The organism is Falsiroseomonas sp. (genome assembly GCF_030695085.1).
Classification (GTDB): Bacteria; Pseudomonadota; Alphaproteobacteria; order Acetobacterales; family Acetobacteraceae; genus Falsiroseomonas.
Genome location: NZ_JAUYTS010000232.1, coordinates 1 through 55,146, shown reverse-complemented (window position 1 = coordinate 55,146; position 55,146 = coordinate 1). Strand labels below are relative to the sequence as shown.

General features: G+C 69.8%; 54 protein-coding genes and 1 pseudogene (1 of these 55 only partly in view). 28 read left to right on the top strand and 27 right to left on the bottom strand.

Annotation, left to right across the window (positions count from 1 at the left end; translation table 11 throughout):
• The 5 genes from Q8S40_RS24345 to Q8S40_RS24325 all read left to right on the top strand — a co-directional run.
• Positions 1 to 94 carry the 3' portion of a hypothetical protein gene (locus Q8S40_RS24345; RefSeq protein WP_305672477.1) on the top strand. It extends 263 nt beyond the left edge of the window, so only the last 94 of its 357 coding nucleotides appear in the window; its start codon lies off the left edge, out of view; the stop codon is at positions 92 to 94.
• Between the two features lie 51 nt (positions 95 to 145).
• On the top strand, positions 146 to 778 hold the full coding sequence (locus tag Q8S40_RS24340) for a ParA family protein (protein ID WP_304815942.1): 633 nt from the start codon (positions 146 to 148) through the stop codon (positions 776 to 778).
• Between the two features lie 119 nt (positions 779 to 897).
• The gene (locus Q8S40_RS24335) at positions 898 to 1,329 is read left to right on the top strand and encodes a GNAT family N-acetyltransferase (RefSeq protein WP_305672476.1); all 432 of its coding nucleotides are present in this window, start codon (positions 898 to 900) and stop codon (positions 1,327 to 1,329) included.
• Positions 1,330 to 1,339: 10 nt separating this feature from the next.
• A complete protein-coding gene (locus tag Q8S40_RS24330) occupies positions 1,340 to 2,644 on the top strand; it encodes a M48 family metallopeptidase (protein WP_305672475.1) in 1,305 nt (434 codons plus the stop codon).
• Between the two features lie 69 nt (positions 2,645 to 2,713).
• Entirely contained in the window at positions 2,714 to 2,866 is a 153-nt protein-coding gene (locus Q8S40_RS24325) for a hypothetical protein (RefSeq protein ID WP_304815946.1), read from the top strand.
• Here the strand turns inward: Q8S40_RS24325 and Q8S40_RS24320 are convergent.
• Together Q8S40_RS24320 and Q8S40_RS24315 are read right to left on the bottom strand one after the other, a co-directional pair.
• Positions 2,835 to 3,335 (bottom strand): MaoC family dehydratase, encoded by a 501-nt coding sequence (locus Q8S40_RS24320; protein WP_304815947.1) that lies wholly within the window; start codon positions 3,333 to 3,335, stop codon positions 2,835 to 2,837. The genes Q8S40_RS24325 and Q8S40_RS24320 overlap by 32 nt on opposite strands.
• Positions 3,332 to 4,249, bottom strand: coding sequence for a DMT family transporter (locus Q8S40_RS24315; RefSeq protein ID WP_305672474.1), 918 nt, complete (start codon positions 4,247 to 4,249; stop codon positions 3,332 to 3,334). Before Q8S40_RS24315 ends, Q8S40_RS24320 begins: the two co-directional genes overlap by 4 nt.
• A gap of 37 nt (positions 4,250 to 4,286) precedes the next feature.
• Between Q8S40_RS24315 and Q8S40_RS24310 the strand changes: the two genes are divergently transcribed.
• From Q8S40_RS24310 to metC, 4 genes are read left to right on the top strand one after another with little or no spacing between them, the layout of a single operon-like run.
• Positions 4,287 to 4,952 (top strand): NUDIX domain-containing protein, encoded by a 666-nt coding sequence (locus tag Q8S40_RS24310; RefSeq protein ID WP_304815950.1) that lies wholly within the window; start codon positions 4,287 to 4,289, stop codon positions 4,950 to 4,952.
• The gene (locus Q8S40_RS24305) at positions 4,952 to 5,668 is read left to right on the top strand and encodes an alanyl-tRNA editing protein (protein ID WP_305672473.1); all 717 of its coding nucleotides are present in this window, start codon (positions 4,952 to 4,954) and stop codon (positions 5,666 to 5,668) included. Before Q8S40_RS24310 ends, Q8S40_RS24305 begins: the two co-directional genes overlap by 1 nt.
• Positions 5,669 to 5,685: 17 nt before the next feature.
• On the top strand, positions 5,686 to 6,531 hold the full coding sequence (locus Q8S40_RS24300; RefSeq protein ID WP_305672472.1) for a sulfurtransferase: 846 nt from the start codon (positions 5,686 to 5,688) through the stop codon (positions 6,529 to 6,531).
• Positions 6,531 to 7,733, top strand: a complete 1,203-nt coding sequence (gene metC / locus Q8S40_RS24295; RefSeq protein WP_305672471.1) for a cystathionine beta-lyase — start codon at positions 6,531 to 6,533, stop codon at positions 7,731 to 7,733. The genes Q8S40_RS24300 and metC overlap by 1 nt, the downstream gene beginning before the upstream one ends.
• A gap of 21 nt (positions 7,734 to 7,754) precedes the next feature.
• Here the strand turns inward: metC and Q8S40_RS24290 are convergent, their stop codons facing one another.
• Both Q8S40_RS24290 and Q8S40_RS24285 read right to left on the bottom strand, forming a co-directional pair.
• Positions 7,755 to 8,156, bottom strand: coding sequence for a hypothetical protein (locus Q8S40_RS24290; RefSeq protein ID WP_305672470.1), 402 nt, complete (start codon positions 8,154 to 8,156; stop codon positions 7,755 to 7,757).
• Positions 8,157 to 8,234: 78 nt separating this feature from the next.
• Entirely contained in the window at positions 8,235 to 8,750 is a 516-nt protein-coding gene (locus tag Q8S40_RS24285) for a Fur family transcriptional regulator (protein WP_304815957.1), read from the bottom strand.
• A 53-nt stretch (positions 8,751 to 8,803) separates the two neighbouring features.
• Here Q8S40_RS24285 and hisI point away from each other — a divergent pair, with 53 nt between their 5' ends.
• The 4 genes from hisI to Q8S40_RS24265 all read left to right on the top strand — a co-directional run bounded on the left by hisI (position 8,804) and on the right by Q8S40_RS24265 (position 11,400).
• On the top strand, positions 8,804 to 9,262 hold the full coding sequence (gene hisI, locus Q8S40_RS24280; RefSeq protein ID WP_305672469.1) for a phosphoribosyl-AMP cyclohydrolase: 459 nt from the start codon (positions 8,804 to 8,806) through the stop codon (positions 9,260 to 9,262).
• Entirely contained in the window at positions 9,259 to 10,299 is a 1,041-nt protein-coding gene (locus Q8S40_RS24275; RefSeq protein WP_305672468.1) for a GTP-binding protein, read from the top strand. The genes hisI and Q8S40_RS24275 overlap by 4 nt, the downstream gene beginning before the upstream one ends.
• A 75-nt stretch (positions 10,300 to 10,374) precedes the next feature.
• Positions 10,375 to 11,025, top strand: coding sequence for a GPP34 family phosphoprotein (locus tag Q8S40_RS24270; protein ID WP_304815962.1), 651 nt, complete (start codon positions 10,375 to 10,377; stop codon positions 11,023 to 11,025).
• Between the two features lie 42 nt (positions 11,026 to 11,067).
• Positions 11,068 to 11,400 carry an STAS domain-containing protein gene (locus tag Q8S40_RS24265; protein ID WP_304815964.1) on the top strand — a complete coding sequence of 111 codons (333 nt, stop codon included), beginning with the start codon at positions 11,068 to 11,070 and terminating at the stop codon, positions 11,398 to 11,400.
• A gap of 156 nt (positions 11,401 to 11,556) precedes the next feature.
• Here Q8S40_RS24265 and Q8S40_RS24260 read toward each other — a convergent pair.
• Positions 11,557 to 11,703 (bottom strand): annotated as a pseudogene (locus Q8S40_RS24260) (PQ-loop domain-containing transporter); the annotation flags it as partial.
• A 64-nt stretch (positions 11,704 to 11,767) separates the two neighbouring features.
• Between Q8S40_RS24260 and Q8S40_RS24255 the strand changes: the two are divergent.
• Genes Q8S40_RS24255 through Q8S40_RS24240 form a run of 4 tightly spaced genes read left to right on the top strand, consistent with a single transcriptional unit; the run spans position 11,768 to position 15,394 of the window.
• The gene (locus Q8S40_RS24255) at positions 11,768 to 12,388 is read left to right on the top strand and encodes a GNAT family N-acetyltransferase (RefSeq protein ID WP_371136882.1); all 621 of its coding nucleotides are present in this window, start codon (positions 11,768 to 11,770) and stop codon (positions 12,386 to 12,388) included.
• Positions 12,385 to 13,278, top strand: a complete 894-nt coding sequence (locus Q8S40_RS24250) for a carbon-nitrogen hydrolase family protein (RefSeq protein ID WP_305672467.1) — start codon at positions 12,385 to 12,387, stop codon at positions 13,276 to 13,278. The genes Q8S40_RS24255 and Q8S40_RS24250 overlap by 4 nt, the downstream gene beginning before the upstream one ends.
• The gene (lpxB, locus tag Q8S40_RS24245; protein ID WP_305672466.1) at positions 13,275 to 14,435 is read left to right on the top strand and encodes a lipid-A-disaccharide synthase; all 1,161 of its coding nucleotides are present in this window, start codon (positions 13,275 to 13,277) and stop codon (positions 14,433 to 14,435) included. Before Q8S40_RS24250 ends, lpxB begins: the two co-directional genes overlap by 4 nt.
• Positions 14,432 to 15,394: a DUF808 domain-containing protein gene (locus tag Q8S40_RS24240; protein ID WP_305672465.1), complete on the top strand. Its 963-nt coding sequence runs from the start codon at positions 14,432 to 14,434 to the stop codon at positions 15,392 to 15,394. Before lpxB ends, Q8S40_RS24240 begins: the two co-directional genes overlap by 4 nt.
• A 34-nt stretch (positions 15,395 to 15,428) precedes the next feature.
• Here Q8S40_RS24240 and Q8S40_RS24235 read toward each other — a convergent pair whose 3' ends face one another.
• Positions 15,429 to 16,376, bottom strand: coding sequence for a Gfo/Idh/MocA family protein (locus Q8S40_RS24235; protein ID WP_305672464.1), 948 nt, complete (start codon positions 16,374 to 16,376; stop codon positions 15,429 to 15,431).
• Between the two features lie 154 nt (positions 16,377 to 16,530).
• On the opposite strand from Q8S40_RS24235, the gene secD reads away from it, so the two are divergent.
• The 4 genes from secD to Q8S40_RS24215 all read left to right on the top strand — a co-directional run bounded on the left by secD (position 16,531) and on the right by Q8S40_RS24215 (position 21,433).
• Positions 16,531 to 18,114 (top strand): protein translocase subunit SecD, encoded by a 1,584-nt coding sequence (secD, locus tag Q8S40_RS24230; protein WP_304815971.1) that lies wholly within the window; start codon positions 16,531 to 16,533, stop codon positions 18,112 to 18,114.
• 24 nt (positions 18,115 to 18,138) lie between these two features.
• Positions 18,139 to 19,098 (top strand): protein translocase subunit SecF, encoded by a 960-nt coding sequence (gene secF, locus Q8S40_RS24225; protein WP_305672463.1) that lies wholly within the window; start codon positions 18,139 to 18,141, stop codon positions 19,096 to 19,098.
• Positions 19,095 to 20,081 carry a tripartite tricarboxylate transporter substrate-binding protein gene (locus Q8S40_RS24220; RefSeq protein WP_305672462.1) on the top strand — a complete coding sequence of 329 codons (987 nt, stop codon included), beginning with the start codon at positions 19,095 to 19,097 and terminating at the stop codon, positions 20,079 to 20,081. The genes secF and Q8S40_RS24220 overlap by 4 nt, the downstream gene beginning before the upstream one ends.
• A gap of 194 nt (positions 20,082 to 20,275) precedes the next feature.
• Positions 20,276 to 21,433, top strand: coding sequence for an EAL domain-containing protein (locus Q8S40_RS24215; protein ID WP_304815975.1), 1,158 nt, complete (start codon positions 20,276 to 20,278; stop codon positions 21,431 to 21,433).
• Here the strand turns inward: Q8S40_RS24215 and Q8S40_RS24210 are convergent.
• The 8 genes from Q8S40_RS24210 to Q8S40_RS24175 all read right to left on the bottom strand — a co-directional run bounded on the left by Q8S40_RS24210 (position 21,421) and on the right by Q8S40_RS24175 (position 31,319).
• Positions 21,421 to 22,590, bottom strand: coding sequence for an iron-containing alcohol dehydrogenase (locus tag Q8S40_RS24210; RefSeq protein ID WP_305672461.1), 1,170 nt, complete (start codon positions 22,588 to 22,590; stop codon positions 21,421 to 21,423). The genes Q8S40_RS24215 and Q8S40_RS24210 overlap by 13 nt on opposite strands.
• Positions 22,591 to 22,689: 99 nt before the next feature.
• Entirely contained in the window at positions 22,690 to 23,760 is a 1,071-nt protein-coding gene (locus tag Q8S40_RS24205) for an ABC transporter ATP-binding protein (RefSeq protein ID WP_305672460.1), read from the bottom strand.
• Positions 23,757 to 24,749 carry an ABC transporter ATP-binding protein gene (locus Q8S40_RS24200; RefSeq protein WP_305672459.1) on the bottom strand — a complete coding sequence of 331 codons (993 nt, stop codon included), beginning with the start codon at positions 24,747 to 24,749 and terminating at the stop codon, positions 23,757 to 23,759. Before Q8S40_RS24200 ends, Q8S40_RS24205 begins: the two co-directional genes overlap by 4 nt.
• Positions 24,746 to 26,179, bottom strand: coding sequence for an amidohydrolase family protein (locus tag Q8S40_RS24195; protein ID WP_305672458.1), 1,434 nt, complete (start codon positions 26,177 to 26,179; stop codon positions 24,746 to 24,748). The genes Q8S40_RS24200 and Q8S40_RS24195 overlap by 4 nt, the downstream gene beginning before the upstream one ends.
• A gap of 16 nt (positions 26,180 to 26,195) precedes the next feature.
• Positions 26,196 to 27,794: an ABC transporter substrate-binding protein gene (locus Q8S40_RS24190; RefSeq protein ID WP_305672457.1), complete on the bottom strand. Its 1,599-nt coding sequence runs from the start codon at positions 27,792 to 27,794 to the stop codon at positions 26,196 to 26,198.
• Positions 27,795 to 27,812: 18 nt separating this feature from the next.
• Entirely contained in the window at positions 27,813 to 28,679 is an 867-nt protein-coding gene (locus Q8S40_RS24185; protein WP_304815982.1) for an ABC transporter permease, read from the bottom strand.
• Positions 28,680 to 28,752: 73 nt separating this feature from the next.
• Positions 28,753 to 29,694, bottom strand: a complete 942-nt coding sequence (locus Q8S40_RS24180) for an ABC transporter permease (RefSeq protein WP_304815983.1) — start codon at positions 29,692 to 29,694, stop codon at positions 28,753 to 28,755.
• Entirely contained in the window at positions 29,688 to 31,319 is a 1,632-nt protein-coding gene (locus Q8S40_RS24175) for an amidohydrolase (protein ID WP_305672456.1), read from the bottom strand. The genes Q8S40_RS24180 and Q8S40_RS24175 overlap by 7 nt, the downstream gene beginning before the upstream one ends.
• A gap of 151 nt (positions 31,320 to 31,470) precedes the next feature.
• Here Q8S40_RS24175 and Q8S40_RS24170 point away from each other — a divergent pair, with 151 nt between their 5' ends.
• A complete protein-coding gene (locus tag Q8S40_RS24170; protein WP_305672455.1) occupies positions 31,471 to 33,045 on the top strand; it encodes an ABC transporter substrate-binding protein in 1,575 nt (524 codons plus the stop codon).
• A gap of 3 nt (positions 33,046 to 33,048) precedes the next feature.
• Here the strand turns inward: Q8S40_RS24170 and hflX are convergent, their stop codons facing one another.
• From hflX to Q8S40_RS24130, 8 genes are all read right to left on the bottom strand, one after another.
• Complete coding sequence (hflX, locus tag Q8S40_RS24165) at positions 33,049 to 34,392, bottom strand: GTPase HflX (RefSeq protein ID WP_305672454.1); 1,344 nt, start codon at positions 34,390 to 34,392, stop codon at positions 33,049 to 33,051.
• Between the two features lie 37 nt (positions 34,393 to 34,429).
• The gene (locus Q8S40_RS24160; RefSeq protein ID WP_305672453.1) at positions 34,430 to 35,428 is read right to left on the bottom strand and encodes a dimethylarginine dimethylaminohydrolase family protein; all 999 of its coding nucleotides are present in this window, start codon (positions 35,426 to 35,428) and stop codon (positions 34,430 to 34,432) included.
• 21 nt (positions 35,429 to 35,449) lie between these two features.
• Entirely contained in the window at positions 35,450 to 36,235 is a 786-nt protein-coding gene (locus tag Q8S40_RS24155; protein WP_305672452.1) for an ABC transporter permease, read from the bottom strand.
• A complete protein-coding gene (locus Q8S40_RS24150; protein ID WP_304815993.1) occupies positions 36,232 to 37,074 on the bottom strand; it encodes an ABC transporter permease in 843 nt (280 codons plus the stop codon). The genes Q8S40_RS24155 and Q8S40_RS24150 overlap by 4 nt, the downstream gene beginning before the upstream one ends.
• Positions 37,071 to 38,126 (bottom strand): ABC transporter ATP-binding protein, encoded by a 1,056-nt coding sequence (locus Q8S40_RS24145; RefSeq protein WP_371136881.1) that lies wholly within the window; start codon positions 38,124 to 38,126, stop codon positions 37,071 to 37,073. The genes Q8S40_RS24150 and Q8S40_RS24145 overlap by 4 nt, the downstream gene beginning before the upstream one ends.
• A 35-nt stretch (positions 38,127 to 38,161) precedes the next feature.
• Positions 38,162 to 38,944: a class II aldolase/adducin family protein gene (locus Q8S40_RS24140; RefSeq protein ID WP_304815996.1), complete on the bottom strand. Its 783-nt coding sequence runs from the start codon at positions 38,942 to 38,944 to the stop codon at positions 38,162 to 38,164.
• A complete protein-coding gene (locus Q8S40_RS24135; RefSeq protein ID WP_305672450.1) occupies positions 38,945 to 39,886 on the bottom strand; it encodes a glyoxylate/hydroxypyruvate reductase A in 942 nt (313 codons plus the stop codon). It abuts the gene before it with no gap.
• 134 nt (positions 39,887 to 40,020) lie between these two features.
• Positions 40,021 to 41,127: an extracellular solute-binding protein gene (locus tag Q8S40_RS24130; RefSeq protein ID WP_304815999.1), complete on the bottom strand. Its 1,107-nt coding sequence runs from the start codon at positions 41,125 to 41,127 to the stop codon at positions 40,021 to 40,023.
• A gap of 106 nt (positions 41,128 to 41,233) precedes the next feature.
• On the opposite strand from Q8S40_RS24130, the gene Q8S40_RS24125 reads away from it, so the two are divergent.
• The 4 genes from Q8S40_RS24125 to Q8S40_RS24110 are packed head-to-tail and all read left to right on the top strand — an operon-like array spanning position 41,234 to position 46,909.
• The gene (locus tag Q8S40_RS24125; RefSeq protein ID WP_304816001.1) at positions 41,234 to 42,556 is read left to right on the top strand and encodes an FAD-binding oxidoreductase; all 1,323 of its coding nucleotides are present in this window, start codon (positions 41,234 to 41,236) and stop codon (positions 42,554 to 42,556) included.
• Positions 42,553 to 44,160 carry an amidohydrolase gene (locus Q8S40_RS24120; protein WP_305672449.1) on the top strand — a complete coding sequence of 536 codons (1,608 nt, stop codon included), beginning with the start codon at positions 42,553 to 42,555 and terminating at the stop codon, positions 44,158 to 44,160. Before Q8S40_RS24125 ends, Q8S40_RS24120 begins: the two co-directional genes overlap by 4 nt.
• The gene (locus Q8S40_RS24115) at positions 44,157 to 45,047 is read left to right on the top strand and encodes a DMT family transporter (protein ID WP_305672448.1); all 891 of its coding nucleotides are present in this window, start codon (positions 44,157 to 44,159) and stop codon (positions 45,045 to 45,047) included. The genes Q8S40_RS24120 and Q8S40_RS24115 overlap by 4 nt, the downstream gene beginning before the upstream one ends.
• Positions 45,044 to 46,909 carry an ABC transporter ATP-binding protein gene (locus Q8S40_RS24110; RefSeq protein ID WP_305672447.1) on the top strand — a complete coding sequence of 622 codons (1,866 nt, stop codon included), beginning with the start codon at positions 45,044 to 45,046 and terminating at the stop codon, positions 46,907 to 46,909. The genes Q8S40_RS24115 and Q8S40_RS24110 overlap by 4 nt, the downstream gene beginning before the upstream one ends.
• Here Q8S40_RS24110 and Q8S40_RS24105 read toward each other — a convergent pair.
• The 3 genes from Q8S40_RS24105 to Q8S40_RS24095 are packed head-to-tail and all read right to left on the bottom strand — an operon-like array spanning position 46,900 to position 49,258.
• Entirely contained in the window at positions 46,900 to 48,018 is a 1,119-nt protein-coding gene (locus Q8S40_RS24105; RefSeq protein WP_305672446.1) for a TMEM43 family protein, read from the bottom strand. The two genes, Q8S40_RS24110 and Q8S40_RS24105, sit on opposite strands and share 10 nt — an antisense overlap.
• Positions 48,019 to 48,077: 59 nt before the next feature.
• Positions 48,078 to 48,536: a thioesterase family protein gene (locus Q8S40_RS24100; RefSeq protein WP_305672445.1), complete on the bottom strand. Its 459-nt coding sequence runs from the start codon at positions 48,534 to 48,536 to the stop codon at positions 48,078 to 48,080.
• Positions 48,537 to 48,550: 14 nt separating this feature from the next.
• Positions 48,551 to 49,258, bottom strand: coding sequence for an RraA family protein (locus Q8S40_RS24095; RefSeq protein WP_304816011.1), 708 nt, complete (start codon positions 49,256 to 49,258; stop codon positions 48,551 to 48,553).
• Between the two features lie 202 nt (positions 49,259 to 49,460).
• Here Q8S40_RS24095 and Q8S40_RS24090 point away from each other — a divergent pair, with 202 nt between their 5' ends.
• Together Q8S40_RS24090 and Q8S40_RS24085 are read left to right on the top strand one after the other, a co-directional pair.
• A complete protein-coding gene (locus tag Q8S40_RS24090) occupies positions 49,461 to 51,134 on the top strand; it encodes a methyl-accepting chemotaxis protein (protein WP_305672444.1) in 1,674 nt (557 codons plus the stop codon).
• Complete coding sequence (locus Q8S40_RS24085; RefSeq protein WP_305672443.1) at positions 51,131 to 52,312, top strand: PP2C family protein-serine/threonine phosphatase; 1,182 nt, start codon at positions 51,131 to 51,133, stop codon at positions 52,310 to 52,312. The genes Q8S40_RS24090 and Q8S40_RS24085 overlap by 4 nt, the downstream gene beginning before the upstream one ends.
• Before the next feature lie 26 nt (positions 52,313 to 52,338).
• On the opposite strand, the gene Q8S40_RS24080 is transcribed toward Q8S40_RS24085, so the two are convergent.
• Both Q8S40_RS24080 and Q8S40_RS24075 read right to left on the bottom strand, forming a co-directional pair.
• On the bottom strand, positions 52,339 to 52,908 hold the full coding sequence (locus Q8S40_RS24080) for a fasciclin domain-containing protein (RefSeq protein ID WP_305672442.1): 570 nt from the start codon (positions 52,906 to 52,908) through the stop codon (positions 52,339 to 52,341).
• Positions 52,909 to 53,037: 129 nt separating this feature from the next.
• On the bottom strand, positions 53,038 to 55,146 hold a 2,109-nt coding region (locus tag Q8S40_RS24075; protein ID WP_305672441.1), incomplete at its 5' end, for a chemotaxis protein CheA.

Sequence of the window (55,146 nt, the reverse complement as noted above, 5' to 3'; positions counted from 1 at the left end):
GCAGCCGCAGCGTAGCGAAGGCGTACGGCCGGGCGACAGCCCGGTTCCGGCGCGGCCCGGCGCCAGGCCGGACGCATCCACAACCGGGCGCTGACGCCGGTTTCTTGCTAGGCTTGGCGGATCAACAGGTCGTGGAGTCGCCAGCATGGCCTTCGTCATCGCCGTCGCACAGCGCAAGGGTGGCGCCGGGAAGTCCACCCTCAGCGCCAACCTGGCCACCGCCTTCGCGGGACAGGGGCTGAAGGTCGCGTTGCTGGATGCGGACCCGCAGCAGACGCTCACCCGCTGGGGCGCGGAACGCGCCAAGGCCGGGCCGCGCGCCCTGCCGCTGCATATGGAAGCCCCCGCCGGCTGGCGCCTGCCGGCTGCGCTCGGCAAGCTGGGCGGGCAGGATGTGGTGCTGCTGGATACGCCGCCGCACGCCGATACGGACGCCAAGATCGCCATCCGCAACGCGGACCTGGTGCTGGTGCCGCTGCAGCCTTCATCCGCCGATCTCTGGGCCATGGATGCGACGCTGGAGCTGGCGCTCGGTGAGAAACGCCCGGCCGCCATCGCGCTGAACCGGGCGCCGGCCAGCGGCAAGCTGCTGGCGCAGGTGCTGGCGGAGCTGGGCCAGCGCGACCTGACCCTGCTCGGCCCGACCATCGGCAACCGCACCGGCATCGCCCAGGCCTTCGCCGCCGGCCTCGGGGTGACGGAGGCCTCGCCGAAATCCCTCGCCGCGAACGAGATGCGGGCGCTTGCCGCCGCCCTGCTGGCGCTGCGCCGCGGCTGACCCCGGCAGGGCCCGGGGCTTTTCAGCCGCCGCGCAATGTGGCCACTTGCCGCACCGCAACAGGCGGACACCGCAGGAGACGACGAGGCATGGCGGAACGGGATGAGGCGCCGAGGGGCATGAGCCCGGATGCCGGGATCGAGATTTCCGAGGACACCTTCCCCGAACTGGACGCCGTCGCCGCCATCCAGCGCGGCCTGCACGCCTTCAACCAGGAAATGGGCGGCCCCTATGACCGCGAACCGGTCACGCTGCTGGCCCGCGCGCCGGATGGCACCGCCCGTGGCGGCCTGCTCGGCCTGACCTTCTGGGGCTGGCTGTTCATCGACTGGCTCTGGCTGTCGCGCGACCTGCGCGGCATGGGCGTGGGGTCGGAGCTGCTGCAGCGGGCGGAGGCGATCGCGCGGGAACGCGGCTGCGGGCAGGTCTATACCGATACCTTCAGCTTCCAGGCGCCGGATTTCTGGCTGCGCAACGGCTATACCGAGTTCGGCCGGCTGGAGGGCATGCCCGCCGGCCATGCACGGGTCTGGTTCAAGAAGACCCTCTGACCCGCCCGCCGTGAAGCCCGACCTGATCCTGCATATCGGCCTTTCGAAGACCGCCACCTCCTCCATCCAGCGGGTGCTCGGCGGGCAACGGGCGGCGCTGGCGAAGCTTGGGGTCTGCTATCCGGTGAGCCCCGGCTGGGCGAATCACGGGATGCTGCCGGCCTCCCTCGTGCCGCTGTCGCGGCTCGGGCATTTCAACCCGGCGCTGTGGGATGGCATCGGGGCGGAGGCGCGGCTGGCGCAGTTCCGGCGCGACTTCGCGGCCGAGATGGCGGCGCTGCCGGCGACGACCCGGCTGGTGATCCTCTCGGCCGAACAATGCGGCGGGCTGCTGACGACGCGGGAGGAGATCACCCGGCTGCGCGACCTGCTGGCGCCCTTCGCCGCGCGGATCCGGGTGGCGGTGTATCTGCGCCGGCAGGACCAGCACGCCGCCAGCGGCTACACCCAGGCTCTGCGGGTGGCCGGCATCAACCCGCCCGCGCTGCCGAAGCTGGGGCCGGACCGGCTGCCACATTACGACTATGCGCGGATGCTGGAGGATTGGGCGGCGGTCTTCGGCGATGACGCCATGCTGGTCCGCATCTTCGAGCGTTCCAGCCTGGCGCGGGGCGACGCGGTGGATGATTTCCTGGCGCTGTGCGAGGTGCCGCTCGCCGTGCCGGCCGATCACCCCGACCGGCAGAGCAACCTGTCCCTCACCCCCGCCGCGATCGACCTGGTGCGGACCCTGGGCGAGCGGCTGAAGGCGCGGCCGGAGGGGCTGAGCGCGTCATCCCTGTTGTGGCGCCGCTTCACCGCCTCGGTGTCGGAGGCGCTGCCCGGCCGGGGCTGGCAGCCGCATCCGGCCGAGGCGGCCGCGTTCCTGGCGCGCTTCGAACAGGTGAATGAGGCGGTGCGCCGCCGCTGGTTCCCCGACCGGCCCAGCCTGTTCGCCCCGCTCGATGCGGCCAGCGCCGGCCCGCCGCCCGCGGGCCCGCCGCCGATCGACCGCGATGCCGCGCTGGAGGCGGCCTGCCTGCTGCTGGAACACCAGCTGAACGCGGCGGCGCAGCGAGAGGCCGACCAGCATGTGCAGGTCGGGCGGCTGCATGAGCGGCTGGGCGAACACGCCCCGGCCCGCAACGCCTTCCGCGCCGCGGTCCGCGCCGTGCCGGAGCATCCGCTGGCGCAGCAGCATCTGGCGGAGACGGCGCTGCGGGACGGCAACCGCGTGGCGGCGGAGGCGCATCTGGCGGTGCTGCGCCGCGCCCATCCGGGCCATGCCGCGACACAGCGCGTCGAAAAGCTGCTGCTGGCGAAATCCACCGAATGAGGGCGGAACGGAGCTGAACCGCCAAATCGGCGCGCGCGTTCAGGGCGGGTGGAGAGAGGAGAAACCCGCATGAGCCAGTACCAGAGCGATCGCTATCAGGACGACCGACGCGACGGCCGCGACGTCGAGCATCTCCGCCACCCCTACATCTTCCCCGCTGTCGCCGGTGCCGCGGTGGTGGCGGTGCTGATCATGGCGGTGATGGAAGGCATGCTGCGCTGACGCGCCTGCGCAGCAGGTAACGGTGCCGGCCCTCCAGCACCTGCACGCCATGCTGGTTGTGCACGGTGCTGCGAAGGCCGACCACGCCGGTGCTGCGGTTCGGCGTCAGCTCATCCACCTCGAGGCACGGATACAGCGTGTCGCCGAGCACAACCGGATGCAGGAAGCGGCTGGATTGTTCGAGGAAGGCCTTCAACGACTCCTCGACCAGATGCGGAAAGATGCCCGCACCCGCCGCGGTCTGGATCGCCACCTGGTAGCCATGCGCCAGCATGTCCGGCAGGCCGCGGGCCCGGCAGTATTCGCGGTCATAGTGGATCGGGTGATTGTCGCCGCTGGCCGCCTGGAAGGCGGAGAAGATGGCGCTCGTCATGGTGCGGCTGGGCAGCGGGAAACGCTCGCCGAGGCGGAAATCCTCGAACCAGCGCTGTTCGGCCAGCATGCGGTGCCGGGCGGGGTCGAAGGTCATTTGCGCTGCGCCTCCGCCGCCCGCACCACTTCCCGCCACCAGATGAACAGGCCAGCGCCGACCAGCACGGCAAAGCCGATGAGCTCGAACACGTCGGGCCATTCGGACCAGATCAGGATGCCGGCGAACATGGTCCAGATCAGGCCGGAATATTCGAAGGGCGCCAGCAGCGTGGTCTCCCCGCGCCGATAGGCCGCCGTCATCAGCAGCTGCGCCACGGCGGAGACACAGCCGATGCCCGCCAGCAGGAGCCATTCGCGCGGCGAGGGCGTGACCCAGACCGGGATGGTGGCGATCCCCGCCAGCACGGCGGAGGACAGGGCGAACCAGAAGACGATGGAGACGCCAGGCTCCCCGGCCTCTCCCATGCGGCGGATGCTCATCATCGCCATGGCCCAGCCAAAGGCGCCCAGCAGCACCAGGCCTACGCTGAACACCGGCAGCGCGGCGCCGCCGAAGCCGGGGCGGACCATGATCAGCACGCCGGCAAAGCCCACCACCACCGCGGACCAGCGCCGCCAGCCGACCTTCTCCCCCAGCAGCACCACGGACAGCGCCGTCAGGAACAGCGGCATGGTGAAGCCGAGCGCGGTGGCGGTGGCCAATGGCAGGTGCACGAAGCCGTGGAAGGCACCGACCATGCCGCACATGCCCCACAGCGTACGCTCCGCATGGCGCCAGGGCAGCCGGGTCCGCAGCAGATGGAAGCCGCCCGCCTGCACCACCATCAGCATCAGCAGCGGCAGGGCGAAGGCGTTGCGGAACAGGATGATCTGCGGCAGCGGCACCCCCGGCCCCAGCGACTTCACCAGCGCGGCCGAAACCACGAAGGACGCCGAGGCGGCCAGCACCAGCAGGATGCCGCGGCGCCGCGCCGCGCTGACCGTGAGGGGAATCGGAAGGGTGGGGGACATGGACGTTCCTGGCGCCCGAGCGTAGGTTCCGCCGGGCATGAGCGCCAGCCCACCCCCGCCCGCATCGCCGCCGCCCCGCCACCCCAAGGCCCCACCGATCCCGCCCTGGCCGGGGCTGGAGGTGCTGGAGGATGAGGTGGTCTGGGGCCACCGCTTCGCCCTGCAACGCGTGCGCTTCCGCTACGCGCGCTTCGACGGCACGCCCTCGGGCATCCTGACCTGGGAGTTGTGGCGCCGCGGCCAGGGCGTGGTGATGCTGCCCTATGATCCCGTCACCGACCGCGTCGCGCTGATCGAGCAGTTCCGCCTGCCGGCACTCGCGGCCGGCCTGCCGCCCGTGATGACCGAATGCCCCGCCGGGCTGCTCGAGGCGGGGGAGGATCCGGTGGTGGCCGGCAAGCGCGAACTGACCGAGGAAACCGGCCTGGTGGCCGGCGCCACGGACCGCATCGGCGCCTTCCTGCTGATGCAGGGGGGCTGCGACGAGGTGGTGCATTTCCACTGCGCCTGCGTGGACCTGTCCGATACCGGCGCCACCACGCATGGCCTGGACAATGAGAATGAGGAAACCCGCGTGCTGGTGCTGCCTGCGGAGGATGCCTTCCGCATGGTGGCGGAGAACCGCATCCAGAACGCCCCCGGCGCGCTCGCGCTGCTCTGGCTGCAGGTGAACCGCGCGCGGCTGCGTGAGGAATGGAAATGATGACCGAGACCCTGTTCACCGAGGATGCCTATCTGCGGGAGGCGACGGCGCGCGTGATCGCGGCCGATGAGCGTGGCGTGGTGCTGGACCGCACCAACCTCTACGCCCGCAGCGGCGGCCAGCCCGGCGATGCCGGGACGTTGCATTGGGAGGGTGGGGAGGCCGCGGTCGCCGAAGCCATCAAGGGCGAAGCCGGCGCCATCCTGCACACCCTGGCCCCGGGCAGCGCCTTGCCGCCCGTGGGGGCGGAGGTGACGCTAGGCCTCGACTGGACCCGGCGGCACCGGCACATGCGGATGCACACCACTCTGCATCTGCTGTGCAGCGTGCTGCCCGGCATCTACGCCACCGGCAACCAGATCGGCGCGGAGAAGTCCCGCCTCGACTTCGACCTGCCGGACCCGCCCGCCAAGGAATGGTTCACCGAACGCCTGGCGGAGCTGGTCGCCGCCGACCACCCGATCTCCACCACCTGGATCACCGAGGCGGAGCTGGACGCCAGCCCGCAGATGGTCCGCACCCTGTCCGTGCAGCCACCGCGCGGCGCCGGACGGATCCGCCTGGTCCGTATCGGCGCGGAAGCCGCGCCGGTGGACCTGCAACCCTGCGGCGGCACGCATGTGGCCAGCACCGGGGAGATCGGGCGGGTCGAGGTGCTGAAGCTGGAAAGCAAGGGCCGGCAGAACCGGCGCATCCACATCGTATTGCCGGAGTGAGACAGGGAGTGACACACATGGATCTGCTGGTTTCCACCGAATGGCTGGCGGCCGAGCTCGGCAAGCCGGACCTCGTGGTGCTGGACTGCACCACCTACCTGCCGACCGAACAGGGCAATGCGCCGGATGGCTTCCGCAAGGCGCATATCCCGGGCGCGCGGCTGTTCAATATCGACCAGATCGCCGACCCGGACAGCGCCCTGCCGCACATGGTTCCGACCCCGGCGCGGTTCGAGAAGCTGGTCGGTGCGCTCGGCATCTCCAACACCACGCGGGTGGTGTTCTACGACCAGCACGGGCTGCGCGCCTCGCCGCGCGGCTGGTGGATGATGCGGCTGTTCGGGCATGAGAATGCCGCGGTGCTGGATGGCGGCCTGCCGAAATGGCAGCGCGAGGGCCGGCCGGTGGAATCCGGCGACGCCCCCCCTGCCCCGGCCGCGACCTTCGTGGCGGATCTCATCGCCCGGCGGCTCGCCGGCATCGGCGACATCAAGCGCATCGTCCGCCAGGGCGGTGGCGAGGCGCTGATCCTCGATGCACGGTCCAGGGCGCGCTTCGACGGCTCGGCGGCCGAACCCCGGCCAGGCCTGCCCTCCGGCCACATGCCCGGCGCGCAATCCCTGCCGGCGGCCGACCTCGTCGGGCCGGATGGCGTGATGAAGGATGTGGCGACGCTAAAGGCGATGTTCGCGGAACGCGGCGCGGATGACACGCGCCCGATCGTCACCTCCTGCGGCACCGGCGTCACCGCCTGTGTGCTGGCACTGGGAGCGATACATGCCGGGCTGCCCGAACCCGCCGTCTATGACGGTTCCTGGACCGAATGGGCGAGCCGCCCGGAAACCCCGAAGGAGGCAAGCTGATGCCTGACGACGCCAACCCCGGCAGCCGCGCGAAGCACGGCTTCGCCACACGCATGTCGCATGCCGCACGGCCGCCGATCCGCGCGCTGGGCTTCGTCAACCCGCCCGTCTATCGCGGCTCCACCGTCACCGCGCCGTCCTGCGAGGCGCGGCGCGACAATGCGAAGCACCGCTACAACCGGGTGATGACCTACGGCACCCAGGGCGGCCCGACGCATTACGCGCTGGAAGACGTGGTGGCGGAGATCGAGGGCGGCACGCACTGCACCATCACCGGCACCGGCCTGGCTGCCGTCGCCGTGCCGCTGCTCGCCTGGCTGAAGGCGGGCGATCGCTGCCTGATGCCTGACAGCGTCTATGGCCCCGGGCGCAACCTGGCGGAAAACGTCATGCCCGGCTGGGGCATCGAGACGCAGTTCTACGACCCCTGCATCGATGCCGCGGGGCTGGAGGCGCTGTGGACGCCGAACACCAAGGTCCTTTACCTGGAAAGCCCCGGCAGCCACACCTTCGAGGTGCAGGACGTGCCGGCGCTGACCGCGGTGGCCCGGCGCCACGGCGCCGTCAGCATGATCGACAACACCTGGGGCATCCACAGCTTCCAGCCCTTCGCGCATGGCTGCGACGTGTCGATCCAGGCGCTGACCAAATATGTCGGCGGTCATTCCGACATCCTGCTCGGCAGCATCACCGTGGCGTCGGAAGCGCATCACCACATCGTCCGCAATGCGGCCTCCGCGATGGGGCATTATGCCAGCCCGGATGATTGCTGGCTGGCGCTGCGCGGCGTGCGGACCATGCCGATCCGGCTGCAGCGGCAGACCGAAAGCTCGCTGGAAGTCGCCGCCTGGCTGGCACAGCGGCCGGAGGTGGCGGAGGTGCGCCACCCGGCGCTGCCCGGCGCACCCGGACATGAGCTGTGGAAGCGGGATTTCGATGGCGGCTGTTCGCTGTTCGGCATCGTTTTCCAGCCGCGCTACACGGAGGCCGACATCTTCCGCTTCGTCGATGGGCTGAAGCTGTTCGGCATCGGCGCGAGCTGGGGTGGGTATGAGTGCTTGGCACTGCCCACCAACGGCATGCTGGTGCGCCGCGTCACCCCCGAATTGCCGGGCCAGGCGGTGCGGCTGCATATCGGGCTGGAGGAGGTGGCGGACATCATCGCCGACCTCGACCAGGCGCTGGCGCTGCTGCCGCAATAAACGGCGCGCACCGGGCGCCCTTCAGGGTGCCCGGAAGGCCAGGATGGCGGTGATATAGCCCTCGAAGCCCGCCATGCCGGCCGGTGTCATCGCATAGAACTGGGTCTTGCCCAGCCGGCGCACCGGGGCAACCATGCTGGCCGCGAGCAGACGCTTCAGCACCAGCCGCACCGTCGGCCCGCTATAGCCGCAGGCCGACCCGATCTGATCCACCGAGAGCGCCGGCTCCGGCTGCGCCAGCGCCTTTTCGTAGAACAGCATCACCACGTCGAAGGCGATGCGGCTGTTGTGCACGCCGACCTGCGCATCGATGGCCCGCAGGTCACGCAGCAGGCGAAGCGCCGCCATGCGGACTTCGCCAAGGTCGCGACCATCCTGCGAGACATGCCCGTGACGGGCCGGTGTCTGGAGAGAACGTTCCATGCTCCGCGAGAGTGAGCATTCATTAGTCCCGGAAGGCGAGAATTGATGCTGCCGGATGACGCGCAGTTGATGGCGGCGTCAGTCCCTTGCACCGGCACAGCGCGCGCACATTCCCTCCACCTCCACCGTGGTCCGGCGTGGCACGAAGCCTTGTCGCGCGGCCGCGGCGGCCACGGCGGCGGCGGTGTCGGGGTCGCAGATCTCGGCGGTGGCCCCGCATTCGCCGCAGATCAGGAACTGGTGCGGATGATCCTCGCCATGCGCGTGGCCATGGCCGGTCTCGTCGCAGCCGATGAAGGCGTTCAGCCGCTCCACCTTGTGGATCAGACCCTGGGCCAGAAGGAAGTCCAGCGCCCGGTACACGGTGGGCGGCGCGGCACCGCGCCGCGCGCCGCGCAACTGGTCGAGCAGGGCATAGGCGCCGATCGGCTGCCGGGCCTGAAGCACCAGGCGCAGCACCTGCCGGCGCAGTTCCGTCAGCTGCGCGCCGCGATGCAGGCAGGATGAAGCGGCCCGGTTGAGCGCGGCCTCCAGCGCCGCCTCCGCGGCTGCGTCCTGGGCCGGGGCCGGGGCCACCATCGCATCAGTTCGCATGCTTTCCGCCATCTCTGTCCCCTGCGCCGCTTTGCATCATATAAGGGGGCAGCATGACCGACACACCCTCCCCCCCAGCCTATACCCCTCCCTCAGCCGTCGCGCGGGAAAGTCTTCTGGATGCGGTGCGCTTCGATGCCGCCGGCCTGGTCGCCTGCATCGCCCAGCAGCATGACAGCGGGGAGGTGCTGATGATGGCCTGGATGAACCGGGAGGCGGTGGCCGAGACGCTGCGGACCGGCCGCGTCTGCTACTACAGCCGCTCCCGCAAGGGGCTGTGGCGCAAGGGCGAGACCTCGGGCCAGTTGCAGCATCTGGTGGAGCTGCGCGTCGATTGCGATGGCGATACGCTGCTGGCCCTGGTGCACCAGTTGGGGGTCGCCTGCCACACGGGCCGGCGCAACTGCTTCTTCCGCGCCATCAGGGACGACGCGCTGGCCACCATCGCGGAGCCGCTGATGGACCCGGCCGCCCTGTATGGCGCGGCCCATCAGGGGCACAGCCACGGATGAGCGGCCCTATCCCTGTCACCATCCTCACGGGCTTCCTCGGCGCCGGCAAGACGACGCTGCTCAACGCGCTGCTGAAGCAGCCCGAGATGGCCAATACCGCCGTGCTGATCAACGAATTCGGCGAGATCGGCCTGGACCACCTGCTGGTGGAGCGCCTGGACGGCGACACGGTGCTGCTGAACGCCGGCTGCCTGTGCTGCACCATCCGCGGCGACCTGCTGACCGCCCTCGATGGCGTGTGGGACCGCATGCTGGCCGGCCAGGCGGTGGCGCGGGTGGTGGTGGAGACCACCGGCCTCGCCGACCCCGCCCCCATCCTGCACACGCTGATGGCCGACCCGCGGCTCGCCCGCCGCTTCGTGCTGGATGGCGTGGTGACCCTGGTGGATGCCGCGACCGGCATGGCGACGCTGGACAGCCAGCCGGAGGCGCTGCGCCAGGCCGCGGTGGCGGACCGCATCGTGCTGACCAAGACGGATCTGGTGCCCCCGGCCCAGGTGGCGGCGCTGCAGGACAGGCTGGCGGCGCTGAACCCGATCGCGCCGATCCTGCCCGCCATCGCCGGCGATGTCCCGGCGTCGCGGCTGCTGGATGCCGGGCCCTACGATACCTCGGCCAAGACGCCGGCGGTTGCCACCTGGATCGGCGCCGCCGCACCGCATGGTCATCACCACCATCATCACCATGACCGCAACCGGCACGACCCGAAGATCCAGGCGCTGTGCCTGGAATTCGACCAGCCCTTGCCCTGGACCGGCCTCGCCGGCTGGCTGGAGATGCTGGCGATGACCCGCGGCGCCGCCGTGCTGCGCATGAAGGGACTGCTGGACCTGGAGGGGGAGGACCGGCCCGTAGTGATCCACGGCGTGCAGCACCTGTTCCACCCCCCGATCCGCCTGGCCGCCTGGCCGGAAGGGGAGCCGCGCCGGTCCCGCCTGGTCTTCATCCTGCGCGAGCTGGACCCGGAGGTGGTGCGGAGTGGCCTGGATGCCTTCCTGCTCGCGGCACGGGACGACAGCGCGCTCAGCGCCGGCTGAAGCCATCCCACTTACGTTGACTTCAACCCCGCCGCGCGCTTCCCTGACCGCGCTTTAGGGGAGCCGTGTGACGCCATGCCGTTGACGATGCCGGAGGAAATCCTCCTCCTCATGCTCGATGATGAAAGCGGTCGGCTGCAGGAACGCGCAGCGCCGTCGGGCGACTACGCGATCGCCGGCGCGGTGCTCGCGGAACTGGCGCTGGAAGGGCGGATCGACACCGACCCCACCCGTCTCTACGTGGTGAACCCGGCACCGACCGGCGATGCGCTGCTGGACCGCGCTTTGGCGCAGATGGTCGCCGCGCCGGAAGCCGGCGACAGCCGCTACTGGATCGAGACCCTGGCCGCCGACGCCGATGCCTACCGGGACACGCTGTTCGAGCGGCTGGTGAGCAAGGGCATCCTGAAGCGGGTCGAGGGCCGGTTCCTGTGGGTGTTCCCGGAACGCCGCTACCCCGTGATCTCGGACAAGGAGGAGCGGGAGGTGAAGGCGCGCATCATGGGCGTGCTGTTCCAGGACGACATCCCCGATCCGCGCGATTCGATGCTGATCGGCCTGTGCCGTGCCGGCGGGCTGTTCTCCCTGATCCTGTCGACGCAGGAACTGGACCGGGTGCAGCCCCGCATCGACCAGGTGGCCGATCTTGAGGAGTTGAACCGCTCCCTCGCCGATGCCATCCGGGAAATCTACGCGCAGATCGCGCGCTATGCGCCAATGGTTTAAGACACAACCGATACAGGCGCGTTGAGGAGCAGGACGGACTTCATGGACATCACGGAAAGCACCGACAAGGGCGTGAAGGTGGCGGCACTCAAGGGCCGCCTCGACACCGCCACCGCCCCCGCGGCGGAGACCAAGCTGATCGGGCTGCTCGAGGGCGGTGCGAAGGTGATCGCCGACCTCGCGGAGGTGCACTACGTCTCCTCGGCCGGGCTGCGCGTGCTGCTGAAGGCAGCGAAGCAGGCCAAGGCCGCCGGTGGCAGCTTCGCCGTCGCCTCCCCCCAGGCGCCGGTGCGCGAGGTGCTGGAGATCAGCGGCTTCGACAAGATCCTGGCCATCCACCCGACGCGCGACGCGGCCGTCACCGCGCTCGCCTGAAGCCGGCGCGCCCCGCATCCCCGCGGGGCGCAGCCCTCGAGCCAGGCGCAGCTTCACCCCCGGCGCAGCTTCACCCCCGGCGCAGCTTCTCCCCCGGCGCAGCTTCACCCACAAGATCGCCGCCGTCAGCGGCACGGTGATCAGGTTCGCCACCACCAGCCCGGTAGACCCCACCATCACCCCGTAGCCCAGCCACATCGTGTTGCCGGCCACCAGCGGCACCAGCAGCGCCAGGCTGAAATCCTTCGCCGAGCGCGTGCGCCAGGTCTTCCAGGCCTGCGGCACAAAGGCCGATGTGGTCATTGCCCCGGCAATCAACCCGACTGCCTCCACCGCCATATCCACCGCTTCGCTCTTTCCTGTCCGGATGCGGCCCCCTATGCATCCCGCCATGGCGGAAATCCACCTCACCTTCGAGACTTTGGCAGGCCCCGCGCTGCACCCGCTGCTGCCGGACCTTGCCGCGCTGCGCATCGCGGTGTTTCGCGACTGGCCCTATCTGTATGAGGGCGATGGCGGCTACGAGCAGGGCTATCTGCGCGCCTATGCCGATGCCCCGGGCGCGGCCATCGTGGTCTGCCGGGACGGCGACAGGGTGGTGGGGGCGGCGACCTGCGAGCCGATGGTGCAGGGCCATGCGCCGGTCTCCGCCTGCTTCCGTGCCGCCGGGCTGGACCCGGCGCGCTACTGTTATTTCGGCGAATCGGTGCTGCTGCCCGAATATCGCGGCCGCGGCGCCGGGGTGCGCTTCTTCGCGGAGCGGGAGGCCCATGCGAGGCGCCTGGCCCTGCCCGAGGCCGCCTTCTGCGCCGTGGTCCGCGACCCGTCCGACCCGCGCCGGCCGCCCTCCTACACACCGCTCGACGCCTTCTGGCGCAAGCGGGGCTACACGGCGCGACCGGATCTGGTGGTACGCTTCGACTGGAAGGAAATCGGCCAGGAGGCCGAAACGCCGCACGACCTGGCCTTCTGGACCCGGACACTTTGACGCCGCCGCGCCCGCTTCGCCTGGGCCTGCTCGCCTGGCCGGTCGGGCAGCCGGCCAGCGTCGCCGCCTTCGGCACGCGGCTCGATGGGTGGCTGGACCAGGCGCGCGGCCAGGCCGATCTCTGCGTCTTGCCGGAATATGCCTGCGTCGAGCTTGGCGCCGCGCTGGCCGCCACCACGGCACCGGATGAGGCGGCGGAGCTGGCCGCCATGGTGGCCCATGCGGAGGCAATCCTGGCCGCGATGCGCCAGGCGGCGATGCGCGCCGGGGTCTGGCTGCTGCCGGGCACGCTGCTGATGCGCGCGGCAGGCGGCCGCATCATCAACCGCGCGCCGCTGATCGCGCCCGATGGCCGCATGGCCTTCCAGGACAAGACGGCGATGACGCGCTTCGAGGCGGAACGCTGGGGCGTTTCCTCCGGCGCCGGGCCTGCGGTGTTCGACACGCCCTGGGGCCGCATCGGCATCTCCATCTGCTACGACATCGAATTCCCGAAACATGCGCGGTCCCAGGTGGAACAGGGCGCCTGGCTGGTGCTCGCCCCCTCCTGCACCGACAGCCTGCAGGGCTATGCCCGCGTGCGCGTCGGCGCCGCGGCGCGGGCGCTGGAGAACCAGTGCTTCGTCGCGGTGACGCCGACGGTGGGCGCGGCGCCGTGGTCCGCGGCCCTCGATGAAAACCACGGCCAGCCCGCCATCTTCGGCCCGCCGGATCGCGGCTTCCCCGAGGATGGCGTGGTCGCCGCGGGCGCGATGGACCAGCCCGGCTGGCTGTTCGCCACGCTGGACCCGGCCTTGGTGGCGGAGGTTCGCGCCAATGGCGCCGTTCGCAACCACCGGGACTGGCCGCGCCGCCCGGTACCCACCCCGAAGCCGGCGGCTTTCACATGACGCTTGTCTACATCGTGGCCGGCGAAGCCTCCGGCGATGTGCTCGGCGCAAGGCTGCTGGCGGCGCTGCGGGCGCGTGAGCCAAGGCTGGACTTCGCCGGCATCGGCGGCGATCGCCTGGCGGAACAGGGCATGGCCAGCCTGTTCCCGATGCGCGAGCTCGCTTTGATGGGGCTGATCGAGGTGCTGCCCAACATCCGCCGCCTGGCGCGCCGGCTGGACCAGACGGTGGCGGATATCACCGCGCGGCGGCCCGGCGTGGTGGTGACTATCGACAGCCCCGGCTTCACCCTGCGCCTGGCGCAACGCATCCGTCCGCTCGGCATTCCGGTGGTGCATTACGTGGCGCCGCAGATCTGGGCCTGGCGACCGGGGCGAGTCGCCAAGATCAAGGCGGCGGTGGACCACGTTCTGTGTCTGCTGCCCTTCGAGCCGGTGATCTTCGAAGCTGCTGGCATCCCGGCCAGCTTCGTCGGCCACCCGGTGCTGGAATCCGGCGTCGATGCCGGGGATGGGGCGCGCTTCCGCACGGCACATGGCCTGGCGCCGGATGCGCCGCTGCTGGTGGTGATGCCGGGCAGCCGCCGGATGGAGGTGAAGCGCCTGCTGCCGGTGTTCGGGCAGGCCCTGCGCCTGCTGGCGCCACGCGTGCCGGGTCTTGCCGTGGCGCTGCCGGTCTCGGCGGTGGTGGCGGATGCGGTGCGCGCGGGCACACGGGACTGGCCGGGCCGGACCATCCTGGTGACGGATCTGGCCGAGAAGCATGATGCCTTCGCCGCCGCCGCAGAGGCCGGAGGGGCCGGGCTGATCAAATCCGGCACCTCCTCCCTGGAGATGGCGGTGGCCGGCGTGCCGCATCTGGTGGCCTACAAGGTGAACCCGATCACCGCCGCCATCGTCCGCCGCCTGGTCCGCGTGCCCTTCGCCAGTCTGGTGAACCTGCTGGCCGATCGCCGCGTGGTGCCGGAATACCTCCAGCAGGATGCGACGCCGGAAGCGCTGGCCGAGGGCCTCGCCGGGCTGCTGCTCGACCCCGCCCAGGCCGCGGCACAACGGGAGGGTTTTGCCGAGATGCTGGCCAAGCTCCGCCCAGCCGAAGGTACGCCAAGCGCCGCCGCCGCCGCCGCGGTGCTGCAAACCATCGAGGACCTCCCATGAGCGTCGGCCTGATCGCCCTGCTGGACGACGTCGCGGCCCTGGCAAAGGTCGCCGCGGCCTCGCTCGACGATATTGGCGGGCAGGCGATGAAGGCGGGCACCAAGGCGGCCGGCGTGGTTATTGACGATGCCGCGGTCACGCCGCGCTATGTCGTTGGCTTCGCCGCGGCGCGGGAGCTTCCCATCGTCGGGCGCATCGCCTGGGGCTCGCTGAAGAACAAGCTGCTGTTCCTGCTGCCCGGCGCGCTGGCGCTCAGCCTGCTCGCACCCTGGGCGATCACGCCGCTGCTGATGCTGGGCGGCGCCTATCTGTGCTTCGAGGGGGCCGAGAAGGTCATCGAGGCGATCTTTCCGCATCACGGGATGACGCTGTCGCAATCCCCCGGTCTCGCCGAGGGCGATCGCTCGCTGGAGGACCAGAAGGTCGCCAGCGCCATCCAGACCGATTTCATCCTCTCGGCCGAGATCATGGCGATAACCCTGGCGACCGTGCCGGAGGCGAGTTTCATCGGCCAGGCGGCGGTGCTCGCCGTGGTCGGGATCGGCATCACCCTGGTGGTCTACGGTGCCGTCGCGCTGATCGTGAAGGCGGATGATGCCGGCGTCGCCCTGGCGCGGACCGGTAGCGCGCCGCTGCGCGCCCTGGGCCGCGGCATCGTCTTCGGGATGCCTTATCTGTTGAAGGCGCTGGCCATCATCGGCACCGCGGCCATGGTCTGGGTCGGCGGCGGCATCATCGTGCATGGGCTGGAGGAATACGGCTTCGGCGGCCTTGCCCATGCGTTGCATGCCGGCAGCGATGCCGCCGCGGCGGCGCTACCCGCGATCGGCGGCCTGGCCGGCTGGTTCGTGGCCGCGCTCGGCTCCGGCATCCTCGGCCTCATCCTCGGCGCGGCATTGGTGCCCGTGGTGGAGAAGCTGGTCATCCCGGCCTGGCGGCGACTTCGCAACCGGGCCTAGGCCAGCAGGCGCAGCCGATTTGCGGCAGACAGGTTCAGTCGAAGGCGGAAATCGCCGCCTCCACCGCCAGCGCCACGCCCAGCGCCGCCATGCCTTCCGCCGCACCAACCTCCGGCGGCGCCTCCCCGGCGCAGGCGCGGGCAAAGCCGGCATGTTCGGCCTCCAGGCTGTCATGGTCGGTCCAGCCGGCGCGGTCGATGCCGTAGCCCGGCATGGTGGCCACCGGCTCCGCCCCGCCGCGGCGCAGCATCGCCAGGCTGCGACTGAGGAAATCCACGCTCATCTCACCCTCATTCCCCAGCACCCGCAGCCGCCGTTCCATGGCGAGCGAGACGCGCGAGGCGGTGATGGTGGCCGCCCGGCCGCCGGGAAAGCCGAGCCGGGCCACGGCGAAATCCGCATGGTCCGACATCACCCGCGCGCCCACCGCCTCCACGGTATGGGGCGGGCCGCCGGCCAGCTTCAGCACCAGGTCGATGTCGTGGATCATCAGGTCCAGCACCACCGAGACATCGAGCGAGCGTGGCCGGAAGGGTGCCACGCGCACCGCCTCCCAATGCACCGCGCGGGACCCTTCCTGGGCGGCGACCACGGCGCGGAAGGCGGCGGAGAAGCGCTCGATATGTCCCACCTGCAGCACCAGGCCGCGGGATTCGGCCAGATCGGCCAGCGCCTGCGCCTCCGCCAGTGTCGCCGCGATCGGTTTCTCCATGAACAGATGCCGACCGGCTTCCAGCACCTGGCGGCCAAGCGCCGCGTGGAAGCGGGTGGGCGCGGCGACGATCACCGCCTGGGCGGCCGCGATCGCCTCCACCGCCGGCAGGGCGGGCACGCCGCATTCGGCGGCGACCTGGGCGGCGCGCGCCTGGTCGGCATCATGCAGCGCGACCAGGCGCAGCGGATTATCCCCTGGCCGGCTGGCCTTCAGCGCGTGAAACCGCCCGAAATGCCCGGCACCCAGCACCGCGACCCGCAGCGACATCGTGAAAAACCCTCTCTTCAAGCCATGGGGTGATACTGCGTCGCGCGCGGGCTTGCATCAGGGGGGGCCGCGCCGCATCTTCCGGGCCGGTGGCATCGCGCCCTGCATAGGGTATTAGGGCCACTTCTTCACCATTCGGGGTCTGGCTGCTTCCATGATGTATTTCGCCCGCTGGAAGGTGCTCGCCATCATTGGCGTCTGCCTCCTCGGCATCCTGGCGTCCCTGCCCAACCTGGCGCCGCGCAGCGTGCTGCCGGATTGGGTTCGTCAGATCAGCCTCGGCCTCGACCTTCGCGGCGGCAGCTACCTGCTGCTGGAGGTCGATACCTCCACCATGGTGCGGGAACGGCTGGAGGCGCTGGTCGATACCGCGCGCCGCGGTGCCGCCGGCGCCAATCCGCGCATCCTCTACACCGGGCTGAACGCCGATGCGGCCCAGCGCCGGGTTTCCGTGCGCGTATCGGACCCCGCCCGGGCCGAGGACATGGCCCGCATCCTGCGCGAAGCCGCCATCGTGGTGCCGGCCGGCGCCGGGTCCCAGCAGCCGGATATCGAGGTCGCAACCTCCGCCGATGGCATGGTCAGCGCCACGCTGACCGAGGTCGCGCTGCGCGCCAAGGCCGGCAATGCGGTGGAACAGTCGCTGGAGATCGTCCGCCGCCGCGTCGATGAGACCGGGGTGGCGGAGGCGCTGATCGCGCGCCAGGGCACCAACCGCATCCTGGTGCAGCTGCCCGGCGTGGAGGACCCCGCCCGCATCAAGGACCTGCTGGGCCAGACCGCCCGCATGACCTTTCATTTGCTGGACGAGGCGGCGAACCTTCAGGCGCCGACGCCGCCGCCCGGCACCATGTTCCTGCCCGGCGACCGTTTCCAGGAGCGCTACGCGGTGCGCCGCCGGGTCGAGGTGGATGGCGCGAACCTGACCGACGCCCGCGCCGGCCAGGACAGCAACGGCCAATGGGTGGTGAACTTCACCTTCGACTCGATCGGCACGCGGCGCTTTGCCGACGTCACCCGGCAGAATGTCGGCCGGCCCTTCGCCATCGTGCTGGATGAGCGCGTGATCACCGCGCCCAACATCCGGGAGCCGATCACCGGTGGCCGTGGCCAGATTTCCGGCAGCTTCGACGTGCGCGGCGCCAACGACCTGGCCGTGCTGCTGCGCGCCGGCGCCCTGCCCGCCCCGCTGACGGTGGTGGAGGAACGCACGGTGGGGCCGGAGCTGGGGGCGGATGCGATCCGCGCCGGCATGATCTCCCTCGCCGTCGGCGCCAGCTTCGTCTTCCTCTACATGGGCCTGGCCTATGGCTTCTTCGGCTGGCTCGCCAACATCGCGCTGCTGGCGAACCTGGTCATCATGATCGGCGTGCTGTCGGTGATGGGCGCCACACTCACCTTGCCGGGTATTGCCGGTATTGTGCTGACGCTGGGCACTGCACTCGATGCCAATATCCTGATCAACGAACGGATACGGGAGGAGGTGCGAAACGGGCGAACGCCGATCTCGGCGCTGGAGCTCGGCTTCACCAAGGCGTCCGGCACCATCATGGACAGCAACCTGACCAATTTGATCGCCATGGCCTGCCTCTATGGCTTCGGCTCCGGCCCGGTGAAGGGCTTCGCCGTCACCGTCGCGGTCGGCACCGTGGTGCAGATGTGGACGGCGACGGTGGTGGTGCGGCTGATGGTGGCGACCTGGTATCGTCGCCGGCGCCCGCAGACCCTTCCCGTTTGAATCTGGCGGTCTGAGGACAAACACATGTTTCGCGCCCTTTCCCGCCCGCTGTTCCGCATCGTCCCGGACAATACGCGCATCCCCTTCATGAAGGGGGCCGTGGCCGGGCTGATCCTGTCCGCCTTCCTGTCCATCGCCTCCGTCGTGCTGGCTTTCTATCCCGGCCTGGCCCGCGGCATCGATTTCCAGGGCGGCATCGTCATGGAGATCCGCACGCCGGCCGAGGCCGATCTGGCCCGGCTGCGGGCCGCGGCCTCCGCACTGAACCTCGGCGATGTCGGCTTGCAGCAATTCGGCGCGCCCGATGCCGTGCTGATCCGCCTGCCGGTGCAGGGCGACGAGGCCGGCACCCAGCGCGCCGTGGCCGCCATTCGCGCCGCGCTGGAGGCAGCAACCCCCGGCACCCGCGTGTTGCGCGTCGAGGCGGTGGGAGAGCGGGTATCCTCCGAACTGTTCCGCGGCGGCATGATCGCGCTGGCGCTGAGCCTGCTGGCGATGCTGGTCTACATCTGGTTCCGCTTCGAATGGCAGTTCGGCATCGCCGCCATCATCACGCTGATCCTGGATACAACCAAGACCGTTGGCTTCCTGGCGGTGACGCAGATCGAGTTCAACCTTCAGACAATCGCGGCAATCCTGACGATCGTCGGCTTCTCGGTGAACGACAAGGTCGTGGTGTTCGACCGGATGCGGGAAAATCTTCGCAAGTACAAGCAGATGCCACTGCGCGACGTGGTGGACCTGTCGATCAACGAAACCCTGAACCGCTCCATCGGCACCTCCGCCACGCTGTTCCTGGCCGCGCTGCCGCTGGCGCTGTTCGGCGGCGATGCGCTGGCCGGCTTTGCCTGGACCATGCTGTTCGGCATCGTGCTTTCCACCTCCTCCTCCATCTTCATCACCGCGCCGCTGGTGCTCTACACCGGTGCGAAGGCGCTGCGGCCGAAGGAAGCCACCACCCCGGCCCAGGCCGCGGTGTCGTGACCCGCGCCGGGCCGCCCGGCGACAGACAAGGTGCCGGGCTGCCGCGGCGCGCCGTCCTGGGGCTCGGCCTGACCGCCGCGCTCGGGCTTGCCGCACCGGCACTCGCCTCCCGCAGCAACCCGGTGGAGCTTCTGGTCGGCGCGCCGCCCGGCTCAAAGCCCGACCTCTGGGCGCGCGGTGTCGCCCCCTTCCTGGAGCGTGCCCTGCCGCGACTGACCCTGGCCGTGCGAAACCATCCGGGCCGCGGCGGCCTCGATTCGGTCGCGGTGCTGGCGGAAGCGGACCCGGCGCGGCGCGTCATCGGCGTGGTCACCGCACCCTTGCTGCTGGCTCGCGCGGTGGAGGGTGGGGAGCCTTTCCCGGCCACCCGCATCGCGCCACTGGCCGCGGTGCTTGAAGAAAACATGGTGCTGGTCGGCGCCCCGGATGGCCCGCGCGATATCGCCGCGCTGCGCGCCCTGGGTGACCGCGGCACGCTCGGCACGCCGGCCCCAGGCAGCGCGGCACACTTCGCCGCATCGCGCCTGGACGGCCGGCTGGACCTGCCACGCTTCGCCTTCCCGACCGCCACCGCCGCGCGGCAGGCCGCAGCCGCCGGCCATGTCGCCGCCGCCCTGCTGCCGCTGCCGGATGCCATCACGCAGTTGCGGGAGGGCCGGCTGCACGGCATCGGCATCGCCGCCGCGCGCCGCAGCGCCCTGCTGCCCGAGGTCGCCACCCTGCGGGAGCAGGAGGTGGATCTCATCGCCTCCGCCCAGCGCGGCTTTGCGCTGCATCCGGCAGCGCCAGCACCGTTCCGTGCCGCCCTGCTGCGCGGGCTGGAGGCCGTGGCGGCGGACCCGGACTTTGCTGAGCAGTGCGCCGCGCGCGGCCAGAACCCGCGCTTCATTGGCCCGGAGGACTGGACCGGCCTGCTGGCCCGGGTTGATACCGAGCTGCGTCGGCGCTGGGCCGAGGAACCCTGGCTGCCACGCCGCGCGTGACCCACAGGCACAACACGAGACTGTGTTCCCAGGCGCCACATCCTGGGCAAGATACCGCCTCACTTTCGGGCGGCTCACCCGCCTTGCGACCTGGAGTGAGACCCGAATGATTTTGCCTGTCACAAAATGGTGATAATCGAGCGTGACGCCGGCCTTGTCCCGGCTGCAGGGTCCTGTTGAAGGATGTCTAGGTCATGCTGACGCGCCGGGGGCGCGCCCTCCCCGCACCGGCAACCGTGCTGCTGCTGGCAAACGATCCGGTCGTGATTGCCGCGGCTCAGGATGCCCTGCGCCGGATGGCGGGCCCGCCGCCGATGCTGGTCGCCACCTCGGCCGAGGCGCTGAGCCACATGGTCGGCCCAGGCACGGCACCGCGGCACCTGGTCGTGGAAAGCGGCGCTGGCAGCAGCGCCCTGCTGATCGCGGCGCGGGACCCCTTCAACGGCACCGATGTGATCATCGTGACGCGGCCGGGGGAGGAAGCACCCGCCGGGCTGCGGCAGGTACCCGCCGAGGGGGCGCGCCTTGCCGCTGCCCTGGCCTCGGCCGCCCCCCGCGGGGCGCTTCCGGCGAGCGACGCGGCGGCACTCGCCGCCGGCCTGGCATGCGGCGAGATCACCGTGCGCTTCCAGCCGATGGTTCGCCTCTCGGATCGCCGGCCGGTGATGGTGGAGGCACTGGCGCGTTGGGAACGGCCTGGCCTGGCACTCGGCGCCAACGCCTTCATCCCGCTGGCCGAGCGTGCCGGCTTGGCGCCGCAGCTGACCGCGGCGGTGGCGCAACGGGCGATGACGGATCTGGTCGCGCAGCGCGGCAACCAGCGCATCCGCCTGTCCTTCAACCTGCCCCTGTCGGAGATGGTGAAGCCCGATCTGCCGCGCTGGCTCGGGCTGATGGCCGCGCGCGCCGGGCTGCCCGCCGCCGATATCCTGCTGGAGCTGACCGAGAGCACCCAGGTCCGAGACCGCGCCCTGCTGCGCCGCGCCATGCAGCGGCTGCGGCTGGCCGGCTTCGGCGTGCTGCTGGACGACCTGGCGCTCGATGACGGCCGCCACCGCCTGCTGGACCTGCCCTTCGCCGGGGTCAAGCTGGATCGCAAGCTGGTGCTCGCGATGCCGGAGGAACGCCGGGCGCGGGCCGAGGTGCAACGCATTGTCCGCCACGCCCGCCAGAACAACATGCTGGTGGTGGCGGAAGGCGTGACGGACAGCCACATCTGGCGCGCCGTGGCCGCCGCCGGCTGCGACCTGGCGCAGGGCTTCGGCGTCGGCCGCCCCCTGCCCCCGGCCGCGCTGCCGGCCTGGATCGCGGCCTGGAACGCCTCCGCCGTACCGAAACCTCAGGCGCCGTAGCTGGCCTGGTACAGCGCCACGATCTCCGCCTCATCCGGCACGCGCGGGTTGTTGGCGGGGCTGCCGGAGGCCAGCGCCTGCCGGGCCATCAGCGGCAGCAGCCCGTCCCATTTCGCGGCCTCGATGCCCCATTTCGCCGGGCTCGGCACGTCGAGGTCCCGGTTCAGCGCCCGCAATTCCTCTACCAGCCGCCGCGCCGCGGCCTGGTCACCCTCCGCCTCACTGGCCACGCCCATGATGCGCGCGGCTTCCGCATAGCGGGCGCGGGCGGCCTCCAGCCCGAATTCGGTGACAGCGGGCAGCAGCATGGCGTTGGACAGGCCATGCGGCACATGGAAATGCGCGCCGATTGGGCGGGACATGCCATGCACCAGGGCGACGCTGGCATTGCTGAAGGCGAGGCCCGCCAGCGTCGCGCCGCGCATCATCGCCTCCCGCGCCGCCGCATCCTTCGGGTCGGCCCAGACGCGGCGGAGGTTGGGGGCGATCAGGCGCATGGCGCTGCGGGCATAATCGTCCGAGACCGGGTTCGCCTTGGCGGAGACGAAGGCCTCCAGCGCATGGGTCAGGCTGTCGATGCCGGTATCCGCCGTGATACGCGCGGGCAGGCCGAAGGTCAGCTCATGATCCACCACCGCGGCCAGCGGCAGGGCGCCGAGGCCGGCGATGAGCATCTTCTCGTCCGTCTCGGTATCCGTGATGACGGTGAAGCGCGTGGCTTCGCTGCCGGTACCGGCGGTGGTGGGCACGCAGATGATCGGCACGGCGCCCTTGTTCGCAGCAGCCGGCACCTTGAAGTCGCGCATCCTGGCGCCGGCCGGCGCGGCGGCGAGGATCGCCATGGCCTTGGCCGTGTCCATCGGGCTGCCACCGCCGAAGCCGATCAGGCAGTCGTAATCCCCGGCGGCAAACACCCCGACGCCGGCGGCGATGACGGTGTCCGTCGGGTCCGGCACGGTGTCCGAGAATACCGCGGGCGCCATGCCCGCCGCGCGCAATGGCGCCAGGGCGTGTTCCGCTAGGCCGGAGGAGACCATGAAGGGGTCGGTGACGACCAGCGGCCGGGACAGGCCGAGCTGACCCAGCACCTCGCCGAGCTTCGCCACGGCGCCGCCGCCCATCACCATCAGCCGCGGTGCCACCAGTGACATGATCATCGCCCGTTTCCCCTTCGTCCTGCAGCGGCAAGGCTAGGGCAGACGATGCCGCGCGTCAGTCCCCCGTGCGCCGCAACACAGGCTTTCGCCCGATGGCGGTCAGGCCGCCACCGGGGCGGCCTTGCGCGCCTTCGCTGCCGCATACAGCGCCAGGCGATGCGCCGCGACCGGCGACATGCCGTTCTCCGCCACCGCCTCATGTGGCGGCAGCGTCTCGGCGAAGTGGCAGGCCACCTGCTGGCCCGGCGCCAATTCGCGCAGCACCGGCATCTCCGCCTTGCAGATATCCTGCACGAAGGGGCAGCGCGTGTGGAAGCGGCAGCCGGAGGGTGGGTTCATCGGGCTGGGCACATCGCCACCCAGCGGCTTCACCATGCCGCGCCGGCGCGGGTCCGGGTGCGGGATCGCCGAGAGCAGCGCCCGCGTATAGGGGTGCATCGGCCGGTCGAAGATGGCGCGCTTCGGCGCCTGTTCGACGATCTGGCCGAGATACATCACCGCCACCCGGTCGGCCATGTGGTGCACCACGGCCAGGTCATGCGCGATGAACAGGTAGGAAAGGCCGAAGCGACGTTGCAGATCCTTCAACAGGTTCACCACCTGCGCCTGGATGGAAACGTCCAGCGCGGAGACCGGCTCGTCGCAGATGATGAGTTCCGGCTGCACCGCCAGCGCGCGGGCAATGCCGATGCGCTGGCGCTGGCCGCCGCTGAATTCATGCGGATAGCGTTGCGCGTGGAAGGGGGCGAGGCCGACCAGCCCGAGCAGTTCCTTCACCCGTGCCGCCCGGGATTCGGCCGTGCCGATGCCATGCACCTCCATCGGCTCCGCGATCGTGTCGCCGACGCGCAGCCGGGGGTTCAGGCTGGCATAGGGGTCCTGGAACACCACCTGCACGCGGCGGCGCAGCGTGCGGAGCGCGGCGCCCGAAATCTCCTGCCCATCGAAGCGGACAGTGCCGCCGGTCGGCTCGATCAGCCGCAGCACCAGCCGCGCCGTGGTCGATTTGCCGCAGCCGGATTCACCGACGATGGCCAGCGTCTCGCCACGCTCGATACTGAAGGACACGCCATCCACGGCGCGGACCAGGCCGACCTGCCGCGCCAGGATGATCCCCTTGGTCACCGGGTAGTGCTTGGTGAGGTTCTCGACCTCCAGCAGCGTTGTCATGCGGCGAGGTCCAGGCTGTTCTCCACCGGGGCGCGGATGCAGGCGGCGTAGTGGCCGGGGGCCACCTCCCTCAGCGGCGGCGGTGCGGTGCGGCAGGCATCGATGGCGAAGGGGCAGCGCGGTTCGAAGCGGCAGCCCTTGGGCAGGGCGAAGGGCGGCGGCACCGCACCCTCGATCGCCAGAAGCTCCGCCCGTTCCTCATCCAGACGCGGGACGGAGCCGAGCAGGCCGAGCGTATAGGGGTGCTGCGGACTCGCGAAGATCTCGCTGGCCGTGCCGCGCTCCGCGACGCGGCCGGCATACATCACGGCGACCTCATCGGCCATTTCCGCCACCACGCCCAGGTCGTGGGTGATGAGGATGATGGACATGCCGGTTTCGATCTGCAGGTCCCGCAGCAGGTCCAGGATCTGCGCCTGCACCGTCACGTCCAGCGCCGTGGTGGGCTCGTCCGCGATCAGCAGCTTCGGCTTGCAGGCCAGCGCCATCGCAATCATCACGCGCTGGCGCATTCCGCCCGAGAGCTGGTGCGGGAATTCATCGAAACGCCGCGCGGCGGCGGGAATACGCACGCGATCGAGCGCCGCGAGGCCCCGCTCGCGCAGTTCCTTGTTGCTGGCCTTGGTGTCGTGCGCGCGCATCGCCTCCATGATCTGCAGGCCGATGGGATGCACCGGGTTCAGGCTGGTCATCGGCTCCTGGAAGATCATCGCCACCTGGCCGCCGCGCACCTGGCGCATGGCGGATTCGGACAGGTCCAGCAGGTTCTGGCCGTCCAGCAGCACGCGCCCAGCGGCAACCCGCCCCGGCCGCGGCACCAGCCGCATGACGGAAAGCGAGAGCATCGATTTGCCGCAGCCGGATTCACCGACGATGCCGAGCGTCTTGCCGCGCGGCACCGTCAGATCCACGCCATCCACCGCGGGAATGTCGCCATTGGCGCTGCGGAACACCGTCCGCAGGCCCTGGATTTCCAGAAGAGGATTCATGACCACCGGAAGGTAGGCGGCGAGGACACGTCGACCGGGCGATGCGCCCAATCCTGCGACGGTGCCTTTTCCACGATGCGCTTCTGCGCCTCATGCAGATGCGCGGCGGCGCCGTGGTAGTCCATGGTCGTCACCTTGCCGTCGGCGACCACCTTGTTGCCATCGACGTAGACATCGCGCACGGCGCGATCGCCCGCCGCATAGACCAGGCTGCGCACCGGGTCGCGGCAAGGACGCATCATCGGATGCGTCACATCCACCAGCACGAAGTCGGCGCGCATGCCGGGCGCGAGCCGGCCGATATCCTCTCGCCCCAGCGCCTTGGCGCCGCCGATCGTCGCTGCGTCGAACAGCTCCGTCGTCGTCATGCTGCGCGGGTCATTGGCCTGGGTGCGGGCGAGATAGGCGACAAGCCGCATCTCATCCAGCATGTTGTGCGGATAGGTATCCGTCCCGAGGCCCATATTCACGCCCGCGCGCTTGTAGCGCCCGAAATGCTTCAGCGTGATGCCGCGGCGCGCGAAGACGGTCGGGCAATGCGCGACGGTCGTGCCGGTCTCCGCCAGACGGCCCATGTCGCTATCGGTCCACCACTTCGTCGAGGGATGGTCATCGAGGAAGATGCCGTGGCCGATGATGCTGCGTTCGCTCAGCAGCCCCATGGAATCCAGCCAGCCGATCGGCGTCTTGCCGGTGCGGCGGGTGATCTCATGGAATTCCACCACGGATTGCGCCGCGTGGATCTGCCAGGACACGCCGCGCTTCTCGGCTTCCTGGAAACTCTCCTTCAACAGCGTGTCGGTGCAGGTGTCGATCTGCGCCGGCACCACCATGCCGAACAGCCGACCGCTTTCATGCTGCTCGGCGCGCTCGATCAGCGACAGCGCCTCGCCCATCGCCTTCTCGCCGGCGGCCTCGTCCCATTCATATTCGACGACGTGGCCATTCTTGGTGAACCACTTCGCCGATTTGAACATCGGCGCGATGCAGACCCGCATGCCCGATTCCGCCAGCAGATCCATCCAGCCCGGATGCGCCATGGACAGGTCCGCCACCGTCGTCACGCCGGACAGCAGCAATTCGGACAGCGCGACGCGCACGCAGGACGGCACCGCTTCCGAATCCGCCCGGAAGATCGGCATGAATTCATACAGCGAGGAATTGTACAGGCCCGGCGAGCCGATCTCGTCGATCAGCCCCTTGTTCATCGGCTCGCTGGACGGGTGGGAGTGGATGTTCACCAGCCCCGGCATGACCATCAGCCCGGAGCCGCTGATTTCCTCCTCCGCCTCGCCGGTGTAGCCACGGCCGACGAAGCTGATGGCTCCGCCGGTGAAGGCCACATCGGCATCGGGCAGATAGATGTGCTGCTGCGCCGAGGCGTCCCATGCAACGACCAGGTCGGCGTTGCGGATGACGGTTGTGGTCATGCCGGTTTCTCTCCCTTTATCGCGTCGTGCGCATGTCGAGCGCCTTGTAGACGCCGATGCCATACAGCCCATGCGCGCGCAGCCCGGTGACGCGGTTGGAAACCGCGACGAAAAGCTGTTCACGCGCGGTGGTCAGCCAGGGCGCTTCCTCGGCCAGCTGGCGCTGGATGTTGGCGAGCGCGGTGCGGCGCACGGCGGGGTCGGTCGCGCTGCGCGCCTCATCCAGCCAGGCGTCGGTCTGCGGGTTGTTCCAGTTCATCCGGTTCGGCGTCGGCCGTGCACGGCTGTGCCAGTAGAGGCTCAGCGCATCGCCGGCCGAGAAGTACGGGTAGGACAGGAACAGCGCATCGAATTCCTGGGTGGCCATGCGGCCCCAGGCAACGGTCGCGTCGAACAGCTGGATCCGCATCTCGATACCGACGCGGCGCAGCTGCTGCTGGATGATCTCGCTCTGGCGCTGATTCTCCAGCGTGTTGATGCCGTAGGTCAGGAAGGTGGCGCGCTGGCCGTCCTTCACGCGCACGCCATCGGAGCCCATGGTCCAACCGGCCTCATCCAGCGTGCGCTGGGCGGCGGCCGGGTCGAAGCGCGGCACCATCGTGTCCGACTGTGCGTCATAGTCCAGCGCATTCGGGTTGATGATGTTCAGCGCCGGCTGGGCATGGCCCGACCACACGGCGCGCACCAGCGCCTCACGGTCCACCGCCTGGTGGATCGCGCGGCGCACGGCGCGGTCATTCATCACGGGCTTGTCCACCTTGAAGCCCAGGTAGAAGTCCCAGAAGTAGTTGGGCTGGGTCAGCATGGTCACGGTCGGCACGCGGCGCAGGCTGTTGATGGCGATGGTCGGGATGTACTGCGTGACGTCCGCAGCCCCGGTCTGGATCGCGGCCAGTCGGGCGGAGGGTTCCGGCACCACGCGCCAGACAATGCGCTCGACATGCGCCGGGCCCTGGTTCTGGTACATGGGCGGGCCCCAGCGGTAGTTCGGGTGGCGCGTCAGCACCAGCTCGTTCCGCGGAGTCCAGGATTGCCAGCAATACGGGCCGGTGCCGTTGAAGCCCTGGCTGCCGAAGTTCTGGCCGAGCCGATCAACCGTCGCCTTGTCGATGACGCCGGCGAAGAACAGCGTGAGCTGCGACAGGAGTTCGGAGAAGGGCTCGTTCAGCTCATACTCGACGGTGTGGGCATCGACCGCGCGAATCTCCTTCACCGAGCCAGCGCGCCACGCCACCGGGCTGCGCGTCTCGCGCGAGATCCAGCGGTTGATCGAATACACCACGTCTTCCGCGGTGAAGGCCTTGCCGTCGCAGAAGGTGACGCCCTGGCGCAGATGGAAAGTGTAGGTCTTGCCGTCATCCGAGACGGTCCAGCGCTCGGCCAGGCCTGGGCGGATGGTCTGGCCGTCGAAATCCATGGTGACCAGCGTGTCGGTCATCATGCCCACCACTTCGCCCGCGCTGCGCGCGGTGGAGCGGTGCAGGTCGTAGCGGTCCGCGTCGATCTCGCGCAGGAACACCACCGTGTTGCGCGGCGTCTGTGCCACGGCCGGCAGCACCGGCACGGCGGTTACCGCCGCCAGTGCGGCGACCATTGCGCCCTTGAGGAACCTCATCTTTTTCTCCCTGCCTGACTAGATACGAAGCCGGGGGTCGAGCGCGTCGCGCAGCGCGTCCCCAAGCACGTTGAAGGCCAGCACGACGACGAAGATGCCGATGGCTGGAATGACCGAGATGTGCGGCGCGAAGAACAGGAAGGTGCGCCCCTGGGCTGCCATGGCGCCAAGTTCCGCGATCGGCGGCTGCGCACCGAGGCCGAGGAAGGACAGCGCGGAGCCCAGCAGGATCACCTGCCCGAAGCGCAGCGTGGAGAACACCAGGATCGGCGAGGCGCAGTTCGGCATCAGGTGCCGCCAGATCAGCCGCGCATCCCCCATGCCCTGTGCGCGCGCCGCCTCGATGTAGTCCTGGCCGAGCACCACCAGTGCTGTGGAACGCGAGATGCGCGCCATCAGCGGCACGGTGGCCACCGCCAGCGCGATCACCACGGCCGTGACGCCAGGGCCGAAGATGGCCGCGATCGCCAGGCCGAACAGGATGGCGGGAAAGGACAGCATGATATCGGCCAGCCGCATCAGCAGCCCGTCGATGCGCCGGTAATAGGCCGCCGCAAAACCCATCGCCACGCCGATGACGCCACCGATGCCGAGACTGAGCGCGCCCATCGCCAGCGTCACCCGCAGCCCGAACAGCATGCGCGACAGCATGTCCCGCCCCTGCCCATCCGTGCCGAGCAGATAGGCGCCTTCGCCCGGCGGCTGCATCACCGCCATCAGGTCCGTCTCAAAGGGGTCATGCGGCGCAAGCCAGGGCGCCAGCAGCGCCGCCAGGATCACCAGCACCACCACGGCGAGCGAGACGGCCGCCGCCGGTTCCCGCAGCAGGATCTTCAGCGTGCCCGGCCGGGCCGGTGCTGTGATTTCGGTCACGGTGGTGCTCATGGCCGGGGCATCCGCTTCAGATCTCCGCTGCGCGCCGCCAGGGGTGTCTGCGCCCTGCGATCATCGGAGGTCATCATGATGCCCGCACCCGCGGGTCGAGCACGCCATACAGAAGATCCACAGTCAGATTCACCAGGATGAAGCCCATCGACAACACGATGATGGTGCCCTGCGCCATCGGGAAATCGGAGGACAGGATGGCGCCCACAGCGAGCCGCCCGACGCCGGGCCAGGAGAACACGGTTTCGGTCACCACCGCGCCGCCGAGCAGGAAGCCGATCTGCAACCCGATCAGCGTCACCACCGGCACCATGGCGTTGCGCAGCGCATGCCGCGTGACCACCAGCCGCTCCGACAGCCCCTTGGCGCGCGCCGTGCGGACATGGTCCGCGCCCAGCACATCCAGCACCGCCGTGCGCGTCATGCGCGCCACCGGCCCGACGAAGACGCCGCCGAGCGTGATGGCCGGCAGGATCACCGCGCGCAGCCCCTGCCAGGTCCAGAGCGGTCCCTCCCGCCCCGTGAAGGGCAGCCACTGCCACTGGAATCCGACGAACCAGATCAGCACCAGGCCTAAGAAGAACACCGGCACGGAAACGCCCGCCACGCTGAAGGCCATGACGATGCGGTCGATCAGCGAGCCGCGCAGATAGGCGCCCACCGTGCCCATCGCGATGCCGAGCGGGATGGACCAGATCAGGCTGGCGAACATCAGCTCCAGCGTTGGGCCGATGGTGGAGGCGAGCTCATGCGCGACCGGCACGTTGTTGATGATGGAGACGCCGAGATCGCCCTGCGCCAGCCGCCACAGATACAGCGCGAACTGCACATATAGCGGCTCGTCCAGCCCGAGATCGGTACGGATCTGGGCGATGACCTCGGCACTCGCATTCGGGCCGGCGCGGACGATGGCGGGGTCGGTGGGCACCACCTGCATCAGCAGGAAGCCCACCAGCAGCACGCCGAACATCACCGGCACCGCCAGCATCAGCCGCTGGACGGCATGCCTCAGCATGGCGCAAGCGCCCCATGCCGGTCGAAGATCACCTCGCCACCGCGCAGCGTCAGGTCAGCCCGCGTGTCGCGCAGGATCAGCTCCGGATCGCAGGCGAAGATGTCGCGCGACAGCACGGCGATGTCCGCCTGCATGCCGGGCTCCAGCGTGCCGCGGCGGTCCTCGGCGAATTGCGTGTAGGCGCCGCACCAGGTCTGGCAATGCACCGCCTGCTCCGCCGTCAGCGTCTGGTCCGGCCCCAGCACCGTGCCACGATTGGTCTTGCGCGTCAGCATGGTGAACAGATTGGCGAAGGGATCGACCGAGGAGACCGGGCAGTCCGACGACGCCGCGGGATGATGCCCCTCCTCCAGCCAGGTCCGCATCGGATAGGCTTCCTCGGACCGCGCGCGGCCGAGATTGCGGATATAGGTGTCGCCGAATTCGTACATGAAGGCCGGCTGCGGCACCGGCAGGATGCCGCGCGCCAGCATGCGCTTGCGCTGATGCGGCGTCAGGAAGCCGCAATGCTCGATACGGTGGCGGCGGCCGAGGAAGGGATGCGCCTCGCTATCCGCCATCTCCATGCCGACCAGCACCTGTTCGATCGCCGCATCGCCGATAGCGTGGATGTCGAGCTGCCAGCCCTGTTCGTGAAACAGCTTCAGCAGCGCATGGATCTTCTCATCCGGGAAGGTGAAGACGCCGGTGCCGCCGCCGGCGCTTTCCAGATAGGGGTCGAAGAAGGCCGCCGTCAGCCCGCCCGCGGAGCCATCGGCGAACACCTTCACCGCGCCCCAGCGCAGCATGTCGTCGCCCTGCATCGGCCGCAGCCCGGCCTCCCAGGCCTGCAGCGCGATACCCTCGGGGTTTCCGGCGAGTACGTTCCACATCCGCATCGGCGAACGGCCCGTGGCGACGGCTTTGCGAAACGCCGCGACCTCCGCCATGCCCGCCGTCATGCCGACATTCATGTCGGTGGCGGAAGCGAAGCCGAGCGAGGCGAGGTGATTGCCGGCGCGCTCAATCGCATCCACCAGTGTCGCCTCATCCGGCTCCGGCACAACGTCGCGGATCAACCGCATGGCGCGTTCCTGGAACAGCCCGGTCAGCGCGCCAGCCTTGCGCTCCACCACGCCGCCCTCGGGGTCCGGCGTGTTGTGGCCGACGCCGGCCGCGCGCATCGCGGCGGTGTTCGCCACGCCCATATGGCCGCAGGTGCGGACGATGAAGACGGGATTGTCGGGCGAAACGCGGTCCAGCTCCGCCGCCGTGGGGTGGCGACCGATATCCAGCTCCGCATGGTCGTAGCCGCGGCCGAGCACCCAGGCGCCCTTCGGCGATTCCTTCGCGGCCTTGCCGATTCGCGCCAGCACCTCATCCAGGCTGCGAACTTCCTCGGCCCGCAGGTTCACGCCCGCCAGCGCCAGGCCGTAGGGCAGCAGGTGCATATGCGCCTCGTTGAAGGCGGGGATCGCGACGCGCCCCTCCAGCGCCACGCGCCGGGCCTGTGGGGCGGCGGCCGCAACCTCGGCCTCGCTCCCCACCGCGAGCACGCGGCCATCCCGCACCGCCACCGCTTCGGCAAAGCCGCCCGCCAGTCCGCGAAAGACGCGTCCGCCGGTAAAAACAACATCCTGGCCCATCAAGCCGTCAAACCCCATTCCGCGCGCAGCAGTGAATGTGCAGACTGTCCTGCGGCGATCTGCACCCGTCAACCCGGCGATGACGCTACAACATTGCACCGGAGCCGGCCTGCGGAGATGATCGCTGCTTCCCTAGGCAGGATGATATCCAATGAAGCGCAGATATTGGTTGGGCATCGCAGCGGCGGCGGCCATTGGCCTCGCACCGGCCCTTGCCACGGCGCAATCGACACTGCGCGTCGTGCTGATCAATGACCTGGCGAGCCTGGACCCGGTGAACTCCACCGCCGCCTTCGTCCGCAACCATGGCTTCATGGTGTACGATCAGCTTTTCGCGCTCGACAGCCAGGGCGTCGCCCGGCCGCAGATGGTTGATCGGCACGAGCCAAGCGCGGATGGCATGAGCCACCGCTTCACCCTGCGCGAAGGCCTCGCCTTCCATGACGGCACGCCGGTGCGCGCGGCCGATGCCGTGGCCTCGATCCGCCGCTGGTCGCAGCGTGACATCGTCGGCCGGGCGCTCGCGGCCTCAACCGCGGCGATGGAGGTGGTGGATGAGAAGACCTTCACCATCCAGCTTTCGCGCCCCTTCGCACTGGTGACGGAGGCGCTGGCACGCCCCACGGCAAGCGCGTTGTTCGTCATGCCGGAACGTATCGCCCAGACACCGGCCGCCACCGCGATCACGGAAGCGACCGGCAGCGGCCCCTTCATCTTCCAGCCGCGTGAATGGCAGGTGGGCAACCGCGCCGTCTACCTGCGCAACCCCGCCTATCGCCCGCGGCCGGAGCCGGCCGATGGGCTGGCCGGCGGCAAGGTGGTGAACATCGACCGGCTGGAATGGGTGGCGATGCCAGACCCCGCCACGGCAGCGGCCGCCCTGCAGGCCGGTGAGATCGACTTCATCGAACAGCCCTCACCGGATCTGATCCCGGTGCTGGAGCGCAACCGCAACATCCGCACCTTCGCGCTGAACCCGGTGGGCTTCATGGTCTGGCTGCGGCTGAACCACACCCAGCCGCCCTTCGACAAGCCGGAGGCCCGCCAGGCGCTGCTGCACCTGATCAACCAGCAGGATGTGCTGAACGCCATCGGCGTTCGCCCATCCGAGCAGGTGCCCTACTGCCCCGCCTACTTCTTCTGCAACACGCCACTGCAATCGGATGCCGGCGCCGAGGGCCTGCGCGCCGAAAGCCTGGACCGCGCCCGCGCCCTGCTTCGGCAGGCCGGCTATGACGGGCGCCGCGTGGTCTTCATGAACGCCGCCGACAGCCCGATCAACAACGCGGCCACGCTGACCATGGCCGCCGCCTTCCAGCGCGGCGGCCTGACCATGGATGTGCCAAGCATGGACTGGGCCACCGTCACCCAGCGTCGCAACCGGCGGGAGCCGGTGGAACAGGGCGGCTGGAACATGTTCGTCACGGTCGCCAATGTGCTGGACGGGCAGAACCCCCTGACCAACCTGTACCTCGCCAGCCCCTGCGAAGGTGGCCTGACCGGCTGGCCCTGCGATGCTGAGCTTGAGGCGCTGCGCCGGTCGTGGTGGGAGGAGAATGACGCGGCGAAGCGGCAGGAAATCCTGCACCGCGTCCATGCCCGCGCCTATCACGTGCTGCCCTACATCAATGCCGGGCAATTCCGCACGCTGGCCGCGCATCGCAGCAACATCGAGGGTCTGCGGCCGACCACCGTGCCGGTGTTCTGGGGCGTGACCAAGCGCTAGCGGTCAGGCGAGGCTACGGCGCAAACGCGCAATCGCACCGGGCAGGCCGCGGACCTTCAGGACGCGGCCTGCCTCGTTGAAATCCTCGGACAGGACGCGGGCGCTTTCATAGACCTCGCCGATCAGCCCCTGCTTCGCATAGGGCAGCATCAGCACATCCTCCTCCATCTGCGCCTCGAAGAAGGCTATCAGAGTCTCCCGCAGCGCCGCGACATCCTCCGGCGCATGGGCGGACAGCATGATCGCGTCAGGGTGCTTCTCCGCCAGCGCGGCGCGGCCGGCGGCATCGACCCGGTCCATCTTGTTCAGCACCAGGCGGGACGGCACCGCATCCGCGCCAATCTCCCGCAATACGCTGCGGCTGACCTCCAGTTGCGCCTCATAGGTCGGGTCGGAGGCATCCACCACGAACAGCAGCAGCGAGGCTTCCAGCGCCTCCGCCAGGGTGGAACGGAACGACGCCACCAGGTCATGCGGCAACTGCTTGATGAAGCCGACCGTGTCCGAGACCAGGATGCGCGGCCGCGTCTCCGGCTGCAGAATGCGGACGGTGGTGTCGAGCGTGGCGAACAGCTTGTCCTCCACCAGCACCTGGCTGCCGGTCAGCGCCCGCATGAGCGAGGATTTGCCCGCATTGGTGTAGCCGACCAGCGCCACCCGCAGCTGGTCCCGCCGTGCGGAACGCCGATTGTCCCCGTCGCGCTGCACCGCCTCCAGCTGGTCCTTCAGCTCGGAGATGCGGTCACGGATCTTGCGGCGATCGAGATCGAGGCTGGTCTCGCCCGCGCCCGGCCCCTGCTGCCGCCCGCCGCCGCCCGAGGATTCGCGCAGACGGGGGGCGACGTATTTCAGCCGCGCCATCTCCACCTGAAGCTTCGCCTCCCGCGTATTGGCGTGGCGGTGGAAGATCTCCACGATCACGCCGGTGCGATCCAGCACCTGGGCGCCGGTGGCGCGTTCCAGGTTGCGGATCTGGCTCGGCGACAGCTCGTGGTCGACGATGACGAATTCGGGCTTCGGCGCCGCGGCTTCTTCCGGCTCCGGTGCGGCGGCCTCGGCGGCACCTTCGAAACGCTGCCGCGCCTTGGCCCTGGGCGGCGGCGCCATGGTGCCGGTCTCGCCGGTTCCGCCGGTCAGCGCCGCCAGCTCCGCCAGCTTGCCGCTGCCGAGCAGCGACCCGGCGCCGGTGCCCTCCCGGCGCTGGGAAACGCTGCCCACCACCTCATAGCCCAGCGTCTTCACCAGCCGCCCGAGTTCCTCGAGGCTGGCGGCGTGGGCGATGTCATCCACCTCCGGCGTCTGGATTCCGACGAGGACGGCACGCGGGGTGGGGGCTTTGGTCTCCATGCCGGGGAGTTAGCACGGATTGCGCCAAAACCCAGCTTTACAGCCAGTCCCGCACCAGGGGGCTGGTCGAGCAATGGATGCCGCCGCCGCCCAGGCCGACCTTGTCGTACTCCACCAGCCGGATCGAGATGTTCGCGCGGTCCAGCGCGTCCTGTGTGCGGGGGCCGACCTTGTCGCTCATCAGGATACGGCCTGGCCGGACTGCCAGGCAGTTGATGGTCCAGGACGGGTCCTCATGGTTCACATGGATCAGCTTCACCCCTTGGCGCTTCATCTCCTCCATGAAGACGAAGGGCAGCGTGGAGGGGTTCACGATGGCGGTGTCGTGGTCGATCATCACGAAGGCGCCATCGATATGCAGGCGGTAGCCCGGAATCTGCACACGAATCAGCTTCGTGCCCTGCACCGCCAGCACCTCCTCCAGCTGCCGGGCGCCTTCCTCATTGACGCGGGAGGAGACGCCGACCACGGCGAGGTCCGGCCGGATATAGGCGAAGCTGCCACCCTCCATCAGCCCGGTGCCGTGGATGGTGCGCAGGATGGGCATGCCCAGCGCCGCCAGCGTTTCCGTCACCGGCGCCTCCTCCCCCCGCCGGATGCGCGGACCCATGCGGGTGACGATGGCGCCGCCCTGGATGCCGATGCAGCTGTCCCGCGTGTAGATGGATTTGTGCCGGCCCGGCGCGGCGCGCTTGAGGTAGACCACCTCCACGCCTTCCTCCCGCAGCGCTTCGGTCAGCGCATCATGCTGCGCCTGCTGTTCGGCCAGGGTCGGGCGCGTATCGCCGCGCCAATAGGCGCCGGTGGCGGAATCGCCGAAGGCGTTGAGTTCGGGGATGTGCGGCAGCGTATCCACCACGCGCATTTCCTCGCCCGGGCGGTGCATCAGCACCACGCGCAGCGTGCCGATATCCGAATTGCAGCCCCATTCGCGGCCCCAGGTGAAGGCCTGCTCGCTCGCGGTCTCGAAGGCCGGCTCCGGCTCGCTGGCGAAGCGCTCGATCAGCATGTTGTAGCGGTGGTCGAATTCACTCATCGCGCGTGTCATGGCGTTTCCCTATTCTGCCCGGCGTCGTCTCAGCGCCAGATCCAGCAGCAGAAGTCCGGTGGTGAAGACCACCAGCAGCACGGCCACCGCGGCCATGGCCGGGTCCAGATTCTCGTTGATTCCGTCCCAGATCCGGCGCGGCAGGGTGAAGACATCGCGGGACGCGATGAACAACACGATCACCAGCTCGTCCCAGCTATGAATGAAGGCGAAGATAGCGCCGGAGAGGATGCCGGGCGTGATGCGCGGCAGGATCACCCAGCGCAGCGTCTGCATCAGGGAGGCCCCCATGCCACGCGCCGCCTGTTCCAGCCGCGGGTCGAAGGCGGCCAGCGCGGTGGAGACGGTGATGACGACATAGGGAATGCCGGTGACGCCATGCGCCAGCACCACGCCCATGAAGCGGTCCAGCAGGTCAAGCCCGGCGAAGTAGCGATACAGCCCCACCGCATAGACGATGGAGGGGATGATGATGGGCAGCAGCATCAACGCCCGGACCAGATTGGTCGCGCGGCTGGCCAGCCGCCAGCAGCCGATCGCACACAGCGTGCCCGCCACCACGGCAATGGCCGTCGAAACCACCGCGATCTGGAAGGATTGCCAGATCGAGGCCAGCCATTCCGGCGAGCCGAACACCGTCACGTAATGCTGCAGCGACAGCGCCTCCCTCGGCAAGGACAGGAAGCGCTGATCGGTCATGGAGACGGGGAGGATGATGCTGATCGGCAGCAGCAGATACAGCGCCACCACCCAGGCGGAGCCGCGCGCGAACAGGCCAGGCTGATGCGACATCATGCGCCCCCGCCCCCGAACACCCGCTTCATGTCCACGAGGCGGGAGAAGATCGCCAGCGTCACCAGGATGGCGACAACCAGCACGGTGGCCATCATCGTGCCCAGGCCCCAACGCAGCAGGTCCAGGATCTGCAGCCCGATCCATTCCGCCACCATCAGCGTCTTGCCCCCGCCGAGCAGCGCCGGTGTGATGTAGAAGCCGAGCGTGAAGATGAAGACCAGCACACCGGCCGCCAGCAGCCCCGGCAGCGACAGCGGCAGGAAGATTTTCGCGAAGATGGTGATGCGACCGGCACCCAACCCACGGGCGGCGGCCAGCAGCCGCGGGTCGATCTCCCGCATGCTGGCCAGCATCGGCAGCACGGCATAGGGCACCATGTAGTGCACCATGCCGACGACGATGCCGAATTCGTTCCAGACCAGTTGCAGCGGTTCGGTGATGAGGCCGGTGCTCATCAGCGTCTCGTTCACCAGGCCCTGGCGGCGCAGCAGCGTGACCCAGGCGAAGGCGCGGACCAGCACGGAAATCCACAGCGGCACCAGCACCGCCAGGATCCACCAGCGCTGCGCGGCCGGGCTGGCCAGCGCGATGCGGTAGGACAGCACATAACCCAGCAGCAGCGAGATCGTGGTGGTGATGACGCAGATCCGCAGCGTGGTGATGATGACGCGCTGCACGCTCTCATTGGTGAACAGCCGCTCGTAATTGCCCAGCCCCGGCGTCGGCTCGGTGAAGGAAATGGCCAGCACCTGCGCGATGGGCGCGACGTAGAAGGCCGTCATCAGCAGGAAGGCCGGCAGGATCAGCAGCCACCACCCGACATCCTGCCGGCGCATCATGGCTCATCATCCAGCACCGGCACGCTCGCCGTCGCACTCCAGCCGAGCCGCACCGGCAGACCCTCGCGCGGTGCGATCGGCGCGTTCCAGCTCGGCAGGGTGATGCGCAGCGTGCCGAAATCCGGCGTGGCCACGTTCAGCGCATAGCCGGCGCCGAGATAGGACCAGCTCGCGATGCTGCCGGTCACGGTATTCTCTGCCGTCTCCCCCTCCGCCAGCAGCGCCATCTTCTCCGGCCGCAGGCTGAGCAGGGCCTGGCTACCCAGAGGCGGCAGTTCGGCGGAAGCGGTCACCACCCGCGTCGCACCCGCACCGATGGCGAAGCCGCCGGCAAACACCTCCTGCACCGTGCCGGCCAGGAAGTTCGACTTGCCGAGGAAATCGGCGACGAAGCGGGTGCGCGGCGCCTCGTACAGCTCGGCCGGCGCGCCCTGCTGGATCAGCTTGCCATGGTTGAGGATGGCGACGCGGTCGGACAGGGACAGCGCCTCCTCCTGGTCATGCGTGACATTGACGAAGGTGCGGCCGATGCGGCGGTGCAGCGCCTTCAGCTCATCCTGCAATTCGGCGCGCAGTTTCTTGTCGAGCGCCGAAAGCGGCTCATCCAGCAGCAGCAGCGCCGGCTCGAACACAAGCGCGCGGGCCAGCGCGACGCGCTGCTGCTGGCCGCCGGAAAGCTGCCGCGGCAGGCGCTCGCCGAAGGCGGAAAGCTGCACCAGGTCCAGCGCGGCGCGCACCTTCGCCTCCCGCTCCGCCGTTCCCATCTTGCGGACGCGCAGCGGGAAGGCGACGTTTTCCGCCACCGTCATGTGCGGGAACAGCGCGTAGCCCTGGAACACCATGCCGAAGTCGCGGCGTTCCGGCGGCAGCGGCGTGATGTCCTGGCCATCGAGCAGGATGGCGCCCTCGCTCGGTGCCACGAAGCCCGCGATGCACATCAGGATGGTGGTCTTGCCGCTGCCGGAGGGGCCGAGCAGGGTCAGGAACTCCCCCTGCCCCACGTCCAGTGACACATCGGCCACCGCGGTAAAGCTGCCATAGCGCTTGCTCAAGCCGCGCAGGGCGAGCGAATGTCCCGCGGCCGACATCAGGCGCGATAATCCGGCTGCTCGCGATCCAGCTTTCGCCGCAGCGCCTGCCAGGGCAGCCAGCCCTTGGTGGGGCCGGTGCTGAACTGCTTGCGCGTGCGTTCCACCGTGGCGTCCGAGGCCACCGCGAGCGGCGCGCCGGAGGATTGGGCAGCAAGCTGGATGCGGCAGGATTGTTCCAGATACCACATCCAGTAGAAGGCCTCCGCCACCGTATGGCCCACCGTCAGCAGCCCGTGGTTGCGAAGGATCATCGCCGGCTTGTCGCCGAGATCCTGCACCAGCCGCTCACGCTCCGACAGATTGTCGTCCGCGGCGACGCCTTCATAGTCGTGGATCGCGACGCGGCCGATGAACTCCATCATCATCTGGTTCAGCGGCAGCAGGCCGCCTTGCTGCGCCGCCACCGCCATGCCGGCAAGGGTGTGCGTGTGCATCACGCAATTCGCCGTGTCGCGGCCACGATGCACGGCGGAGTGGATCACGAAGCCGGCCGGATTGACCGGCCAGGTGGTGTTCTGCCGCGGTTCCCCCTCCGCATCCACCAGCACCAGGGATGATGCCGTGATTTCCTCGAACAACAGGCCGTACGGGTTGACCAGAAACCGATGCGACATGTCCCCCTCGGGCCCCGGCACGCGCACCGAGAGATGCGTGAACACCAGATCGGTCATGCCGTACAGCGCAATCAGCCGGTAGGCGGCGGCGAGATCCTCGCGCAGTTCCTGCTCGGTCGGCACATGGTCCGGGTCGGGCCGGACGGGGGGCGGGGGCAGTCCCATTCAGTAGCCTCGCGCGTGGTCATACAGGTTGGCAAGCGGGCGGCCTGCGGTGAAGTCGGCGATCACGCGCGCCACATATTGCGCACGCTCACGACGGCTCGGCAGGCTCGCCACATGCGGCGTGACGGTGATCTTCGGATGCGCCCAGGCCGGGCTTCCGGCCGGGAGGGGTTCCTTCTCGAACACGTCGAGCACGGCGCCGGACAATTGGCCGGCATCCAGCGCCGCGATGATGTCCTCGATCTTCTGGTGGCTGCCGCGCCCGGCATTCACCAGCCCCGCGCCCCGCGGCAGCTTCGCCAGCAGGGGGGCGGCGAGAATGCCGTTGGTCTCCACCGTGGCGGGCAGCAGGCAGACCAGGATGCGGGTCTCCGACAGGAAGTCATCCAGCTCCGCCGCGCCGGTGAAACATCTCACGCCCGGCAGGTCCTTGCGCGTGCGCGACCAGCCGCGCACCGGAAAGCCAAGCCCCTGCAACATGGCGCAAGCGCGGCTGCCCATATTGCCGAGACCCATGATGCCGACAGGGGTTTCAGCCGCGGTGCGCTCCGGCTCGAAATCCTGCCACTGCGCCAGCGCCTGGTTCAGCGCCATGCGTCGCGCATCCTTCAACAGCGACAGCGCTGCCCAGCAGACGAATTCGCCCATGCGCTGCGTCGCGCCCTCGGGCGCCATGCGCACCAGCGGCAGGTGGCGCGGCAGCGCAGGGTCCGCGGTGATGCCATCCACCCCGGCGCCGCTGCCGAAAATCACCTTCAGATTGGGCAGGCCGCCGAGGCGACCGGCCTCCGGATCCCAGGCCAGCACGTAGTCCACCGCATCCGGTGCCACAGCGCCATCGTCCCACCACCGCACCGCAAGGTCCGGTGCAAATTCGGCGAAATGCCGCTGCCATTCCGGCATGGCGGCCTCGCCGCCGGATTTCACCAGGATCGTCGGCATCAATATTCCTGCAAGCCTGCCTGCGGCGCGGTCATGCCGCGCCGCAGCAAAGCTGCACCCGGAGCATTTTCAAGTCCAGCGTGCAGGCTGGACGGTTCGGAAAATGCGCCGGGGCCAAGGCCGAGGAGGTTTCTTTAGCCGGTGACCATGTCGATGTAGTCCGCATTGGCCTGGGCATAATTCTGGCCCCACCAGCGGCCATCCTGCGCCACCTGCACCCGCGCATTGGCAGGCTCCGTCGGGTTGTACTTCTTGTATTCCTCCGGCACGAGCGCGGCGGCATTCGGGTTGGTCGGCCCGTTGCCGAGGAACTTCAGCAACTCCACCTGCGGCGCCGCATTGGCCAGCATCGAGGCCAGCAGCCGCTGCGCCAGCGCACCGCCCGGATTGCCGCGGGGGCTGACGAAGATGCCGGGCTGCAGGATGCCCTGGTTCCAGATGAACTTGAACCGGCCGTTGCTCTCGGTCTCCAGCACCTTGGCGCGGGTGTGCCACAGCATGCCCATCACCGCCTCACCGGTGCGGATGAACTGCTCCGACTCGGCGCCGCCGGTCCAGAAAACCAGGTTTCGCCGGATCTCCCGCACGCGCGCGAGGCAGGCGCGGATATCGAGCGGGTACAGATTCTCCGGACTCTTGCCGAGGGACAGCTGCGCCACGTCCAGCGCACCGGCCGCATCGCGCCGCAGCAGGCGGGTGCCGGGGAATTTCTGCAAATCCCAGAAATCCGCCCAGCCGGTCGGCGCGGTTTCGAACTTGCTGCTGTCATAGACCAGCACGTTGCTGAAGGAATACGGCGCAGCGCCATGCTCCAGCGCGAAGGTCGGGCCGATGACGTTGTTGCGGTCCACCACGCTGTAATCGACCGGGTTCAGCAGGTTCATCCCGCCGAGCAGGTAGGAGGAGGTGGCAGAGCTGTCGCAGAGGTCCCAGGTCACGCGGCGCGACTCGACCATGGAGCGGATGCGCCCGGCGGAAGGCCCGGTGCTGTCCTGCACCACGGTCACGCCCGGATTGGCTGCGGTGAAGGGCGCGCCATAGAAATTGCCGAAGCCCTGGTTGGCCAGGCCGCCCCAGTTCACCATCACCAGTTGCTGCGCGGCCTGCGCCTGGGCTGCATCCGGCAGAGCACTCGCCACGCCAAGCGCCGCGAGCCCCGCCATCAGGCCACGCCGGCTGACTTCGCCGCGGCGGAATTTTTGCAGCGCCAGTTCGACGCAGTCCTGCTGGAAGTTTTGCATACGAAATCCCCTTTTTTTTGAAGCCCCCGATTGGTCCCTTGATCCGGGGCGTCTCCGGCAGGAACCTTATCGGGACCAAGTGAACAGCGGGACGCGCGCCACGGCAATGTCTGATCTGCATCCGATCTTCGCGCCCGGCTTCAAGGCGCGCCCCTGGTGGTGGGAAGCGGCCGAGCCGCCCGACCGCGAGAACACGCTTCCGGACCACACCGCGGTCGCCATCGTCGGCGGCGGCTATGCCGGGCTATCCGCCGCGCTGACACTGCGCCGCCTCGGGCACCAGGTCACGGTGCTGGATGCGGAACGCATCGGCTGGGGCGCGTCCTCCCGCAATGGGGGCATGGTCTCGGGCGGTCTGAAGGTGGCCTCCACCGGCCTCTCGCAAACCTATGGCGCGGAGCAGGCGCAGCGCATCACCGAGGCCGCCGCCGCCTCCTTCCCCTTCATCGAGGAGACGATCGCGCGGGAGGGGATCGATTGCGACTATGTCCGCTGCGGCCGCTACATGGGCGCGTGGTCCAAGGGCCATTACCGGGCGATGGAAGGCCGCGCGGAATGGATCGCCAAGGTGACGGGCCTGCCGACCGAGATGGTGCCGAAGACCCGCCAGCGTGAATTCCTGGGCAGCGATCACTACCACGGTGGCATGGCGGCAGCCGCCACCGGCAGCCTGCATCCCGGCAAATATGCGCGCGGCCTGGCCGCGGCGGCGGAGAAGGCAGGCGCGCATCTGGTGGACGGCGTGCGCGTCACTGGCGTGAAGCAGGACGGCAGCGGCTTCCGCCTGGCGACCGACAAGGGTGAGTTGCGCGCGGACGCCGTGCTGGTCGCCACCAACGGCTACACCAAGGATGCGCGCGGCACCGCCCTGCCCTGGCTGGCGAAGCGCCTGGTGCCGCTGAACTCCTACATCATCGCGACGGAGGAATTGCCGCCGGAGACGATGGACCGTCTGTTCCCCGGCCGCCGCATGATTTCGGACAGCAAGCGCGTGCTGAACTACTTTCGCCCGTCACCGGACGGCAAGCGCGTGCTGTGGGGCGGCCGAGCCAGTTTCCGCGCAGCGACCGCGGAACAATCCGCGCCGACGCTGCACAGCTACATGACGGCGACCTTCCCCGAGCTGGCGAGCACGAAAATCACCCATGCCTGGACCGGCTATGTCGCCTTCACCTTCGACTACCTGCCGCATATCGGCGTGCAGGACGGCGTGCATTTCGCGGCCGGCTGCCAGGGCAGCGGCGTCGCCATGGCCACCTGGCTCGGCCATAATGTCGCGCTGAAGCTGGCCGGTGCGGCAAATGAGCGGTTTGCACTGGACGGGCTGAACTTCCCGACCCGGCCGACCTATACCGGCACGCCCTGGTTCCTGCCCTTCGTCGGCGGCTGGTACCGGCTGCGCGACCAGATCGACAGGATGGCCGCATGAGCCCCGATTTCCTGCTGCTGAACGGCCGCATCGCGACAATGGATGCGGCGGGCCGCGAATGCACGGCACTGGCCTCGCTCAACGGCCGCATCGTGGCGCTGGGTGACGACAGGCTGCGTGATCTCGCCGGGCAAGGAACAAAAATCCTGAACGCGGAGGGTCGCCGCGTGCTGCCCGGTATCGTCGACAGCCACGCGCATCCGGATGCCTATGCGCTGCGGCTGCGCGCCTGGACGCTGGTCTCGCCGGATCATGTGGCGACGCGCGATGCGCTGCTGGCCCGCATCCGCGCCCGCTGCGAAAATGCCGCGCCCGGCCAATGGTGCGCTTTCTACCGGCTGAACGAACGCGCCTGCGGCGGCTATCCGACGCTCGCGGAGCTGGATGCGGCGAGCCTCGGCCGGCCGATCTTCATCCTGCGGACGGACGGGCATCTCGGCCTGGCCAATTCCGCCGCCTTCGCCGCCTGCGGCGTTACGCGGGACACCCCCGACCCCGCCTTCGGCCGCTTCGACCGGATGCCCGATGGCAGCTTCACCGGCCTGGTGCGGGAGACGGCGGCGCATGTCTTCCTCAACGCCGTGCACGGCCAGGATAGCGAGGCCGATATCGCGGAGGGCATGGAACAGGTGCAGGACCAGTGCCTCGCCGCCGGCATCACCTCCGTCGCCAATTCGCTGACGCCGGCCAAGGCGATCCGCGCCTATCAGCGCATGCGGCGGGATGGGAAATGGCGGATGCGGATGGGCATCATCGCCTCCGGCCGCGACGAGCCGCTGATTCCCGCGCTGATCGGCGCCGGCATCCAGTCCGGCTTTGGCGATGACTGGCTGCGGCTGATCGGTGTCGAGTGGTGCCCGGATTGCTCCACCTCCGGCCGCACTGCCGCCTATTGGGACCCCTATCTCGGCACACCGGTGCCGGGGGAGCCGGTGCCGAATACCGGCATGCTGCTGTACGAAAAGGAGGATCTCACCCAGCGCGCCACCGCCGCGCATGCTGCCGGCTTGCAGGTGATGATTGAGGGCGTGGGCGACCGCGGCATCGATTTCGCGCTGGATGTGATGGAGGCGGCACTCGCCGCGCATCCCGTGGCGGATCACCGGATGCGTGTCGAACACTGCTGCTTCGTCACGCCGCAGATCCTCGCCCGGCTGAAGCGCGGCGGCTTCGTGGACAGCTCCGCCACCGGCTTCATGGACGAATTGGGCGAGGCCTATGTCGCCAATCGCGGGCAGGAGGCGATGCGCCACATGTGGCCGCATCGCGCGCTGATCGATGCCGGCGTGCCCGCGCCCGGCCATTCGGATTTCGCCGTCTGCCGCGTCTCGCCCTGGACCGCGCTTGCCGCCATGGTCACGCGCCGCACGACCAGCGGCGCGGATCTCGATGCGTCCCAGGCCATCACGCCGATCGAGGCGCTCCATGCCTACACCACCCTCGGCGCCTGGGCGCAGCGGGAGGAGGCCGAGAAAGGCGCGCTGGAAATCGGCAAGCTGGCCGACTGCATCGTGCTGGACCGCGACGTGCTGAATGGGGAGGACATCGCCGGCACGCAGGTGAAGGCCACCATCGTCGGCGGCGTGCTGCGCCACCAGGCGTGACGGTTCGGCTGACGGCGGCCGACATCGCGCTGCTGGTCCTGCTCTGCGCCAGCTGGGGCTTCGCCCAGGTGGCGATGAAGCTGGGTGGCGAGGGGATCTCCCCCCTGGTCCAGGCCGGGCTGCGCTCCGCGCTCGCGGTGCCGCCGGTGCTGGCCTGGTGCTGGTGGCGCGGCGTGGTCCTGCTGAAGCGGGACGGCAGCCTGCCCGCCGGCTTGCTGTGCGGCGCGCTGTTCGCGCTGGAATTCTGGGCGATCTTCGCGGCGCTGGAACGCACCACCGCCGCGCGCGTCGTCGTGCTGCTCTACACCGGCCCCTTCTTCGCCACCATCGCCACCCACTTCCTGCTGCGGGATGACCGGCTGACGCCGCGCAAGCTCACCGGCCTGCTGATGGCGCTGTGCGGCCCGCCACTGATCTTCGCGGACCGGCTCGGCGGCGCGCAGCTTGTCGGTGATGCGCTGGCGCTGCTGGCGGGCCTGGCCTGGGGCGGCACCATCGCCACCATCAAGACCAGCCGCCTTACTCGCATCGCGCCGGAGCGCACGCTGCTGTATCAGCTTCTGGTGTCCGCCTTTCTCATCCCCCTCGGCTATGCGCTCGGCGAGGCCGGCATTTTCGCGCCCAGCGCCGTGGTCTGGTGGTCGCTGGCCTATCAGGTGCTGATCGTCGCGGTGGCCAGCTACATCGCCTGGTTCTGGATGGTCGCGCGCCACCCGGCCTCCCGTCTCGCGCCCTTCCTGTTCCTCACACCAGCCTTCGGCGTCGTGTTCGGCGCGATCTTTCTGGCGGAGCCGGTGACGCCGGGGTTGCTCGGCGCGCTGCTGCTGATCTGCGGCGGCATTGTCATCGTGAACCGCGCGGGGCCCCGCGAAAGGAACCCCGAATGAGCGGCCGGCGCGGACCGCCGCCACGCATCGCGCAATCCTTCACGGAACGGCTCGGCGCACTGCGCAACCTGGCGCCCTTCATCGCCATGGTGTGGCGCACCAGCCCCTGGCTCACCACCGCATCCCTGATGCTGCGGCTGATCCGGGCGCTGCTGCCCGTGGTGGCGCTCTTTATCGGCAAGCTGATCATCGACGATGTGGTGACGCTGCTCGGCGAGCAGCCGCGCCCGGACAGCCCCTGGGTGTGGTGGGAGGCGGGGCGGCTGGATTGGCTCGCCTGGCTGGTCGCAGCGGAATTCGGTCTTGCGGTACTGAACGACCTGCTCAGCCGCGTCGTCACGCTGGTGGACAGCCTGCTGGGGGAACGGGTGGCGAATGACGCCTCCATCCGCCTGATGCGCCACGCGGCGACGCTCGACCTCGCGGATTTCGAGGATGCCGCCTTCCAGGACCAGCTCGACCGCGCCCGCCGCCAGACCAGCGGCCGGATGAGCCTGATGGGCCAGATCTTCAACCAGGTGCAGGATCTGGTGACGGTGGCGAGCTTCGCCGCCGGGCTGCTGTTCTACGCCCCCTGGCTGATCCTGCTGCTGCTGGTGGCCCTTGGCCCGGCCTTCCTGGGCGAGGCGCATTTCAACGCCCAGGGCTATGCGCTGGATTACGGCCGCGCGCCGGAGCGGCGGGAACTGGACTACCTCCGCGCCACCGCCGCCAGCGCCGAGACAGCGAAGGAGGTAAAGGTCTTCGGCCTGAACGACTTCCTGATTGACCGCTATGCCGAGGTCTCCGCCGCCTTCTACGCCGGCAACCGGCTGCTGGCGCAACGCCGCGCGTTCTGGGGCGGCGCCTTCACCGCGATCGGCACCATCGGCTACTACCTCGCCTTCGCCTTCATCGTCTGGCGCACGCTGGAGGGCGCCTTCAGCGTCGGCGACCTGACCTTCCTCGCCGGGTCCTTCCGCCGGTTGCGGCAATTGCTGGAGGGGCTGCTGACCGGCTTCTCCACCACCGCCAGCCAGGCGCTGTACCTGGACGATTTGTTCAGCTTCTTCCGGGTGAAGCCCGGCATCCTCTCCTCACCCGGTTCCCTGCCCTTCCCCACGCCGATCCGGCAGGGCTTTGTCTTCGAGGATGTCGGCTTCCGCTACCCCGGCGCCGAGCGCTGGGCGGTGCGGCATTTGTCCTTCACCCTGCGGGCCGGCGAGGTGGTGGCCCTGGTCGGCGAGAACGGCGCTGGCAAGACCACCTTGGTGAAGCTTCTGACGCGGCTGTATGATCCGGTCGAGGGCCGCATCCTGCTCGATGGCCGCGATTTGCGCGACTATGACCTGGACGCGCTGCGCGCCGGCATCGGCGTGATTTTCCAGGATTTCGTCCGCTACAACCTGACCGCCGCCGACAACATCGCCGTCGGCCGCATCGCCGCGCGCGGCGACATCGCGCGGATCGAACGCGCGGCGCAGCGCAGCCAGGCGGATGCGGTGATCGCCCGCCTGCCCGCCGGCCTCGCCCAGATGATCGGCAAGCGCTTCAAGAACGGGGTCGAGCTATCCGGCGGCGAATGGCAGAAGATGGCCATCGCCCGGGCCTATATGCGCGAAGCCCAGGTTCTGATCCTGGACGAGCCGACCGCCGCACTCGATGCCCGCGCCGAATACGGGGTGTTCGCCCGCTTCAAGGACCTGAGTGAGCGGCGGACGGCGGTGCTGATCTCGCACCGCTTTTCCTCCGTCCGCATGGCCGACCGCATCCTGGTGCTGGCGGATGGCAAGGTGGAGGCGGAGGGCACGCATGAGGCGCTGCTGGCGCAGGGCGGCCGCTATGCCGAGCTGTTCGAGTTGCAGGCCGCCGGCTACCGCTGAACGGCCGCCGCCATGCCCCGCCGCCGCAGCCGCCCGATCGCCAGCGCCGCGCCGACCCCTGCCGCCAGCACCGCCAGCGCCACCAGCGGCCGGTAGAACAGCCAGGCCAGCGCGATTACGGAGGGCGCCAGCACCAGCGTCAGCAGCAGCGCCACCAGCCCGGTGCCGAAGCCGACCACGGCCCCCACCGGCGGCAGCACATCGGCCAGCACCTTCAGCGGCTTCAGCACCAGCCCGAAGCCCACCAGCATCAGCAGCACCAGGCCGCCGCGCAGCAGCCAGGTCATCGTCGCATTCGCCGCCTCGGCCTGGGCGAACATCTCCGAAGCCGGCACCTGGCCCGGCACCAGCAGGAACAGCGCGTCGCCGGCCCGGGTCCGGAAAGCGGCAAATCCATCGCCCCGCTGCGCCGCGACCACGGACAGCGCCTCCGGCCGCGCGATGCGCCAGGTGATGCGCAGATCGCCCACGCGCGGCGCATTGGCATCGGCGCCGATGAACATGGTGGAACCGGAGGGTGGCGCCAGTTCCTCCCGTGCCGACACCTGGCCCGCCTGGTCCTCGGTCAGCCGGAAGCCGCCGAGGCGAATTTCGGGCGCCGTCCAGGCCCGGTCGGCGTGGCGCGGCTCGGGGTTCTCATGGCCTTCCGGCTGGCGGAAGCGGCTGGAATCGTTGCGGCCCTCCGCCCAGCCGCGGGTGTAGCGATAGGTGGTGACGGTCTCGGTCGCGCCGCCCAGCTGCGTGCGCGTCTCGGTCTGCCGCTCCTCCCGCCACTGATACATCTCGACCCGGCGCAGCAGGCGCAGCGTGCCAGGCGGCGCGGTGACGCTGAGTTCCGCATCCACCGGCACCCCGCCAGCGCGCACCGGGGCGCTGACATGCACCAGCTTTCCCTCCATCGCCGGATCGGGCCGCTCCGCCGCCACGGTCTGGACCTGGCCCGCGCCCTCGGCGAGGGATTTCGCGGTCTGCACCGCCCGGCCCTCATTCCAGAAGATCAGCACCACCGCCGCCAGCACGAACAGCAGGCCGACGAAAATGCCACCGATCGCACTGCCGAGCCGGCTGAACCACGATGTGCGGGTGGTCTCGGTGATCTGGTCAGGCATCGGGGTCCTCCTTGGCGCCGTCCCTATCCTCGCGCGCCAAGGTTGAACATCCCCTTGCGTTATCTTCCCGTTTCGCCGCGTTTCAGCGCCAGGCGTTGCGGCGATTCAGCGGCCCGCAGCGCCGCGAAGCGGGCCAGCACATCCTCCGGCCAGGCGGCGACCTTCCGTGTGGCGAGGTCGACGCAAAGATACAGCACCTCATTCTCCGCCGAGAGCCAGCCTTCCACGGCGTGATACAGCCGGTGGCGCAGCAGCAGGCGCTTGCTGTCGAAGGCCAGCAGCGCGCTGTCGGCGGCCAACGGCGCGTCCAGCACCACTTCGCGGCGATAGCCCTGCCAGGATTCCACCGCGAAGGTGCCGAGGCCGCGCGCCCGCAACGGCGCGCCCAGGCCCCACTCAGGCCAGACGGCATCCGTCGCCAGGTCGAAGACCACCAGGTAATAGGCCAGATTCATGTGGCCGTAATGGTCCACCCATTCGGGCCGGACCTGGCCCAGCCCGACCCGCGGCGCCGTCACGCCAACACCCCCGCTCAGTGGATCTCGTCCGCCTGGGACAGCGCCTCGGCCAGCTTGGCGGCGCTGAAATCGGGGTCCTTGCACAGGTCCAGGATCACCTTCTCCTTCCGTGCGCCCAGCTCGATCGCGGCCGGGATCTTGCGGACGGCGTCATGCGGGATGACCACGGCGCCATGGTGGTCGGCGTGGATCACATCCTCATGCTGCACATGCATGCCATGCACCGTGACCTCCTGCCCGTAGGCCACCATGTGCACGAAAGCGTGAGACGGGTTCACCACCCCGGCAATCAGCTGGAAGTTCGGCGCCAGCATGTCGAGGTCGCGGATCGAGCCATTGGTGACGCCGCCCTGGGCACCGAGCGCCTTGTGCACCGCCGAATGCACCTCGCCCCAGAAGGCGCCGACGCCGGGCGTGTCGTCCAGATCCTGCAGCACCACGATGGTCGGCAGCGATGCGCGCTCGACATATTCGTACCAGCCGAGCCGGATCTTGCGATCCACCTCCTTCGGCCGGCCCGATGGCGCGGCGGCGCGGATGGTGCCGGTGCGGGCCAGGCCGCAGATCGGCGGCAGCTTGCGGTCGGCCGCCACCATCGGGCGCACCGTGAAGCCATGGCCGCGGCGGGCCGGCACCACGAATTCCAGCGCGTTGCAGATGGTCGGCGTGTCCCACTGCCGCAGCGTCTCAAGGTCTTCCAGGGTGAACGGATGCTCGGCCATGGTCGCGTTTTCCTCCTGCGTCTTTGCGCGCGGGCAGCATCCGGCGCCCGGCGGCGCCAGTCAAACCACCCGAAGGGCCGCCCGCGCTTGTTGCCGGGTGGCGCGGCCTGTAGCCTCCGGCACCGTAGCCTCACGCCAAGGTAAAGAAGGCCACCAGATCCGCATGCGCCGCTTCGCACCCATCCAGGACCAGGGCTGAGCCATGCCGGACACCTCCCCCCCGTCGGCGGCACCGCATCCGGCCGGCCTGCGCGCCGGCACCGCGACGCCCGGAGCCTCTCGCCTCGGGGCTTGGCTCGGCCGCATCGGCGTACGGGCCGGGCTGATCACCCTGCTGATGGTGATGGTGGTGGGCCTGCTGTCCGGCGCCGCACTGGTGGTGGTGGGACGCCAGGTGGTCATCATCGAACAGCTTGGCCTGCGCGACCGGGATGCCGATACGGCGGTCGATGACCTGGCGCTGCATGTGGCGGATTTCTCCTCCGCCTTCGCCAGTGTCATCGCTGGCGTGCTGCAACCCGGCCCCAGCGCCCAGCGCATGGTTCGCAACGGCCAGTTGATCAACGAGACCTTCGACCGGATGGTGGCGATCCTCGGCCCGCAGATCGACCCCATCGTGCTCGGTGGCGGCGTGGACATGGCCCGCCGTCTGCCCGACTTCACCGAACAGGTGCGCGCCGCCTTCGCCGCCCGGCAGCGCCCGATGTTCGGCCCGCTGCATGAGGAATGGCTGGATTTCGCCTCCGCCTTCAACCGCGTCGCCACCGCCGCGCGGGTCGAGGTGAAGCGCAGTTCGGAAGAATCGCTGGAAGCTGCACGGCAGCTGGAACAGCAGGCGCGCACCATCGTCATCGCCGCCGCCGCCGCGGGCCTGGTGGGCTGCGCCCTGGTCTGGGTGGTGCTGGTGCGGCTGCTTGCCCGGCCGCTGTCGCGCCTGGCCAGCGCCATGGTCGCGCTCTCCCGCGGCGCGGTGGAAACCGCCGTGCCGGGGGCGGATCGCACGGATCAGGTGGGCGAGATGGCACGCGCCCTGCTGGTGTTCCGGGACAATCTGGTCGCCGCCCGCAACCTGACCGAAACCGCGCTGGAGAATGCCCGCCGCACCGCGGTCGCCACCACCCAGGCCTCGGACGCCATCGGCCAGGTCTCGGATGGCGCGATGACCCAGCTGGCGGAGCTGCGCCAAGTGGAGGAAGCGCTCGGCCAGACCCAGGATGCGGTGCGGGAGGTGAACCGCACGACGCAGGACAGCAGCGACCGCGCCGATGAATCGAAGACCCTGCTGGCCAGCAACCTGGTGAAGCTGCGCAGCCTGATCGAATTGGTCGACGCGGTGGCCGAGGACACCGAGCGCGTCACCCGCATCGCCGGCACCATCGCCAAGATCGCGACGCAGACGAACATCCTGGCGATCAACGCCGCCATCGAGGCCGCTCGCGCCGGCGAGCACGGCCGCGGCCTCGCGGTGGTGGCGGAGGAAGTGCGCGCACTCGCCGCCAGCAGCGAGACGCTGGCCCAGGAAATCGCCGATGTCGTGCTCGTCGCCGGCCGCCGCACCCGCGAGGGCAGCGGCACCGCCGCCGCGGTGGGCGAGGCGATGGATGAGCTGGAAACCCTCGTCACCGAATCTGCCCGGCTGGCGGGTGCCATCGCGGTGGCGATGGAGGAACAGCAGGCCACCGTCACCTCCATCACCGACCGCGTCAGCACCCTGTCCCGCATCGGCCAGTCCAATGCGACGGCGGCGGAGGAGATCACCGTGACCATGATCGACCTGTCCAAGCTGGCCGCCGAGACCCGCAGCGTGGTGGAGGCCATGGCATCAGACCGTGGGGCTTCAGACCGTGGGGCCTCCGATCGAGGGAAGAAAGCGTGAGCGAGACCAATCCGGGCGGCGCGGATGTCGCGATCCTCGTCGTCGATGACAGCAGCTTCAACCGGCTGGTGCTGAAGCGCCGGCTGGCGGAACTGGGCTATCCCAATGTGACGATGGCCGAGGACGGGGTGCAGGGGCTGGCGGCGCTGGAGCGCGGGCGCTTCGACATCATGCTGCTCGATCTGGAAATGCCGAACCTGGATGGCATCGGGGTGCTCGAACAACTGCGCGTCGCACGCGGTGCGGCGCCGCCCGTCATCGTCATCTCCGCGCTGACGGACATGGACAACATCGTCCGCTGCATCGAGCTCGGCGCCGAGGATTACCTGCCGAAATCCTTCGACCCGCCGCTGCTCAAGGCAAGGCTCGGCGCGGTGCTGGAAAAGAAGCGCCTGCGCGACCTGGCCGATGCCAGGCTGGCGGCGCTGGAGGCGGAGCTGGAATCGGCCCGCGCCGCCCAACTCTCGCTGGTGCCGCGGGATTTTGCCGCCGCGGCCACGGGCGAGCTTTCCGTGCACGCCGCCATGGTTCCCGCGCGCCAGGTGGGCGGCGATCTGTATGACTGCCTGGCCCTCGATGGCCGGCACATGCTGTTCGCGGTGGCCGATGTCTCCGGCAAGGGCGCCCCGGCCGGGCTGACCATGGCGCGCACCCTCGGCCTGATGCGCGCCGCCGCGAAGCGCCTGGCGCCGGGCGATGCCGCGCCGGACCCGGGCGACATCCTCACCATGACCAATGACGACCTCTCGGCCGACAATGAAAGCCAGACCTTCGTCACCGTCGTGCTCGGCGTGATCGACGGCATCACCGGCGCCGGGCGCATCGCCGTCGCGGGGCACGACATTCCGCTGCTGATCGCGCCGGGCGTGGCGCCGCGGCTGATGGAGAAGCTGCGCCGGCAGCCGGCGCTCGGCGTGATGGAGGGCATCCCCTACAGCTCGGACCCGTTCCAGCTCACGCGTGGCGAGGCGATGTTCTGCTACTCCGACGGCGTGTCGGAGGCGGAGGATGACAAGGGCGGCTTCTTCGGCCGGGACCGCCTGGTGGCGGCGCTGGCCGATTCCGGCACGGACCCTTCAAGGGTGGTTGATACCGTGCTGCGCGCCGTCACCACCTTCGCCGATGGCGCACCGCAGGCGGATGACATCACGGCGCTCGCCTTGCGCTACGCGGGCTGAGCGCCCGCCTAGCGCAAGATCAAGGTTCAGCCCGGCAGGACCGGGGCGCTGGTGACGTGCAGCACGCCGTCGGAGGCCAGCACATCGCCGCGCGTGATGGTCACCGGCGCACGGCCGGCCACCTGGGTCACCCCCTCGCGCACCAGCGTCGCGGTGCGGGTGCCGCTGGGCTGCACCTGGAGCCGGGCGCGGTCCCAGGTCACCACCACGTTGCGCCGCACCGAGATGTCCTGGAAGCGCAGCAGGCCGAAGGCGGCATTGGCGAAGACGATGGGCTGCACCAGCGCGCGCTGCGCCTCCGTCGGGTTCGAGGGCGGGTTGTCCAGCAGCGCCAGCACGGGCGCCGGCAGGCCCGCGAAGCCGTCATTCACCGGCGCGAACAACGTCACCGCACCGCTGCGCAGGCCAAGCCGGGGCACCGCGCCGGAAACCTGGAGGGCGGCGGCGAAGCGGCTGTGTTCCGGCTTGCCACGCAGCAGCGTCAGCAGGTCGATCGTGCCGTCCTCGGGCAGGGTACGCTGGATGATGGGGGTCTGGCAGGCGGCCAGCAGCAGCGCGAGGCCGCCGGCACCTAGGGCGTGGCGTCGGGCAATCACGGGCAGGTCCTTCCAAGCAAGTGTCGGGCGGCCATTCTTCGGGCCGGGGCGAGTCGCCCTGACGGCGCATGACGCGGCCTTAGCCTTGGCGCGCGACAGCGTCCAGCGCCCCCCGCGCAGCGCCGTGGATCAACCCGTCGCCACCTCCGGCGCGAACCCATCCGGTTCCAGAACCAACACCGGCTCGCCATTGCCCAACACGCCGACACCGCCGATTCCGGGCAGCACGGCAAGCGCCGGATGCAGCGGGCGCAGCAGCAGATCGGTCCGCTTCTGCACCCGGTCCACCGCCAGGCCGAAGCTGCGCCCGCCCGACTTCACGATCACGATGGCCCCGCCCGAGGCTGGCGCCGCGCCGGCGCCGAGCAGGGCGGCGAGCGACAGCACGTCGCAGCCTGCGGGGCTGCCGGCTTCCAGCACCGCCTCCACCCGCGCGGCGGGCAGCGCATAGGGGTGGCCCGCGGCCTCCACCAGCAGCACCGGCTGCACCGCGGCGGTCAGCGGCAGGCGGAGCGTGAAGCTGGTGCCCTGCCCGGCCACGCTGGCCACCTCCACCGTGCCGCCGGCGCGGCGAATCGCATCCTGCACCACATCCAGCCCGACGCCCCGGCCGGAGGTTTCGGTCACCGTCTCGGCAGTGGACAAGCCGGGGCGGAACAGCAGGGCGAAGACCTCCTCCTCCCCCATCTGCGCCGCCTGTTCGGTGCTGACCATGCCGCGCGCCACCGCGCGGGCCAGCACCTTCGCGCGGTCGATTCCCCGCCCATCCTCCGCCACCCGGACCCAGACCTGGCCGGTGCGCCGCGCGGCGGAGACGCGGAGCTGGCCGCGGCGCGGCTTACCCGCTTCCTCCCGCGCCTCGGGCGGCTCGATGCCGTGGTCCACGGCGTTGCGCGTCAGATGCAGCAGCGGGTCGGCCAGCAATTCCACCAGGCTGCGGTCGATGGTGACGTCCTCGCCCTCCATCACCAGCTCGACCTCCCGCCCCGAGGCCTGGGCTACGGCGCGGACCACGCGCGGCAGGCGGCCGAACAGCGTGCCCACAGGCACCACGCGCAATTCCATCACCGCGTCATCCAGGCGCCGCATGCCGAGCGCGAGGCGGCTTTCGCTGCGCTCCAGCGTTTCCTGCAACTGCCGCAGCTGGCCCACGGCAGAGCCCAGATCCCGCGCCACGCCGCCGGGCAGCCGGCGTTCGAGCGCGCCGAGCGTGGCCAGCGCCTGCGCCAGGCCGCCATCATCCAGCGCCTCCGCCAGCGCCAGCGCGGCGGCGCGCACCTCGGTCTCCAGCGTGATGATCTGGTCGATCGTCTCCTGCCGCACCCGCATGGTCACCGGCGCGCCGCGGGCGGGCTGGGCCTCCGGCGCCGGGCCGGTCTCGGCCGGGGCGAGTTCCAGCACGGCCGCGCCGGCGGGGTCGGCGGCGGTCAGCGCGCGGGACAGCGCCTCGAACTCCGCCGGGCCGGCCAGCAGCATGTCGAGATGCGGCGGCTGGCCATCCAGCACGGTGCGGCTGGTCAGCACCTCCGCCTCCGTGGCCAGGGCGGCGGCGATGCCGGCCTCCAGCTCCGCCGGCAGGCCGATGGCCAGCCGCAACCGCACCAGCAGCCGCCCGCCCTCCACCGCCGCGACCACGCGGCGGCGGCCCTCCGCGCCCAGCAGGGCGGCGAAGCCGGGCGGGATGCGGGGGTCCGCCTGGTCCGCACCGGGCAGCGCCTCCGGCACCGCGCGCAGCGCCGCCAGCCCGCCTTCCGCCGCCTGGCGCAGCCGCTCCACCAGCCCGGGCCCCTGCGCGGCCAGGATTGCCGCCGCATCCGGGTCCGCGGCGCGGTCCGCGAGGTCGGCCAGCGCCAGCAGCAGCAGTTCCAGCGCCTCCAGCCCGAAGGCCGCGGCGACCTCCGCCGCTTCCATCGCGCCGGCCATGGCGGCGGTCGCATCGCCGCCGGCCAGCGCGGCCTCAAGCTGATAGGCCAGTGCGGCGAGGCGCGGGCCGAGCGCCACGGATTCGCCGCCCGTCGGGCCGATGAGCTGCGCGGCGCCGGCCGGCTCCCCGGCCATCTCCTGCAACAGCACCAGACCGCGCCGCAGCCCGCCCAGCGCCGGCAGCGCGCCCGGCCCGCCAGCGGCGGCGCCGAGGCGTTCCACCGCCGCCGCCAGCCGGGCAAGGCCCAGCATCCGCGCCGCCTCCGCCAGTTCCACCACCTCCCGCACCGCATCAGCCCGGCGATCCGCCACCAG

Excerpts from the sequence above, each read along its gene's own strand:
- Q8S40_RS24340 (WP_304815942.1), top strand. The coding sequence starts at position 146 with ATGGCCTTCGTCATCGCCGTCGCACAGCGCAAGGGTGGCGCCGGGAAG.
- Q8S40_RS24335 (WP_305672476.1), top strand. The coding sequence starts at position 898 with ATGAGCCCGGATGCCGGGATCGAGATTTCCGAGGACACCTTCCCCGAA.
- Q8S40_RS24325 (WP_304815946.1), top strand. The coding sequence starts at position 2,714 with ATGAGCCAGTACCAGAGCGATCGCTATCAGGACGACCGACGCGACGGC.
- Q8S40_RS24320 (WP_304815947.1), bottom strand. The coding sequence starts at position 3,335 with ATGACCTTCGACCCCGCCCGGCACCGCATGCTGGCCGAACAGCGCTGG.
- Q8S40_RS24315 (WP_305672474.1), bottom strand. The coding sequence starts at position 4,249 with ATGTCCCCCACCCTTCCGATTCCCCTCACGGTCAGCGCGGCGCGGCGC.
- Q8S40_RS24310 (WP_304815950.1), top strand. The coding sequence starts at position 4,287 with ATGAGCGCCAGCCCACCCCCGCCCGCATCGCCGCCGCCCCGCCACCCC.
- Q8S40_RS24305 (WP_305672473.1), top strand. The coding sequence starts at position 4,952 with ATGACCGAGACCCTGTTCACCGAGGATGCCTATCTGCGGGAGGCGACG.
- Q8S40_RS24300 (WP_305672472.1), top strand. The coding sequence starts at position 5,686 with ATGGATCTGCTGGTTTCCACCGAATGGCTGGCGGCCGAGCTCGGCAAG.
- metC (WP_305672471.1), top strand. The coding sequence starts at position 6,531 with ATGCCTGACGACGCCAACCCCGGCAGCCGCGCGAAGCACGGCTTCGCC.
- Q8S40_RS24290 (WP_305672470.1), bottom strand. The coding sequence starts at position 8,156 with ATGGAACGTTCTCTCCAGACACCGGCCCGTCACGGGCATGTCTCGCAG.
- Q8S40_RS24285 (WP_304815957.1), bottom strand. The coding sequence starts at position 8,750 with ATGCGAACTGATGCGATGGTGGCCCCGGCCCCGGCCCAGGACGCAGCC.
- hisI (WP_305672469.1), top strand. The coding sequence starts at position 8,804 with ATGACCGACACACCCTCCCCCCCAGCCTATACCCCTCCCTCAGCCGTC.
- Q8S40_RS24275 (WP_305672468.1), top strand. The coding sequence starts at position 9,259 with ATGAGCGGCCCTATCCCTGTCACCATCCTCACGGGCTTCCTCGGCGCC.
- Q8S40_RS24270 (WP_304815962.1), top strand. The coding sequence starts at position 10,375 with ATGCCGTTGACGATGCCGGAGGAAATCCTCCTCCTCATGCTCGATGAT.
- Q8S40_RS24265 (WP_304815964.1), top strand. The coding sequence starts at position 11,068 with ATGGACATCACGGAAAGCACCGACAAGGGCGTGAAGGTGGCGGCACTC.
- Q8S40_RS24255 (WP_371136882.1), top strand. The coding sequence starts at position 11,768 with ATGCGGCCCCCTATGCATCCCGCCATGGCGGAAATCCACCTCACCTTC.
- lpxB (WP_305672466.1), top strand. The coding sequence starts at position 13,275 with ATGACGCTTGTCTACATCGTGGCCGGCGAAGCCTCCGGCGATGTGCTC.
- Q8S40_RS24240 (WP_305672465.1), top strand. The coding sequence starts at position 14,432 with ATGAGCGTCGGCCTGATCGCCCTGCTGGACGACGTCGCGGCCCTGGCA.
- Q8S40_RS24235 (WP_305672464.1), bottom strand. The coding sequence starts at position 16,376 with ATGTCGCTGCGGGTCGCGGTGCTGGGTGCCGGGCATTTCGGGCGGTTT.
- secD (WP_304815971.1), top strand. The coding sequence starts at position 16,531 with ATGATGTATTTCGCCCGCTGGAAGGTGCTCGCCATCATTGGCGTCTGC.
- secF (WP_305672463.1), top strand. The coding sequence starts at position 18,139 with ATGTTTCGCGCCCTTTCCCGCCCGCTGTTCCGCATCGTCCCGGACAAT.
- Q8S40_RS24215 (WP_304815975.1), top strand. The coding sequence starts at position 20,276 with ATGCTGACGCGCCGGGGGCGCGCCCTCCCCGCACCGGCAACCGTGCTG.
- Q8S40_RS24210 (WP_305672461.1), bottom strand. The coding sequence starts at position 22,590 with ATGATCATGTCACTGGTGGCACCGCGGCTGATGGTGATGGGCGGCGGC.
- Q8S40_RS24205 (WP_305672460.1), bottom strand. The coding sequence starts at position 23,760 with ATGACAACGCTGCTGGAGGTCGAGAACCTCACCAAGCACTACCCGGTG.
- Q8S40_RS24200 (WP_305672459.1), bottom strand. The coding sequence starts at position 24,749 with ATGAATCCTCTTCTGGAAATCCAGGGCCTGCGGACGGTGTTCCGCAGC.
- Q8S40_RS24195 (WP_305672458.1), bottom strand. The coding sequence starts at position 26,179 with ATGACCACAACCGTCATCCGCAACGCCGACCTGGTCGTTGCATGGGAC.
- Q8S40_RS24190 (WP_305672457.1), bottom strand. The coding sequence starts at position 27,794 with ATGAGGTTCCTCAAGGGCGCAATGGTCGCCGCACTGGCGGCGGTAACC.
- Q8S40_RS24185 (WP_304815982.1), bottom strand. The coding sequence starts at position 28,679 with ATGAGCACCACCGTGACCGAAATCACAGCACCGGCCCGGCCGGGCACG.
- Q8S40_RS24180 (WP_304815983.1), bottom strand. The coding sequence starts at position 29,694 with ATGCTGAGGCATGCCGTCCAGCGGCTGATGCTGGCGGTGCCGGTGATG.
- Q8S40_RS24175 (WP_305672456.1), bottom strand. The coding sequence starts at position 31,319 with ATGGGCCAGGATGTTGTTTTTACCGGCGGACGCGTCTTTCGCGGACTG.
- Q8S40_RS24170 (WP_305672455.1), top strand. The coding sequence starts at position 31,471 with ATGAAGCGCAGATATTGGTTGGGCATCGCAGCGGCGGCGGCCATTGGC.
- hflX (WP_305672454.1), bottom strand. The coding sequence starts at position 34,392 with ATGGAGACCAAAGCCCCCACCCCGCGTGCCGTCCTCGTCGGAATCCAG.
- Q8S40_RS24160 (WP_305672453.1), bottom strand. The coding sequence starts at position 35,428 with ATGAGTGAATTCGACCACCGCTACAACATGCTGATCGAGCGCTTCGCC.
- Q8S40_RS24155 (WP_305672452.1), bottom strand. The coding sequence starts at position 36,235 with ATGATGTCGCATCAGCCTGGCCTGTTCGCGCGCGGCTCCGCCTGGGTG.
- Q8S40_RS24150 (WP_304815993.1), bottom strand. The coding sequence starts at position 37,074 with ATGATGCGCCGGCAGGATGTCGGGTGGTGGCTGCTGATCCTGCCGGCC.
- Q8S40_RS24140 (WP_304815996.1), bottom strand. The coding sequence starts at position 38,944 with ATGGGACTGCCCCCGCCCCCCGTCCGGCCCGACCCGGACCATGTGCCG.
- Q8S40_RS24135 (WP_305672450.1), bottom strand. The coding sequence starts at position 39,886 with ATGCCGACGATCCTGGTGAAATCCGGCGGCGAGGCCGCCATGCCGGAA.
- Q8S40_RS24130 (WP_304815999.1), bottom strand. The coding sequence starts at position 41,127 with ATGCAAAACTTCCAGCAGGACTGCGTCGAACTGGCGCTGCAAAAATTC.
- Q8S40_RS24125 (WP_304816001.1), top strand. The coding sequence starts at position 41,234 with ATGTCTGATCTGCATCCGATCTTCGCGCCCGGCTTCAAGGCGCGCCCC.
- Q8S40_RS24120 (WP_305672449.1), top strand. The coding sequence starts at position 42,553 with ATGAGCCCCGATTTCCTGCTGCTGAACGGCCGCATCGCGACAATGGAT.
- Q8S40_RS24110 (WP_305672447.1), top strand. The coding sequence starts at position 45,044 with ATGAGCGGCCGGCGCGGACCGCCGCCACGCATCGCGCAATCCTTCACG.
- Q8S40_RS24105 (WP_305672446.1), bottom strand. The coding sequence starts at position 48,018 with ATGCCTGACCAGATCACCGAGACCACCCGCACATCGTGGTTCAGCCGG.
- Q8S40_RS24095 (WP_304816011.1), bottom strand. The coding sequence starts at position 49,258 with ATGGCCGAGCATCCGTTCACCCTGGAAGACCTTGAGACGCTGCGGCAG.
- Q8S40_RS24090 (WP_305672444.1), top strand. The coding sequence starts at position 49,461 with ATGCCGGACACCTCCCCCCCGTCGGCGGCACCGCATCCGGCCGGCCTG.